Raw genomic sequence first — 57,671 nt, 5'->3', positions numbered from 1 at the left:
ATATTCACCCTGACTCTCGCATTATTGGTGTCGGTCGTGCTGATTGGGATGTTGAAGCATATAAAAATGTCGCTCATGAAGCGTTAAAAACCTTTTTAAAAGAAGAAATTAACCCTGAAATTTGGCAACGTTTAAGTGATCGCTTAGATTTTTGTAATCTTGATGTTAATGAAACCGACCATTTCATTGAGTTATCAAAGCATCTAAAACAAGATAAATTACCCGCTATTTATTACTTTGCTATGCCACCAAGCACTTTCAGTGCGATGTGTCAGGGATTAGGTCATGCAAAATTAAATAAAGAGCCTAATCGTGTCGTAATGGAAAAACCATTAGGGACAGATTTAGCGTCTTCGGTTTCTATTAATGATAGTGTCGCGAAATACTTTAAAGAGACTCAAATTTATCGTATCGACCACTATTTAGGTAAAGAAACCGTTTTAAACCTATTAGCGCTGCGCTTTGCAAACTCACTGTTTGTTAATAACTGGGACAATAAAACGATTGATCATGTCCAAATTACAGTTGCAGAAGAAGTGGGTATTGAAGGGCGCTGGGGATACTTTGATCAAGCAGGCCAAATGCGTGATATGGTACAAAATCACCTATTACAAATCCTGACTATGATTGCGATGTCACCGCCAGCTGATTTAACCGCTGATAGTATTCGTCAAGAAAAAGTGAAAGTTTTACGTTCATTACGCCGTATTGATAACACCAATATTCGCGAAAAAACGGTTCGAGGACAATATACTGGTGGCTTTGTACAGGGTAAAAAAGTCCCTGGTTATCTTGATGAAGAAGGTGCCAATAAAACCAGCAATACCGAAACCTTTGTGGCAATCCGTGCTGATATCGATAACTGGCGTTGGGCAGGTGTTCCGTTCTATTTAAGAACAGGCAAACGTCTACCAAGTAAATGTTCAGAAGTTGTGGTGTATTTTAAAAAGCCTGCACTGAATATTTTCAGTGAGACTTATCAAGAGTTACCACAAAATAAGCTGACTATTCGTTTACAGCCAGATGAAGGTATTGATATCGAAGTGCTAAATAAAGCACCGGGACTCGATCATAAGCACCGTTTACAAACAACTAAGCTAGACTTGAGTTTCTCTGAAACCTTTAACCAAACGCATTTAGCGGATGCTTATGAGCGTTTGCTGTTAGAAGCCATGCGTGGCATTCAAGCATTGTTCGTGCGTCGTGACGAAGTGGAAGAAGCATGGAAATGGGTTGATTCAATTATCAATGCATGGGAATGCGATAATGAGCTACCTAAGCCATACCAAGCAGGTACATGGGGACCTGTTGCATCTGTTGCCATGATCACTCGTGATGGTCGTTCTTGGAATGAAATTGAATAATTGATTTTGATTGGCCATTCTAAAAATATGACACCCAGCTATGCTGGGTGTTTTTCTCTTCAGTAAATGTTTTTAAGCATAATTACTTGCTAATAGATGAATAAAACCCATATTAAAACGAAAATTGTTTCAATAACTATTCATAAAACCGATAAGTTATGAGCGGGCGAAAAGTTAAAACTTAAACAAAACCAACCAATTAACTAAAAAATTTTCCTCAAAAGCATTGCTTTAAATAATTTGGCGTGATAGAAATATCATGTAACATTTAACCATCTTATATGAGGGTTCGGAGTATATCGTGCGGATGGTCTGTGCGATGAAAGAATAAATAATCATGACTAGCGCCAAAAGCGTCAAAGTTAAACGTTCTACCTATAAGTTATTCCTTTCTGCTATTTTATCCAGCGAACACTATTGGTGTGGCGCATTATAGAAACCTCTCATCTTAATTCCTGAGTTATCAGGAAACGACGTTGCCTTAACGTTCGGCTACAATTGCCGCCAGAAAGACTATCTACATATTCTCTATCTTCTGCGCAAGAAACGTTTTGGCGTATTTCGAATGTGTATGAGAGATGAAAAAATGATTTATTGGATATTTTTAGCATTAGCTATTGTTTGTGAAGTTATCGGTACTTTATCTATGAAGTACGCCAGTGTAAGCGGTGGTTACACCGGTATGATAGTCATGTGGTTAATGATTGCCACTTCCTATATCTTTTTAGCCATAGCCGTTAAAAAAGTGGCATTAGGTGTAGCATATGCACTGTGGGAAGGTATTGGAATTGTCATTATTACGACATTCAGCGTTTTGTGGTTTGGTGAATCACTCTCACCATTAAAATTAGGTGGCCTAGCAATGTTAATTGCAGGGATCACACTTATCAAATCAGGTACTAAAAAATCGGCTGTTGCTAAGAAAACAACAGATTCGGTAAAAAGTATTGCTGGTAAAGCCAAGCACGTTGCCAGTGCCGTAAAAGGAGCGAATAAGCCAATTCCTGCCAATATCAAGGAGGCTTAATTATGTTAGCTCAATTTGAATGGTGGCATGGTGCATTTCTAATACTTGCCGTTGTGCTCGAGATTGTTGCGAATATATTCTTAAAAATGTCTAACGGCTTTAGCCGAATGGGATTAGGAATATTATCACTGTTTTGTGTGTTAGGGGCTTTTAGTGCACTTGCAATGGCAGTCAAAGGGATAGAGCTTTCTGTTGCTTATGCACTTTGGGGAGCATTCGGAATTATTGCAACCATTGCCGCGGGTTGGATCTTATTTAATCAACGACTCAATTATAAAGGATGGGGTGGAATTATATTATTACTGGTTGGTATGGTAATGATCAAATTTGCCTAAATCTAATTAACTTAATGAGTGAGATATTGATAAAACAAAAAATCTAATTATCACGGCAAAATAAGACATTAAAAAGCTGAGTTCTTATGAATTCAGCTTTTTTTTATATAAACATAAGAGCTTAATAAATAATACTTATTTACATTGCCGCAATGATTTTAATTTCAACTTTATATTCAGGGTGCATTAATTGTGCTTGTACAGTACAACGTACTGGAGCATTACCTTTGGCAACCCATGCGTCCCATGCTTTATTCATTCCTTCAAAATCGGCTTTATCAGCTAAAAAGATTGTCGCATCAAGAATTTTAGTTTTATCAGAACCTACACGTTGTAACAAAACGTCAATTGCCGCTAATGTGTCTGCTGTTTGTTCAATAATATCGCCTGATAAATTTTCTGGCACTGCAGTGTAATAAATTGTGTCGTTATGAATAACCGCTTCAGACCAGCGATCTTCAGGGTCGATACGTTTAATTGTCATTATAAGTTCTCCTTTGTATTAACGGCATAGGTGGTACTTTTGGTTATCCACTGGCATAATTTACGTCTTATTTTATAAAAAGAGTATGCCTGTGTCAGACGATTTTGCAGAAAACGGGATTTTAACCCGAACCATTCCAGGATTTCATCCCCGTGAAGCTCAACGACAAATGGCGAAATCAATAACGGAAGCTATTGATAAGCAAGGTGTACTTATCGCTGAAGCGGGTACGGGTACAGGAAAAACGTATGCTTATCTTGTGCCCGCATTGCGTTCGGGTAAAAAAACGATTATCTCAACAGGCTCTAAAGCCTTGCAAGATCAACTCTATAGTCGCGATTTACCCACGATCATTGAAGCGATTAATTATGATGGTAATACAGCATTATTAAAAGGGCGTTCTAACTATCTGTGCTTAGAACGACTTGATCAGCAAATGCTCAGTGGTGGTGATCTCGAAGCCGAAGTTTTGTCTGATGTAATGTATGTACGCCAATGGTCAACACAGACCGAAGATGGTGATGTTAGCCGTTGTCATAGTGTTGCGGAAGATAGCCGAGTTTGGCCTTTAGTCACAAGCACTAACGATAACTGTTTAGGCAGTGATTGCCCTCGCTATAAAGAGTGCTATGTTCTAAGTGCACGTAAAAAAGCAATGGATGCGGATATTGTGGTGGTTAATCACCATTTATTTATGGCAGATACCGTTGTTAAAGATACCGGTTTTGGTGAGCTAATTCCGGAAGCGGAAATCATGATCTTTGATGAGGCTCATCAAATTCCAGATATCGCTAGCCACTATTTTGGTCAACAACTCACCAGTAGACAGCTTTTTGATCTCGCCAGAGATATGACAGTGGCTTATCGTACAGACGTCCGTGATCAAGTTCAGTTGCAAAAAAGTGCTGATAGATTAACGCAAATGGTGATGGATTTTCGCTTAGCGTTAGGTGAGACGGGTTATCGAGGAAACTTACGTGAGCTGTTGCAAGGTGGTGAAACAAAACGTTTTCTTACGTTGTTGGATGATGCCTTAGAACTAAGTTATGACGTAATGAAACTTTCGTTAGGGCGAAGCCAATTACTCGATAGTGCTTTTGAACGAGCCACGGTTTATCGCAATCGCTTAAAACGCCTGATTGATACCACAATTCCGGGTTATAGCTATTGGTTTGAAAGTTATGGTCGCCATTTTTTATTAGCTATCACGCCACTCTCTGTTGCGGATAAATTTCGCGAATTAATCAAATCACATAAAAGCAGTTGGGTGTTTACCTCAGCAACACTTTCTGTGAATGAGCAGATGTCTTATTACACAGATAGATTGGGCTTAGAGAATGCGACAACACTGATTTTAAATAGTCCATTTGATTATCAGCATCAAACGTTGTTGTGTGTACCACGCTATTTACCGCCTTTAAACCAGCCTTATACGGCGAAACGATTAGCTGCAATGCTAACCCCCGTTATTTTAAAGAACCAAGGTCGCTGTTTTTTCCTCTGTACTTCACATGCCATGATGCGGGGACTTGCCGAAGAATTTAAAGCCAGTTTGCCATTACCCGTATTGATGCAAGGTGAGATGAGTAAAACACAATTACTGCAAAAATTTGTCTCATCAGGAAATGCGCTGTTAGTTGCGACCCAAAGTTTTTGGGAAGGTGTTGATGTGCGTGGCGATACGCTCTCTTGTGTGATTATTGATAAATTACCCTTTACAGCACCTGATGATCCTTTATTAAGAGCACGTATTGAAGATTGTGAGTTGCGGGGCGGCGATGCCTTTAGGGATGTCCAAATTCCTGATGCAGTTATTAGCTTAAAACAAGGTGTCGGGCGATTAATTCGTGATGTACACGATTATGGTGCAATTATAGTTTGTGATGATAGGTTGGTTTCTCGTGCATATGGCGAAGTTTTTTTAAGTAGTTTGCCACCTTCACCACGAACGCGTTCACTCGAAAAAACAATGAAATTTTTGAGCCAACGTGTACAGCAGAATGAAATACAAGAAATATCGGATTCATAATAGCGATCGCACAGAATGTGTGTTTATTCTGTTGAACACTATTATGATATTATTCTTTCTCTTTTAATTATCGAATTTGCCGGAGTTATGGCGTGTCACTGCGAATTTTAGCAATTGATACTGCAACAGAATCGTGTTCAGTTGCAGTTTGGAATGAAGGCGTTGTTGCTTCACGTTTTGAAATCTCACCTCGTGAACATACACAAAAGATTTTACCTATGGTGAAAAGCGCTTTAGAAGAAGCAAATATCACATTGCAATCATTAGATGCACTTGCTTTTGGACGAGGCCCAGGCAGTTTTACAGGTGTTCGTATTGGTGTGGGTGTTGCACAAGGTATCGCGTTAGGTGCTGAATTACCTATGATTGGTATTTCATCACTTGCCACTATGGCTGAAGGGGTATTTAGAACAACGGGTATCAAGCACGTTTTAGTCGCAATCGATGCGCGTATGGGTGAAATTTATTGCGCTCAATATCAACGCAATGGTGCTGGTGCTTGGGTAGGAGAAAATACTGAAGCGGTGATGAAACCTGAGCAATTTATTGACGCATTACAATCGACGACGGGAACATGGGCAATGGCAGGTACAGGCTGGCAAGCTTATCCAGATTTAAAAGAGGCGCTTCCTTTCACTGTTGTTGAAACTGAGATTACGCTTCCTGCTGCACAAGATATGTTACCCCTTGCTGTAACCGCTTGGCATGAAGGCAAAGCGACGAAAGTTGAAGATGCTGAGCCAGTTTATTTACGTAATGAAGTGACGTGGAAAAAACTGCCCGGTCGTGAATAGATTTATGAGTATCTATTAGAAGCCTAAGCGTGAAGCTAAGCTATAATATTATTATAGAGTAACGTTAATATTGACTTGCAATGAGGTGGTTTATGAACAGACAATTAAACTACCGTTTGGTAAGCAAAGCGCTATTTCTATCTGGTGCTTTGTTTCTAGCGGGATGCGTCTCTATACCTGAATCAATAAAAGGTACATCAGCAACGCCTGTTACTGATTTAAATGGCGTTTTTGTTGCACCTGAGCTTTATATTGGCCAAGAAGGGCGTTTTGGTGGGCGTGTGGTTGATGTTAAAAATCGCCAATCATCAACACAGCTAGAAATTGCTGTTATGCCTCTTTCTCAATATGATGCCGCGCCCGAATTGCAACAGCCTTCTGTTGGGCGTCTCTATGCTAATGTTATGCATTTCTTAGATCCTACTGATTATAAAAATCAGTATGTAACCGTTGTTGGTACTATCAAAGGTGTTGAATCTGGCAAAGTTGGTGAGGCGAGCTATCCCTTTTTACGTATTGATGTAACGGGTATGAAACGCTGGACACTGACACAGCAAGTCATTATGCCAGCACCTGTTATGACATGGGGGTATTATGGAGATGGCCCATATTGGGGTTATCACCATGGATATGGCGGTTACGGTGGATATCCATATGGAACTGGTCAGGTTGTGCCTGTTTTAGAATAATAAATGGATATTGAATCACATGACGAGATAATATTTCATCTTCATTTGTGTGAAACGGTGTATAATCAATATCTATAATATATTAGGTAACTATCTAATAGAGTTATTAAAGTTGAATAAAAATAAAAGAGAGGGCGGTTTTGACCGCCTTCTTTTTTGTTAATCTAAAAATAAAATATTTAGTGACACACTTCGCATCTTCACAACAGAAAATTGTTTGTGCTGGTAGGATGAGTTAATACTTTGTTAAAAATGAAACATAATATTAACCCAAGAAGTGCGATTAATCAGGAGTACTACTTTGGAAAAAGTCTGGCTTAAACGTTATCCGGCAGATGTTCCGGCTGAAATTGACCCGGACCGTTTCGCATCCCTTGCTGAGATGCTTGAAAACGCTGTCGCAAATTACGCAGATCAACCCGCCTTTATCAATATGGGCGAGGTCATGACTTATCGCAAACTTGAAGAGCGTAGCCGTGCTTTTGCAGCATACCTGCAAAACGGCTTAGGATTAAAAAAAGGTGATCGTGTTGCCTTGATGATGCCTAATTTACTGCAATATCCTATCGCGCTTTTCGGTATTCTTCGTGCAGGTATGGTTGTCGTAAACGTAAACCCACTTTACACACCAAGAGAACTTGAACATCAATTAAATGACAGCGGTGCAAGTGCCATTGTCATAGTCTCTAACTTTGCGCATACGCTCGAAAAAATCGTATTTAATACCAGTATTAAACACGTTATTTTAACCCGAATGGGTGATCAGCTATCTCGTCCTAAAGCAACATTAGTTGACTTTGTTGTTAAATATATCAAACGATTAGTCCCTAAATATAACTTGCCTGATGCAATTTCATTTCGTAGAGCAATGCATTTTGGTTATCGTATGCAATATATTAAACCTGAAATTACGGGAAGTGATTTAGCCTTCCTGCAATATACAGGGGGAACAACGGGCATTGCTAAAGGTGCGATGTTAACGCATCGCAATATGTTGGCAAATCTTGAGCAAGCAAAAGCGGCTTATGTTCCTGCACTCAATGTAGGTAAAGAGCTGGTGGTCACCGCGTTACCGCTGTATCACGTTTTCGCTTTAACTGTAAACTGTCTGCTCTTTATTGAGATTGGGGGTAAAAATTTACTTATCACCAATCCTCGTGATGTAAAAGGTACAATTAAAGAACTAGGACGTTACCCTGTCACGGCAATTACTGGCGTAAATACTTTATTTAATGCTTGGTTACAAAACCCAGAATTCCGTCAACTTGATTTCTCCAAACTAAACCTCTCTGTTGGCGGTGGTATGCCTGTTCAAAGTAGTGTTGCTAAAGAGTGGGAGGAGTTAACAGGTAAACATTTGTTAGAAGGTTATGGTTTGACTGAATGCTCTCCTTTAGTCACGGGTAACCCGTATAATCTGAAAAAATACAGTGGCAGTATTGGATTACCAGTACCTTCAACAGAGGTTAAGTTTATCGATGATGAAGGTAATGAAGTTGACCGCACCGTAGGCGGTGAAATGTGGGTTCGTGGGCCTCAAGTCATGAAAGGTTATTGGAATCGTCCTGATGCCACTGATGAAGTCTTACACGATGGTTGGGTTGCAACCGGTGATATTGCCACAATGGATGACGAAGGTTTTATTCGTATTGTTGATCGCAAAAAAGATATGATCTTAGTTTCAGGCTTTAATGTATACCCTAATGAAGTCGAAGAGGTTGTCACGGCGCATCCTAAGGTTTTAGAATCAGCTGCGATTGGTGTACCGAGCAAAAACTCGGGCGAAACAGTTAAAGTTTTCATTGTGAAAAAAGATCCATCATTAACCAAAGATGAGATAAAAACACACTGTCGTCGTTACCTAACGGGTTATAAAGTACCTAAAATTATTGAATTTCGCGATGAATTACCAAAATCAAATGTTGGTAAAATTTTACGCAGAGAGTTAAGAAATGAAGAAAAAGAGTTGAAAACCTCAACTGAATCTTGATACAACACACAATAACCTTTTTCAATTTCGCCGGTTTATACCGGCGTTTTTGTGATTACATAAAAAAGTCATTAGACATAAAAACAAGAGAAACCTGTTTTGAATTATCAATTGATTACGACAGACACTGCACTAGATACCGCCTGTAAAGCCGCTTCAGAGGTTTCACAAATTGCTTTAGATACAGAGTTTGTCCGCATACGTACCTATTATCCACATCTTGGTTTGATTCAGATGTATGACGGTAAACAGATCTCTCTTATTGATCCGTTAGCAATTAAGGATTGGGCTCCTTTTGTTGAGCTATTAACAAACCCAAGCATTATGAAGTTTCTCCATGCTGGAAGTGAAGATCTCGAAGTCTTTTCTCACCAGTTTGGTTGTGTTCCAACACCTATGATTGACACTCAAGTGGTTGCTGCATTCTTAGGTCATCCTATCTCTTGTGGCTTTGCGACATTAGTTGAGAAATATGAAAATGTTGTACTAGATAAAAGTGAATCTCGAACAGATTGGTTAGCACGTCCTTTAACTGAAAAACAGTGCCAATATGCCAGTGGTGATGTTTTCTATTTGCTACCTTTAGCTGAAAAATTAATTAAAGAAGCGGAAGAAGCAGGCTATATGGATGCTATTGCAGATGAATGCAAAATGATTGCAGAGCGTCGGCAAGAAACGGTTGTACCAGAGCTTGCCTATCGTGACATAAGCAATGCATGGCAATTAAAAGGTCAACAGCTAGCATGCTTGCAAATGCTTGCTCAATGGCGTTTAAATCAAGCTAAATCTCGTGATATGGCATTAAACTTCGTTGTAAGAGAAGAACATTTATGGTCTGTTGCTCGCTATCTCCCTTCATCATTAGCAGAGCTAGATGCACTGTCGCTTTCAGGTCAAGAAATCCGTTGTCATGGCCGTCGTTTATTAGATTTTGTTGTTAAAGCTAAAGAAATTAAAGATGAAGATTGCCCAGAGCCTATTAGCAATTTAATTGAGCAACCAAACTACAAAAAAGCATTTAAAGCGATTAAAGCGGTTATTCAAGAAATTAGTGAAGATAAGCGCTACAACCCTGAGTTGTTAGCGTCAAGAAGACAGATTAACCAATTATTGAGCGTTCACTGGAAAATAAAAAAAGGGCAACCTGAATTAATTTCGCGCTGGCGTAAAGCATTATTAGAAGAGAAAGTGACAGAAATTTTGGCGCAATATCCATAGTCTTATTAAGTATTTATTTTCTAATCCCTAATATTCAAAATAAGATGGATTGTTAGTTTAATAAACAATAACAAATAGGAGTCTCTTTTGAGGCTCTTATTTTTTGCACAAGAAAAAACACCGAGAAAAGGTGAGCGCATAAATAGGTTTAGGAAATAGAGATGTTATTGCGAAATAACATGCCTCCTTTGACTTATCACCAATGATTAAAATAGCAACGAGATATAGCGCTATTTGCGCATTCAGGTGTTCTCAATATGTATATAATTAAACACAGAGCCAATCAAATTAATTATAGTTCATGGCTGGCTCTGTGAATAATGACTTATATAAAGCGTAAAATATGATTTACTTTGTAGGCTCTTCACTCTCAGGTAAAGTCACATTTAGCTCTAATACAGAGATATCATCGCCTTTTTGTTCAAATTGAACAGAAAGCATCTCTGGATCTATCTGCACATATTTACAGATGACACCTAATAAATCCCTTTTCATATCAGGTAAATAAGCTGGCTCGCTATCACCACGGCGGCGTTCTGCTACGATAATTTGTAGGCGCTCCTTGGCAATATTAGCTGTCGACTTTTTACGCGACAGGAAAAAATCTAGTAAAGCCATCTTTTACCCCCCAAAAAGGCGTTTCAGAAAGCCTTTTTTCTCTTCTTCAATAAAACGGAATGGATGTTCTTCACCTAACAAACGATTTACTGTATCTGAATAGGCTTTACCTGCATCAGATTCGCTATCTAAAATAACAGGTTCACCTTGGTTAGATGAACGTAAAACAGATTGATCTTCTGGAATAACACCCAATAGTGGAATGCATAGAATTTCAAGAACATCTTCCATACTTAACATGTCACCACGGCTAACACGACCGGGATTATAACGAGTTAATAGCAGATGTTCTTTAATTGGATCTTCACCGCGTTCAGCACGACGTGATTTTGAGGCAAGAATGCCTAAAATACGGTCGGAGTCACGTACAGATGATACTTCAGGGTTTGTTGTGATAATGGCTTCATCTGCGAAGTAAAGGGCCATTAATGCACCACTTTCAATGCCCGCAGGAGAATCACAAATAATAAAATCAAAACCCATCTCATCGAGTTCATCTAACACTTGTTCGACACCATCACGGGTGAGAGCGTCTTTATCTCTTGTTTGTGAAGCAGGGAGAATAAACAGATTTTCTGTGCGCTTATCTTTAATCAAAGCTTGATTTAAAGATGCATCACCCTGAATAACATTAACAAAATCATAAACAACTCTACGTTCACAACCCATGATAAGGTCTAAATTACGTAACCCAATATCAAAGTCGATAACAACCGTCTTATGACCTTTTTGAGCGAGGCCGGTAGAAATGGCCGCGCTGGAAGTTGTTTTACCAACCCCACCTTTACCTGACGTAACAACAATAATGCGTGCCATGGAGTGATTCCTTGTCGATGCTCTAAATTAAGTTCTCGATTGTTAATTCATTCTCTTGCAGACTCAGTTGTACTGACTTACCAACAAAGTCTGTAGGAATTTGGTCGCTTAGCCAATATTGACCAGCAATAGAAACAAGTTCAGCAGACAGATGTGTACAAAAAATATGGCTCTCTTTATCACCCGATGCGCCTGCAAGTACACGTCCACGCAACACACCGTAGACATGAACATTACCATCTGCAATTAATTCAGCGCCTGCACTCACATTACTAATAACGACTAAATCGCTATTTTGAGCATAAATGCGCTGACCTGAACGCACAGGTGTATGGATGATTTTTGTTTTTTGACGAACAACTGCCGGTGCTTCATTCGTTTTATCGTTATTTGCCTGAGTGCTGGGCTTAACTATTTTACCTTCATTTAAGATAGGTAACTGTGCGGCAATTATCGCTTCTTTCTGTTGAGCGTTTGAACTACCACTAATTCCCACGACTCGTAAGCCAGCATCTTCTACAATTCGCCTCAGTTTTTTAAAATCAATATTTTCATCTGCTAAAGCAGAGACATTGATAACCACAGGTGCATTTTTCAGAAATTGAGGCGCTTGTGCAATTTTTTCTGAAATAGCCTGACGAATAACTTTCGGTGTTCCATCGTTTAAATGGAGTACTGAAAGGGTAAAATTACTGCCTTTTAACTCAATGGGCGTGTTTGACATCTATCTGACTCAGTAAATTTTTTATAATCTGGCACAAAAAACCAGAGACGATATTACGAAAGTATATAAGCATGTTATATTTACTAAAATATTCAGGCAAGTCGCTTATTTTAATAATTAGAGTTTAATGAAAATGATTTGTGCAATTTACCGTAGTACCAAACGTGATCAAACTTATTTATACATCGAAAAAAAGGATGATTTCTCTCGAATTCCGGACGAATTATTACAAAGTTTTGGCGAACCACAGTTTTCAATGTTGCTTAATCTCGCGGATAGACAGCGTTTAGCGCATGCTGACATTGAAAAAGTCAAAAAAGCATTAGTTGAGCAAGGTTTTTACTTACAAGTTCCACCACCTGTCGAAAGTATGTTAAATGCTTATTTAGATGAATTAAAAAAATCAGAAAAAACTGAATAAATCATCGAGATAAAAGGAGCATAAATGTTCAAATATTCATTCATCGCTGTGATTGTTTCCGGTTTAATGTTATCTGCGTGTACTAATGGCCAACAAAAATTGGCTGAAAGGCAAATTACTGCACCAGAGGCAACGGCAGTTGAAACACAAAAAACGGCTCGATGGAAACAAGTGAATGTTGCATCATTAGAACAAGCGTTTCCTAAAGAAACGCGTACTTCTGCACAATTTCCTGCTTATGTTGAAGCGTTAAAATTGAAAGCAGCTCAATTGGGATATCAACAAGAAACAATAGATTTTGCTTTTTCAGAAGCACATTTTATTGAACGAGTGATTAAATCAGACCGTAATCAGCCGGAAAAGAAAATCACACTCGATGTTTATTTACCTCGCATTGTCACCAATGGCCGATTAAACCAAGGGGCTAAGCTTTATCAAGAGAATCAAGATACCCTAGAACAAATCAGCAAAAAATATGGTGTACCTGCAAACTATATTGTTGCGTTATGGGGGCTTGAGAGTGGCTTTGGTAAGGTGCAAGGCAAAGAAGATGTTGTCTCTGCACTGGCAACGCTCGCGTTTGAAGGACGTCGAGAAGAACTCTTTGCGCGTCAATTGATGGCGGCATTAGAGATTATTGAAGAAGGGCATATCCCTCAAGGACAGCGCCTCAAAGGCTCTTGGGCGGGCGCTATGGGACAAACTCAGTTTATGCCATCCTCCTTCTTAACTTATGCCGCCGATGGCAATGGTGATGGGAAAATCGATATTTGGAATACTCAAGAAGACGCATTTGCTTCGGCTGCTAACTATTTAGCGACTGAAGGTTGGAAAAGTGGACTTCCTTGGGGAGAACAAGTTACTTTATCGGTAGATTTTAACCAACAGCTTGAAGGCATTAAGACCGAACAGAAAAAAACGGTCGCTCAATGGAAAGCATTGGGTGTGCAATTACCAGTAAATAGTCAATTGAACGATGCTATGCCTGTATGGTTAATTATTCCTGATGATGATTTGCACAGAAGCTATTTAGTGACACAGAACTTCCGTACGATTATGCATTGGAACAGCTCTTACTTTTTTGCCCTTAGCATTGTCACAATGGCTGATGGCGTTGCTAATAAAATAAATTCACTGCCTAACGCGAACTAATCGTGTTTTTACAGTGAAATAAAACACAGCAATTTACCTAAAAGGAACACATTATGTATCAACATCGTGATTGGGAAGGTGCGTTACTTGATTTTCCTGTCAATAAAGTGATTTGCGTTGGCAGTAACTATGCAAATCACATTAAAGAGATGGGATCCGTTCGCTCAGAAGAGCCTGTGATTTTTATCAAACCAGAAACAGCTATGTGTGATATTCGCCAACCTATAGCTATCCCAAAAGACATGGGGGCGGTTCATCACGAAATTGAATTAGCAGTACTTATCGGTCAGCCACTTAAGCAAGCTAATGAAGATAGAGTTGATCGTGCAATTGCGGGTTTCGGTATTGGTCTTGATCTCACATTACGAGATTTACAAGGTAAATTGAAAAAAGCAGGGCAACCATGGGAAAAAAGTAAAGCGTTTGATGGCTCTGCACCATTATCTGGTTTTATCCCTGTCAATTCATTTGGTGACCCGCAAAATGCGGATTTGATGTTACGTGTTAATGACGAGATTCGTCAGCAGGGTAACAGTCATGATATGCTAACCCCTGTTTTACCCCTTATCAGCTATATGTCTCGCTTTTTTACTCTACGTCCTGGTGATGTGATTTTAACGGGGACACCTGAAGGTGTTGGTCCTCTAGAATCAGGTGATATGTTGGTATTAAGTGTTAATGAACATCAGTTGACAACGCGGGTTATTTAATTTGTATTAGATGAGCAATAAGGTAATAACGTAGAGATGACACAGGCTTTTTGGCAGACTAAAACATTAGATGAAATGAGTGATGATGAGTGGGAATCGCTCTGTGACGGGTGTGGGCAGTGTTGTTTACACAAGTTAATGGATGATGATACTGACGAGATATACTTTACCAATGTCGCTTGTAATCAGCTAAATATTAAAACTTGTCAATGCAGTAATTATGAAGATCGTTTCCGTTATGAGCCAGATTGTATCAAGCTTACACGGTATAATTTACCGACATTTGAGTGGTTACCAATGACATGTGCGTATCGCCTGTTAGCAGAAGGCAAAACGTTACAAAGTTGGCATCCACTTATTGCTGGTAATAAAGCAAAAATGCACCAAGGTAATATTTCTGTCAGATATATTGCGGTGCCAGAAACTGAAGTTGAAGATTGGGAAGATCATATTCTTAATCGTCCGAAGGGACGTGGTTAATTTCTTATTTTCATTAAAAAGCGCCTTTATAGGCGCTTTTTGTTTAAAGGATCTAAGTAATGACAATAGATATTGCTGGGCTGATTGCTCAATTAGGGAAAAAGTATCAAGATGTTTACGATAAAAATTTAATTCCTTATAAGTCCAAACCTAAAAATGGTAGTTTGGCGATGAGAAAAGAATCTCTTCACTTATACTTTGAGCCGTATGGTGTTGGTTTAAGTGAAATCACACTGACGCTATTTGATAAAAAAACAGATCAATTTCATTTTCCCCATGCACTTCCTTTCGGATTACAGCCATTAATGACACAAGAGTGGTTACATACCCATTATGGAAAACCGATCCGCTTTGCTAAAAAGAAAATTGTGATGTCACTTCATTTAGGTGAAGCAGAAGTCTTTGAATTACCCAATAATAATCAGGTTATTTTTATCGCCAGATATCCTTACGTTGGTGAGAATGTGGTGATTTCGCTTACCTTTGAATTACGTGCAAGTCTAGAGAAACGATGGGATGTCAACTATACCGGTTGATATTATATTAATAATATAAAATTCTTGATTTGATACTAATAAGAGAAAAAACCATTCGTAAAACGATCTTTTAAAGAAAATCTATTGACGAGATGGGAAATATAGTCCGTGATTATTCTTATGGTGGGAAATTTGAATTTCACCAATTAAATGCCTCGCTTATGTGGGGCTTTTTGTATTCTAGCGTCGTGAACATTCCCGCCATGTTTCGTAGTAAAACTCTGAGTCATATTCAGTCATTGAAAAGCGCTTTAATATTAAAAAAGGTCACTCAGTGGGGTGACCTTTTCAATATAGTTAAAAAGCGACAGTTAATGGTTTTCAAAATTAATCAGCTGGTGGCGCTGATTAAAAAACTTTTTATAGGTTAAATAGCAAGCAATAATGGTTGAAATACTGGCTGTTGCCATCAACATAAATGTCACCATAATTTGATATTTAACGGCTTGTAATGGATCAACACCGGCAAAAATAAGTCCTGACATCATGCCCGGTAAACTCACAATACCCACAGTTTTTGCTGCATCAACGGTTGGAATTAATGAAGATTTAATGCTATCTCGAATAATACTCATTGAGGCTAATTTAGGTGTCGCACCAAGGCTTAACATCTCTTGTAATTGTTGTTGTTGATTTTGAAAACGTTGACCTAAATTATTATAACAAAGCCCTGTTGCTATCATTGCATTACCGGCAATCATCCCCGTAATAGGAATAATTTGAATGGGTGTAAAAGCAATTGAACTGGTGAGCAATAAAATCGTTAAAGTTAATAATGCCCCAGTTGTAATAGCAGTAAAAGAGATCAGAAAAATATCTTTAACGTATTTGCTTCGCTTTTTGGCATTATGCGCTGCGTTATAGCAGATAAATAACACCATTAAGAAGGTGAGAATAAAATGGTCAACATGGAAAATATAGGTCAAGACATAGCCAACAATTAAGAGTTGAACAATGGCTCTTGCTGTACTCCAAATAATATCTTTTTCTAAAGCCAGTTTTTCTTTGCGACTAATAAAAATCGCCACGAGAACTAATAAAAGCGAAAAAATCAGAGATTCATTGCTTATCGTATGTTCGTTCATAATATTATGTTCGCTCATAACAAAAGGGTGACTGATACTGATAAAGAAATAAAAAATCAGGCATCATTGTGAGAAGGTAATAAGATCACATCATCAGCATGTTTTATTTCATTTTGATCGTGAGTGACCCATAACACGGCAAGATTTTGATCTTTAACGTAGTGGTGAATAACATCATTCACTTTTGTTTTATTATCTTCATCTAATGCACTTGTTATCTCATCAAGTAATAAGATTTTTGGCATAAATTGTAGATTTCTTATCAGTGAAATACGCTGCTTTTCACCGCCCGAAAGTTCATTAATTCCTTTTTTCATAATGGATACAGGTAAACAAAAATAATCCAAATCCTGTGCCAGTTTCTTATCATCCACTGCGAGTTTTCGTAAGAAATAAGGAAATTTAAGGTTATCGTAAACAGTTTCACCAAATAACATCGGTGTTTGAGTGCAATAAGAAACCTGTTGGCGATATTCTTCGGGGGACAACGTTAAATAGTCTTTATTTTCAAAGAAAATTGAACCTCTGGTGGGTGATAGTAGAGAAGCGACAATCTTGAGTAAGGTGCTTTTACCACAACCTGAAGGGCCTGTGATAAGTTTAAATTCAGAAGGTTGAAGTTCAAAATTGATGTCATCGAGGATAGTTTTGTTTTCGACTCGATAACTTATTTTATCAAGACGTAAAAGTGCAGTTGTGCTTTCCATTCTTATCCCAAACTTAAAAGAGAGAATAATTATCATTATACAGAATTAACGATTTAAAGATCCTGCTTTAAATCAGTTAGTAAGCAATTTTATTACTCTCTCAGTATAGGAGAATAGGAATGTAAGCCAACATAAAAAATAAATTTATTTCGTGTATTGCGTATACCATTGTTGTATATCGTTGATTATTTCATTCGTTAAACGCTCGCCTTGTTCATTATAAAACCCATGATCTAACTTATCGTATTTAATAAACTTCACATTAGGCTGGTTAATATCTTGGCTTAGTTGATGAAATGCATCGACATTTACATTAGTGTCATTAAGTGTCTGAATAATTAATATGGGGGTATGTTGATTACTTTTAATGACGTTAAGTAAATCGATAGTAAAAAATTGTTGCCACCATATTTTACTGTGTTCACTTATAAATTGTTCATCATCTATTTGATTAGCTTTTATTGCGTCAGCAAATTGCTGAAAGCCATTTAGAGCATCTTCAACATGTTCTTTCGGTGTGGTATGACGGATATTATAAAGAACATCATCAAGAAAAAAACGGCCCCCGCCATTTAGCGCAATAGCTGCTTTAATATCATTGCGTTTAGTTACCACTAAATGCACCAGAGTGGCACCTTCACTTCCACCAACCAAAATAATATTTGGATACTGTGAGGATAAAGTATCTAACACAGCCTCATAATCTTCGGTTCGTTGCTTGGGATTATCATGAAGTTTATAGCTTTTAGGGCAATCAACACGTTCACCATCATATTGCAAATAGGGCAATTGAGCGGTAATACCGTATTTTTCCACCATTAAAACATCACTATTTGGTAACCACTGACCAAAGGTTTGTTGGATAAACATGTTATTTTTAATGCTATTACAGTCAGAGCCTTGCATTAATACTAATAGAGTTTGATTTTTTTCAGCTCGTTTATCCAAGTAATAACTAATTTCGCTACCATCTTTCCGTGGAAGCTGATGTGTCGATATTTCTGCATAACTTGCAAAAGACGGAAGTAAAAAAGTAGAGAGTAAAAATAGAAGTGAAGTGCGCATGATTGCCTTATTTATTTTTGTAGGGAGGTAATAAGAAATTTTATTTTAATAATAAGTAAACAGCTAATTTAGTAAATTGCTGTACAAAAACAAGTGATGAAAAATTATCTCACAGATAACGGCTATAAAATTAATCTACTCTTAAGAAAAATAGCCTGAAAAGTCAGGCTATTCAAAGATCATCAATGAATGGGAACGAAATAATCAATTTCTAAGGTTTTTGGTAATTCCATTAAATCAACATCAGTTTCTATACTAATATATCTTTCAATATCAGCACCTAAGCGACGACATAAACCTAATGCGGGTAGGGTGTAAAAATAAATTTTCATCGCAAATTGTTTATATTCTTCCAGTGTTCCTTTAAATTGGAATCTGACATAACGTCCTGCTTCAATCATTCTTTTTCTAAAACCACTGGTTTTTGTAAAATGATCTAAGCTATTTAAGCCAATTTCATAATCAATTTGGATTTTATTTTTACGTAATGTGTTTGGTTGGTATGAGATAAGCACAGTACTTTCTGTAAAGTTTTTATCCGTGTACAGTAAAAAATCATTCCAAAATTGGTGACGAATATCTTCGTGTAATTTGCCTATGTCTTCGATAGAGCAAAAATATTGATATTGCATTCCATAAACATAACTTTCAGGTAACTCCATAATTTTAGGAATAGGTAAATCAACAACATCAAAATTAATTGGTGGTTGAAAGTTATTACCACAAAGATTATCAAGTTTACGGTATTCCGTAGGTGTTACACCAAACGTGGCTTTAAAACGACGAGTAAATGATTGCTGAGAATCAAATTGATAACGCAATGCCACAGTCAGAACAGGCAATTTAGTTAAACGTAATTCTGTTGCCGCTTTTGTTAAGCGCCTTCCTCGAATATACGAAGCAAGTGTTAATCCTGTTGCTTGTTTAAATACGCGTTGTAAGTGCCATTTTGTATAACCAGAACGGATCGCAACATCATCAAGTAGCAACGGTTTTTCCAGATTCACCTCAATCCAGAGAAGAAGTTCTTTGATAATTTCTATATTAAAAGTGGATAAGGTATTTGAGGGGGTAAGCCCATTGTACTGAGATGACATGATAATTTCCTGAAAATATTTTGTTCAGTTTACACGAAACTGATACCCATATATTATTACATACTTATGGTATGTTTTAAGGGTTTTATCATGAAAATAAAATCACGGCAACAAGAGAATTCAGAGCAAACGCGCTCTGCATTGCGTGAAGCGGCACAAGAACTATTTATAAATCAGAACTACTGTGATGTTTCCATTGATGAAATATCACGTCGCGCAAGAGTAACAAAAGGGGCTTTTTATCACCACTTTAGTAATAAGAAAGCGCTATTAAAAGAGTGCTACCTTTTTCAGGTTGAGAAAGTCGTCGAAAAACTGGTTCAAATTCCTACCTATGATGATCAGTGGCAAGAGTTAGAGGCTATTTTTAGTTTCTGTGTTGATCATATTTATCAACATAAAGATAAGCTTATTCCCTTACAAGAAATAATTTCCGTTCTAGGTTGGAAGGAATGGGATGAAATTGATTCACAAATTCTTATTCCTCGAATTAAAAAATGTGTAGATACTCTCTATGATAAACAAGAAATTTGTACCTATTCTCCTGATATTGTCGTGAATTTAATTTATGGATTTGTCACACATATCGCGATTAATTTAAAAAATGAAGCGACATTGCCTGAAAATGCCTGTAGGGACTTTAAAACGATATTTTCTGATTTTTTAATGGGAATGAAACAATCTTCAATAAATGCGAAAGACCATAAATAGCACAAAAATAATGATAGATGTGATGTACATGGGATAAAAATAAGTAGAGTAAAGGATCAGAATATTATGACAATAGACGTGCCTAAGAGTCATTTCACTGCAACGGGCATTGTATTCAATGAGCAGGGCAAATTTCTTCTCCATTTACATTCTAAAATAGGTTGTTGGTTACCACCTGGTGGCCATATAGAAGAAAATGAAGAGCCACAAGATGCAGTATTAAGAGAAATAGAAGAAGAAACAGGTTTACTGTGTGAGTGTCTTTGCTATCAACCTGAATTTAGCCTTAACTTAAATAACAATGATGTTATTGAGCTTGTAAAACCTCTCGCTATTTTAAAAGAACCCATCCACGATAAAAAACAAGGATTTCATTATCACATCGATATGATTTATCTTTGCAAACCGTTAAAAAATAGCCAATTAACAAATAAATCTTTCCAATGGCTTTCTTTGGACGAAGTTAAAAAAATAGAAACCCCATTAAATGTGATAAGACTTATTGAACTAACTGAAAAACTATTAATAAAAGAAATCATTTAAATTTCTTAATAAAGTTAAATTAATCATAACAAATAAACAATAAAAGCGGTTTTTAGAAACTGCTTTATTTTTATTGGAAATAAACTACTTTTAAAACTCACTATAAATTAGTCTTAGAGTTAAATAAATTAATGTTAATAGGTGTATATACCTATTAAAACTTAAGATGGAAATAAACAAATAAATTTAGAAAAACTAAAAAATAATTAATAAATTATCTTTTTCTGAGTAAAATCACCTTCATTGCGGGATATTATATAATTAATTTGCATCTGGAAGGATAAAACAAACGTTTATTTTATAAATGAAAAATTGTTTTCACTGTGCTCTAAAGTTTTTCCTCATTATTACCGACATTATAAACAAAGGCAGATCCTGCGAGCCTTTATATTCTAATGAATAAATTTAGCCTTATTTTATTTACACTAGGGAATATGCTCTTTGTCAGAGAAAGAGTGCATTCTGATATCTTACAAATGTACAGATAAAAAATTCTGTATATTTTGATGGAATATGACCATGTTTAAAAATATCAGTATAGAAAAGACCGTTAAGGTCATGCTGGCCATTTTATTTGCGTTGATTATGAGCATTATTTATTTTAGTTATGATGCTTCCACTCGATCCTATAATAATTTCGTTTCATCAAATAGCCTAAGCCAGCAAATGTTACTTATGGGCAAAGCGCGATATCAAATGGCTGTGATCAGGGCAAATATTAATGGGTTAGATGGGCAATTACGTGTTAATGAAAAACCCTCAGCAAAATACTTTCACCAAACTGCAGAATATATTGAAATAACCCGTGAAGAGATCCACCGTTGGTCAGATACGGAAAAACTTACTCTAGAAGGGCGAGAATTAGCCGATGATATGACAAAACGTTTTGACGAACTGCTTGATATCTTTACTGGTGCGCTAGAAAGACTACGTAGGGGCGAGCTAACAACACACTCTGCCAGCCTTAAAATGGATGAGTTAAATGATATTACTATGCAATATTATGCTGTTGCTAATGGTATTGAAAATAGTTATATCGATATTGCAAAAACATCCCAAGAGCGCTTGATGATAGTGTCGATTTCTACTAGTACTATCGTTATTCTCTTATTTATCTTTATATTACGTTGGTTCTCTCATACGTTCATTGGCAACATTAAAATTTTAATCAACATCTTTAGTAAGATGAGCCAAGGTGATTTAAGTATGCGTGTGGATAATCATGGTGCTAATGAATTTGGTCAACTATTCAATGAAATGAATAAGATGAAAAGTTCATTAAGTCATATGATTGCATCTGTCAAAAATGCAGTGAATACCATTAGTGTAAGTGCGAGTGAAATAGCCACAGGAAATACCGATTTATCTTCTCGTACTGAAGAGCAAGCCAGTGCTCTGCAAGAAACAGTTGCGAGTATGGAACAAATTAAAACAACAGTTGAGAAAAATGCGGATAACTCGCGTGAAGCCAGCAAATTAGCGCTAACAGCAACAAGTTCTGCTCAAAATGGCGAAAATGTGATGGATAGTGTGGTAGAAACAATGTCTTCAATTTCTGAAAGTGCGAAAAAAATTGCAGATATTAATGACATTATTAATAGTATTGCCAATCAAACGAATATTTTGTCATTGAATGCTGCCGTTGAAGCGGCAAGAGCGGGTGAGCAAGGTAGAGGATTTACCGTTGTTGCGTCAGAAGTGCGCAGTTTAGCTAGTCGCAGTGCCGAAGCTGCGAAAGAGATCAATGAGTTGATTACGCACTCTGTTAATAAAGTGCATGTTGGTTCGCAACAAGTTGCTCAAGCTGGACGTTCAATGTCAGAGATCGTTACAACCATTAATCAGGTAAATGACTTTATGCAACAGATTGCCCTTGCTTCTAATGAACAAAGCATGGGGATTAACCAAATCGCGTTGGCTGTCAGTGAAATGGATACCGTTACTCAGCAAAATGCCGCATTGGTTGAAGAATCAGCGGCTATCACAGCGAATATGGATGATGAGGCTCATCAATTAGCTAAATTGGTTTCACAATTTAAAGTAGATGAAGAGAAAGAAACCTTTTCTCGTTTTGATTCAACGCAATCAACAGAAGTTATCGATACCCAAGAAAAATAAGTGTCGTATTGATAATAAATCAAGCAATCCCCCTTTGCTAATCTATGGCGAAGGGGGCTTTTTATTACATTTATTCTTAATACTTAGAATTAAGCTTTGATCTGATTAACGCACTCATTACCTGAAGCAATCTCTTGAATATTGTGCAGAGTCGTTTCACTAATACTAATTAATGCTTCTTCTGTTAAGAAAGCTTGGTGTCCTGTGAACAACACGTTATGACAAGAAGAAAGGCGACGGAAAATATCATCTTGAATAACGTCATTTGATTTATCTTCAAAGAAAAGATCGCGTTCATTTTCATAAACGTCCATACCTAATGCACCAATTTTTCCTTGTTTCAATGCATTAATCGCAGCAGCAGAGTCAATCAATGCGCCACGGCTGGTGTTAATAATCATCACACCATCTTTCATCTGTGAAAAAGCCGTTTCATTTAATAGATGATGATTATCTGCGGTTAATGGACAATGTAATGAAATAACATGAGAATTTGCGTAAATTGTCGCCAAATCGACATACTCAGCACCCAAATCAAGTACGGCTTGATTTGGATAAGGATCATAGGCTAGCAATTTCATACCAAAGCCTTTTAATATGCGTAATGTCGCTAACCCTATTTTACCTGTACCAATAATACCGGCAGTACGATTATGCATATTAAAGCCAGTTAAGCCTTCTAATGAGAAGTTAGCATCACGAGTACGTTGATAAGCTCTGTGTATACGACGATTAAGTGACAGCATCATACCAACAGCATGTTCTGCAATAGCCTCTGGCGAGTAAGCAGGAACACGGACAACCGTTATGCCTAATTCAGCGGCGGCTTCTAAATCGACATTATTGAATCCTGCACAGCGTAATGCGAGGATGCGTATATTAAGGCTAGCAAGCTCTTGTAAAACCGCACGGTTAGCATCGTCATTGACGAAAATACAGACAGCATCAGCACCAACGGCATTTTTTGCGGTTTGTTCTGTCAAATTAAAATCGAAATATTCAATATCATAATGATATCCATTATGTTGATTGACCCATTCCATGTGCTTACGATCATAATGTTTAGTACTATAGGAAACGATTTTCATCCAGTCTTCTCTACTCTCGATTAAATTTTTATTCAGAGGCTGGAAAAACAAGAATTATCCAGCCCCAACATGAAAGAAATTAATACTATCATTATAAACAATTTAACGAGGTAAGTGGATGATTCAGGTTTGTTTAAAAGGAACATGATGTGTTGTTAAGAAAAACAATCAAATGGACAGGGACGATTCTACTAGGCACTGGTCTAATAGGCACTGCTTTATGGGTGTCTATTCCTCGTTGGTTGCCTGTCGTTGCTCATTATTACTTACCTGAAGGTGTAACACTTTCTTTATCACAGCCTAAATTACAGCGTCTGGGTGTTTCAATTGAGAACATCGAATTAAAAATAGAGAGCTGCCTTTTAGCTAATCTTGATAATTTTGTTTTCTCTTATCAAAAAGAGCAGATTGATAAACTTCAATTTAATAGCCAGCAACTTGCCGTTGATGAACAATGTTTTTCAATGATGTCTGCAAGTAAGCAAGAAGAAACGGCAACTGTTCCTCTTGAGATAAATTCACTACTAACCTCAATACCTCATTTATCTGTCAATATTGACAATGTGCTCTTAAAAGAAAATGTTCGCTATCAAGGTGCATTACAACTAAAAACAAAAAACAATGGGCGATTAATTACTTACCAAGGAAAAAATGCTCAACTTGGTCTTTTTATTAGAGATAACCAGTGGCTTGACATTAAACAGCTTAAGGTGAATTTACCTGATGATAACAATATTGAACTTGCGGCTGAAATAGCGCTTCCTCTTGATGTCGCTTCATTACCAGAAAAAGGAAGCATTGATGCGACGCTATTAACGTCTCATTACGTTTATCCATTGGTTTTTATTCTTGAATGGGTAGGACAATCAGGCACTATTTCAATTGCTGAACAAGGTGGTGGTCATGCATTGGCTTTACTACCTTGGAAAGTGACACCCGAAAATATAGTGATTGAGCAAGGTCGTTGGGAATGGTTTGGATTAGATCAACCTTTGCGAGGTGGTGTAAATATAAACATTGCCCAATGGCAAAAAGGATTAACGGATTTAAGATTAACTGCACGATTAAATGTGATGACAGAAGGCAAAGCGGGAAAAGGAAATTTAGTGATATCGATCCCTGAAACCGCAGTAAATTGGTTAGATGCTCAAATTCCTATTCAAATCACAGGTGTTGTTAATAAAGAATTAATGCAAGCTAGTGCACAATTACCTGTTAAAGTCACGGGCATGTTGACAGATCCTACTGTTGAATTTCAATCTGGCTCTTTGTTTCGTTTTAAAGGACCAGTCACGGAAACGCTTACCATCACCGATGCGCGTTTACCTTTAGCCGGGACGACACTTTCAACAAAAGGTTTTAATGGACGTTTAAATGCGATAGTCGTTGCCCAAGATAGTATTTGGGGAGATTACCGCATTCATTTTCAAGGTAAAGCCATTGATTTTTTACCAGATAATGGGACTTGGCAATGGCGCTATTGGGGCGAGGGGAATTTACTACCATTAAAAGCACGTTGGGATATTGCAGGAACAGGTTATTGGGCTGATAAATTAGTGAGTTTTGAAAAACTCAATACAGGTTTTGATGTTTTAAAATATCAACACACTACGATGACTGCACCAAGATTATCGTTGCTAAGCCCATTTCGTTGGATCAGAGATGATAAAAATCCGACATTTAACGGAAAGCTAAAATTAACAAGTCAACGTATTGATTTTCCTGCAGGTGGTTTTTTAGATAAAACAGATTTTATTGCCACAGTCAGCGGTGATTCTCCTTTTAACTTTCATGTAAAAGGAGAATTAAGTGCTAAACCGAATATAGGACCTATTGCAATAAATACGCGTTGGGATGGCGCAAGATTAAGAGGCCAAATGCGTTGGCCTTCACAACCTATTAATGTTTTTCAATCGCTATTACCAGAAGATTTAGGGATCACTCTTGATAAAGGCGAACTCTACACACAAGCAGATTTTTCTATTGCACCAGAACAAGGACTTATTGCTGGTGGACATCTTGTTGTTAAACAAGGTGGAATGTGGCTTAAAGATGGCATTTTAGATGGTTTAGATTTTATCTTACCTTGGCGTTTAAACGGAGATGAGTGGCAACTCGGGGTTAAACAGCCGGTTCAGCTACGAATAAAGCGCGTTAATAATCTTTTTGATATGACGGATATTACGGCAGATCTACAAGGTTTTTACCCTGCAACAGAAAATAAGCCGTTAGTTTTATCAAATGTGAATGTAGCCATGCTTGATGGGACTATTTCGTTGGCAAAACTCACTATTCCACAACATGATGCAGCAATTATTTCTATTGATAATATTCAATTAAGTCATTTATTTACTTTATTAAAAGTGACGCAATTTGCTGCATCAGGTAAAGTTAGTGGTGAGTTTCCGTTCTTTATTAATAATAATCAATGGATTATTAAAGATGGTTGGTTGGCTAATTCATCTTACTTAACGTTAAGACTTGATAAAGATTTTGTTGATTCGATTGATGATAATAATATGTCAGCGGGTGTTGCTATGGCATGGTTACGTTACTTAGAAATCAGTCGTTCTTGGACTCGTGTTAATTTAAGTAATTTGGGTGAGTTAGTGCTAGAGGCTGAAATTCATGGAACGAATCCGTTAGAGGATAAACGCCGTCAGGTTAATCTCAACTATCGACATGAAGAAAATGTCTTCCAATTATGGCGAAGTTTACGATTTGGTTCACAATTGGAAGAGTGGTTAGAAAAAAGCTTATCAGATTTAGGGAGTGAGTCAGAGTGAAACCATTATTCTTAAAAAAACTATTTTTATTAATGTTCTTAATGATGGGAATATCAACTTTAACTGGATGTATTCGACTAGAAGTCGCCACACCCGATAAACCGATTAATATTAATATGAATGTTAAAATTGAACATGAGATTAATGTAAAAATAGACAGACAAGTTGAAGATCTCTTAAAAAATAACAGCGCCATTTTTTAAAGGGTAAATGATGAATTATAAAAAATATCTCTTAAGTTTTGCGTTAATGTTGACTTTAGCCAGCACCAATGCCGCGGCATTAACACTTGATGAAGCAAGAGCGCAGGGATTAGTAGGGGAAACATTTAGCGGTTATATTGAGCTTGTACAGACAAATAACAAACAAGCTCAGCAACTTGTTGATGAAATAAATCAAGCTAGAAAAGCAAAATATGCGGAAATCGCAAAAACTAACCAAGTAACACCTGATTCTGTTGCTCGACTTGCGGGTGAAAAATTAGTTGCAAGAGCTAATGAAGGTGAGTTTGTTAAAGGCATCAATGGAAAATGGGTAAAAAAGTAGTTCATTCTTAAATGTATATCTAACTTCATTTTTTTTATTGTAAAAGCACGATGTATGATAATTTTCCATCGTGCTTTTTTATTATTCATCATTACCATTGAAATTAACAATATCGTCATTGATTATGACAATAAAATGAAGGTTTGAACGTATATAACCAGAAGCGGGTGGCATATTATCTTTTTTAACGTAATTAACTAAAAAAAAGAACTCAGCCTCTCCATCAATCAGTTCTTCAGCGAATTCATTCTCTTTATTGAGATTTATGGGTCTTTCTTCCTCATTGTACAATAATTGAAATGCAATATTACTGCTTGCATTAGGGGCACTAATCATATTTTTCAAATAACCGGTTGTATTATCAATACTCGTATTTTCAATTTTTAAACGAATATCCCCATTGCTTTTAGAACAATCCTTTATAGTAATAAGAATAATGTGAGGATCAATGTTTGCTAACTCCCCTTTATCATCTGATAAGAAATCATTTTCGTTAATAGAAAGTCTATCACTTGTATTTTCGTGAATGTAATTCACATCACAAGTTAATGGTATATCATGATCACCACGTCTTATCGGTGATGAAAATGAGAATGATGAATAAAGTAATGTTATAATTAGGTAGGCAATAAATTTTTTATTTTTCATGTTTAATAACTTTCTTTTTAATTAAAGACAATTGATTTCTTTTTTTATTAAATCTTTTTTCTTATCATCAGAATCCAATTTATAATGAAACTGGCATTGCTTATCGTCTCCCCAGTTTATTTTTACTAATCCATGTTCATTAATACCAGAAAGGAAGATAAGATTATTATCTGTCACTAAACCATGTAAGATAATATTATCTCCCTGATCAAGAACGGTTACTTTTGAAGCAAATGGAAGTGGGGTTATAGATTTGAAAATAACACGATAACCAGTTTTTATCGGAAAATAGATTTTTGATATCGCGCCTAATGTTGGAATAATACTTTTACTATAATATTTCGCCTCAGCGAGTTGAGGTATCGTTGTTGCATTTAATTTTACTTTATTTACTCTATAGGGAGTAATGTTATTTAAAATTAGATTACCAAAAACATCTGTTTCCGCTTTTGATGAGAATGATGTTTTTATACCTGCGACACCTTGAGTATTAATTAATGCAAACGTTCTGCCTAAACGAGGTGTTAGAGTAATACCATCAGAATGCAAAACAATTGCTCCATTAACAGAAAAATTCAAGTTGTAGTTATTCTCTGATTTATTTCCATAAAAAGTATAAGATTGATAATTATTCTGATAGCGTACATTAGCAGAAAATGGGTTGGATATCCTTTTATGATGATGTGTATGTTGATAGTTTATTGAATACCCTAAATTATTATTCAATAATGTACCACCCATATTTGTACTGTTTGCAAAATGTTTATTATTAAGTTGATAACTTGTCTGATTATTAATCCAATGATGATGGTTATCATTTCCTATTGGTATATGAAAGTTAAGTGAAAAAAAATGGTCTGATAAGTATTTTTCTTTTTTTAAACTATACTGAAAGTTATAATTTATTCTATTTATTGAGGATGAAATAGAGGTTCCCAACTCGAAATTTTTGGATAAGTTATAATGAATTTTATCACGATAATAAAAAGAGATATAACCTAGTGCATTAATATTTTGAGATAAAGAGAATGAACGATTCTTTTGAACTTTATCTTCTGATGGATGATTATCTAAATACCGATAAAAAGATATCTCAGATGTAAAATAAGTTTGTGTTGTTGGGACGTTTTTTTGATAACGAAATTGATATTTAAATCTATTGTTAATGTCTTTTTCGTAACTTAGATTTGTTGCTAAACCACCTAATATTCCTAAATCTAAAGATAATCCAGATAAATAACTTTGCTTATTATCCCATTTTTTTATTGCACTATAAGAAGTGATTTTTTGGCTAAGGCCATATGAAAATTCGCCTAAAAGGAAAAGAGGTCTTTTATTATCAGGATGATCAGGCAATGTACCTGATATAATATTATATTGATAGCTTCCTTTATTTAATTGATTTGGTAATGATGTAAAGTAGTGTGTCGAAATTTTTACTCTTCCATCTGTTTCTTTGATCTCCAAAATGAGTTTTTCACTTCCTATTGAAGGTAATGAATTTAACAAAAAAGGGCCGGGAGGAACGGTTGTTTCATAGATGATCTTATCACCTTGTTTTATGATAACGTCAGCTTGAGTGTCTGCAATGCCTTCAATAACGGGTCTATTAGCGTAAAGTGTATTATTTGCAATTAAATTATTGGATATTAATTGAAAGCCAACTATTTTATCATTTGATAATATTCGTGTTGTAGGTGAAAACTTACCGCCATAAAAAAGCGAAGAAAAAGAATTAATTTGTCGATATGCATAAATTGATGAAAGCTGAGATTGATGGCTATCTTTCCTCCAATTAAATCCACTTTGGCTACGTACACGCCAAGCTCCCATATTCATACCTGAGTGTAAATTAAGTTTTTGCTCAGGCGATTTTTTCTGATGGTATTTAATCCAATAAGAATATTGACTGAATAATGCGGTAACACCATCATCCCAGTCATCTTCATTGATAGTATAGCTCTCTTTATTTATTAATGCTTTTTGTGGAATGATTAGGTTTAATTTTTGATTGGAAAACTGATATTTAAAATCAATTGAATAATCGCTTAAAGGTATAGGTTCTACATTTTCTTTACTTATTGCATAAAAATCAATGTCAATACCAAGAGATTTAAAATCATCGATAGAAAAACAAGGAATTAAATTATGATCTATCCTTTTAAAATAAAGGAGTTTTGTCATTTTCTTTTTATTATTAATATGAATAAAAGAGTGATAAAATCCTTCAGGTTTATTATTTTCAAGAAGTAATTTAATTGTTTCCTCACTAACATTAGAAAATGAATGAGAATAAAGAGAGAGTGAGTTATTCTGAGCAATAACATCTTTGCTGAAAATAATCATTAAAACAAAGAAAGTGTTCTCTATTTTTTTAGATTTAATCTTCATTAATTATGGCCTTATCTTTTGCATTTATTTCTACGCCATATTGATCAATTGCTGTCCATTTAATCAATCCAGTTTCTTTAATTATATTTTTTGTATTATATTTTTTAAATGGGGGGATTGTTTTACTATTGTTGTTAAATAATACCCCATTAAAACTAATTTTCATTAGAGTAATAAAATAAGGAGTGGGATTGTTTATAATCAATTCATGTTTTTTATTCTTTAAAAATTCGATTTTTTTATAAGCATCTACTGCATTTTTTTCTATTGATATGGGTCTGTATATTAAGTTATAGACAGAATTCATTGAGATATGTAATAAATTCTTATCTTCATCTGAATCAGATAATAGCGGTATTCTTTTTATATTTACTCGATACAGTGTTTCTCTGTCTTTTTTTTCTATTTCATCTATTTTAAATATTTTTAAAGAATAATGTTCATTATTTTCTATTTTAAAGAGTGGAGGTGTGATCATAAAAGGTAGTTCAGTACGATTGTTTTCATCATAATGTGAAATCCAGCTTTGTATGAAATAATCATTATCTGTGTTATTTTTTATTTCAATAATTTCTTGATTTTTACTTTCAATAAAAATAAATTTATCCTTATTTATTTTTATTGATGTGTACCCATAAATAGGAAGGATGGTCAATATAGATAATACAGTGAGTTTTATTTTTTTAATCATGTTCTATTAATATATAGTGAATTTATATTATTGGTTATAAATGTAGAATATTAAGACAAAGCTGGAAAACCAGCTCTGTCTATTTTAAAAGAATTAGCCATTCTTATCATCAGCAACATCAGCAACATCAGCAACATCAGCAACATCAGCAACATCAGAGTAAATAACATCAAAATTTAAGCTGGCTTTTATTTGGCCTGCTGTTGCTTCTTCCTGATCTGGTTTTTTATAATTGGCAAAAAATGTATAGCTTGCCGAATCATTATGTTGGTTAATATTTGTTTTAAACGCAGCAGGGTTTTCTTGTGATAAATCTAATATAGCTTTATCTGTATTTAAAATAGCAATAGATACATTGCTAGGATTATTCTCAACTACTTTATTTTCTAATGTGCTTTTTCCTTGATTTTGGATCCTTAATTTTATATTTTCAAGTTCATTAGTACAATTTTCAAAATGAATATTAATTTGTCCTTCTTCTATGTTTGCTAAATTGGTATTGGTAAAATCATTTATTTGAATATTAGGTAGCTGAATGGGAGCTATAGCTTGTAATTCGCATTTAGGACTTGCTATTACTCGACCATTAATTTCAACCACGCCTACACCATTTTCTATATATTCAACTGCATTTGCTTGAGTTGATAAAAAAGCTGTAGATAAAATCAGTATTGAGAGTAAATTTTTATTCATTGTAAATTCCATTTATTTAATTAATAAAACCATTTAATTTTAGATTGTCGCTTAGAGCAATTTAATATTATTAATTTTGTTTTTATAAATCAAATAAAACTTATTTTAATATATTTATTTTCATGGCGAATAAAAGAATAAAAAATAAGAAATACGTCATTTAATATTTTATATCGAATTATTATTTCACGATGTTAGATGATGTTAGAGTAATCCTCTGATAAGGTTTTTTAGTTATAAATGTTAAAGGTTATTTTTTATAAAAGAAAAAGGGGGGGAATATGCTTGATGAAAGTTTATATTAGCTATAAAAAAAGCACCTAATTTAGGTGCGATTATAAAGAGAATATAAATAATTATTTTATGGTGATATTTTTTGTACTAATTACAGTATCCATTTCTTTTTGTGCTTGTTGGTGAGATTGCTGTGCGTATTCTTCCCCAAATGCAGTACCCTCAGCCATAATAAACTGCACGTCATTAATACCAATAAAGGCTAAAAATTGTTTTAGGAAAGGTACAATAAGGTCTGATGGTTGATCTTTATGAACACCACCACGACTGGTTAATACAACCGCTTGTTTGTTTTTAAGTAAACCAACAGCACCAGCCTCTGTATAAGTAAATGTTTCGCCTGCGCGAGCAATAAAATCAATATAATGTTTTAATTGCGCTGAAATTGAAAAGTTATACATTGGTGCTGCAATTACTATCATATCGTGGGCTTTTAATTCACTAATTAATTCATCTGACAATGCTCTGGCTGTTTTTTGTTCATCCGATAGCATTGCAGTCTCTTTGCCAAAAGCAAATAATGTAGCTTGATCTAAAACAGGCACAGGATCTTTGGTGAGATCACGTATTGTAATCAAGTCATCTTTATGATTAGTTTGCCAATTTTCAATAAAATAATCGGTCATTTTATTACTGTGTGAATAGTTATCTAAAATGCTGGATTTCAGTACAAGGATTTTTTTCATTATTTTCTCGTGGTCTATAACATGTTCTATTTATTTAAACTTATTTGTTAACACCAGTTTACTCTATCCTTAAAATATCACATCTCAATCCTTTGAATATGCTATTCAAAATTATTGATTATATGAAATTATATACTAAGAAATTTAATCAAGCCTTTATGTGCCAATAACCTGTTGTGATATCATACGGGCATTAGTTTTGATTAGAATAACCTCAAAAAGGACAATAAAAGGTGACATTATCATCTGCCTCGCTCTATCAAGAAATAGAGCAATTATCGTTGCGGGAGCAGCAGCGATTAAAAAAACGTCTACGTGGCGTCGCTAAAATTAATAATGAAGAGTCTAAACAAGCGGTATTAAGTGCAATTAAAGGTGATATTACAACAGCACAACAGATGATAATTCGCCGTCGTGCCAATTGTCCTGAAATTACTTACCCAGAAAACCTTCCTGTTAGCCAAAAGAAAGATGCCATTTATAATGCAATAAGAGATAACCAAGTCGTTATTATTGCAGGGGAAACTGGCTCTGGTAAAACAACACAGATCCCTAAAATTTGTCTTGAATTAGGGCGCGGGATCAAAGGTTTTATTGGTCATACTCAACCCCGACGTTTAGCTGCACGTTCAGTGGCTGAACGTATTGCTCATGAATTAAAAAGTACGTTAGGTGGATCTGTAGGTTATAAGGTTCGCTTTAGTGATCATGTCGGTGATAATACCCTCGTTAAGCTAATGACAGATGGTATTTTATTGGCTGAATTACAGCAAGATAAGCTGTTACTACAATATGACACTATCATTATTGATGAGGCTCATGAACGTAGTTTAAATATCGACTTTATTCTTGGCTATTTAAAACAGCTATTACCTAAACGTCCTGATTTAAAAGTCATTATTACTTCTGCAACCATCGATCCTGAACGTTTTTCCAAACATTTCAACCAAGCACCGATTATTGAAGTGTCTGGCCGAACTTATCCTGTTGAAGTGAGATATCGTCCTATTGGTGGGGACGAGCTTGATAGCGATAAGGATATGACAGATGGCATAGTTGATGCTATTGATGAATTAAGCAGAGAAAGTGCAGGTGATATTCTTATTTTTATGAGCGGTGAGCGAGAAATTCGCGATACTGCTGATGCGCTGGATAAACTACAACTTCGCCATACTGAAGTACTGCCTTTATTTGCCCGTTTATCTAATAGTGAACAAAATCGAATTTTTCATCCTCATAGTGGTCGACGTATTATTTTAGCCACAAACGTTGCTGAAACATCATTAACAGTTCCCGGAATTAAATATGTTATTGATACCGGCTTTGCTCGTGTTAGTCGTTATAGTTATCGCACTAAAGTACAAAGACTTCCAATAGAGCCTATTTCTCAAGCTTCAGCAAACCAAAGAAAAGGGCGTTGTGGTCGTGTTTCTGATGGTATTTGTATTCGCCTTTATTCAGAAGATGATTTTATTTCTCGTTCTGAATTTACTGATCCTGAAATATTAAGAACTAACCTGGCATCTGTTATTTTGCAAATGACATCGATAGGGTTAGGTGATATTAGTGCTTTCCCATTTGTACAGCCACCTGATAAACGCAATATTCAAGATGGTGTTCGTTTATTAGAAGAACTAGGTGCGTTACAAGACGAGACCGATCATAATGGTGCTTATCGTTTAACCCCAATGGGGAAACAACTTGCACAACTTCCTATTGATCCTCGTTTGGCAAGAATGGTACTTGAAGCGCGTAAATATGGTGCAGTAAAAGAATTGATGGTTATTACCTCCGCACTTTCAATTCAAGATCCGCGCGAAAGACCAATGGATAAACAGCAAGCCTCTGATGAAAAGCACCGACGTTTCCAAGATAAAGACTCTGACTTCTTATCTTTTTTAAATATGTGGGATTATTTAAAAAACCAGCAAAAAGAGTTGAGTCATTCTCAATTTAGAAAATTGTGTCGCCAAGAATTCTTAAACTTTATGCGTGTTCGAGAATGGCAAGATGTTTATACGCAGTTGCGTCAAGTTGTCAAAGAACTTGGTTTCCCTGTTAATAGTGAACCGGCTGATTTTAGAAGTGTTCATGTCGCATTATTGAGTGGGTTATTATCTCACGTTGGACAAAAAGACAGCGATAAACAAGAGTTTACTGGTGCAAGAAATGCACGTTTCTCAATTTACCCAGGCTCTGGATTATTTAAAAAACCACCTAAGTGGACAATGGTAGCTGAATTAGTTGAAACCTCTCGTTTATGGGGGCGAATTGCGGCGCGCGTTGAACCCGAATGGATTGAACCTATTGCTGAACATTTGGTAAAGCATCACTATAGCGAACCGCATTGGTCAAAAGCGCAAGGCGCTGTAATGGCTAATGAGAAAGTTACGTTATATGGTTTACCTATTGTTGCTTCTAGACCGATTAATTACAGTCAAATTGATCCGCTTTTATGTCGAGAGCTCTTTATCCGCCATGCGTTAGTAGAAGGTGATTGGCAAACACGTCATGCATTTTTCCGTGACAATTTAAAACTACGGACAGAAGTTGAAGAGTTGGAGCATAAATCTCGTCGTCGAGATATTCTTGTTGATGATGAAACCATGTTTACTTTCTACGATCAACGAGTACCTCAGGATGTCGTTTCATCTCGTCATTTTGATAAATGGTGGAAAGAGGCACAAAAAGTATCACCTGATTTGCTTAACTTTGAAAAAAGTATGCTTATCAAAGATGATGCTAAACGTGTTAGCGCACTAGATTATCCCAATTATTGGCATCAAGATAATCTAAAATTACGCTTAACTTATCAGTTTGAACCGGGTACTGCGGCTGATGGTGTCACTGTTCATATTCCATTACCTATTTTAAATCAGGTAAAAGATGAAGGTTTTGATTGGCAAATTCCGGGTATTCGCCATGAGTTGATAGTGGCCTTAATTAAATCATTACCAAAACCTATCCGTCGTAATTTTGTACCAGCACCTAACTATGCTTCTGCTTTTTTAGAGCGTGTACCTCAAGTTGAAGGTGGCTTACTCGATAAACTTGAAAACGAATTACGCCGAATGACAGGGGTGACCGTTGATAGAGAGAGCTGGCAACTTGATCAAGTTGCTGATCACTTAAAAATGACATTCCGTGTTGTTGGCGATAAAAATAAAATACTGGCAGAAAGTAAAGATCTCAATAAATTAAAAGAGAACTTAAAGGAAAAAGTGCAAGAAACATTATCAGCAGTAGCCGATGATGGTATTGAACAACAAGATTTACATATTTGGAGTTTTGGTGATTTGCCTCAGCGTTATGAGCAAAAACGGGGTGGCTATTCAGTGAAAGCTTATCCTGCACTCGTTGATGAAAAAAACAGCGTGGGTATTAAGCTTTTTGAAACAGAATCTGAACAGCAAGCTTCTATGTGGGAAGGGGTAAGACGATTATTATTATTAAATATTCCGTCACCGATAAAATATTTACATGAGAAATTACCGAATAAAGCAAAACTTGGTCTTTACTTTAACCCTTATGGCAAAGTGTTAGAGTTGATTGATGATTGTATTGCTTGTGGTGTTGATAAACTAATGGCGTCTTATGGTGGTTTAATTTGGCAAGAAGATGAATATCAAAAACTGCAAGAATATGTCAGAGCTGAATTAAACGATGCTGTGGTTGAAATAGCAAAACAAGTTGAAGCGATTTTAACTCAAGTATTTGCTATCAATAAGCGTTTAAAAGGGCGGGTGGATATTAGTGTTGCTTTTGCATTATCTGATATTAAAGCCCAACTTGGTCAGTTAGTTTTTCCTGGTTTTGTTACCTCTCATGGATGGAAACGTCTTGCGGATATTCCTCGTTATTTGAGCGCAATTGAAAAACGAATGGAAAAACTGGCCATTGATCCTAATCGCGATCGCGCTCAAATGAGCCGAGTTGAAAATGTTATTCAACAGTGGCAACAGTGGTTAGGTAAGTTAACAGAGAAACAGAAGCAGCAAGAAGAAGTGCAAAATATTCGTTGGATGATAGAGGAGCTTAGAGTAAGCCTGTTTGCTCAGCAGATAGGTACACCATATCCAATATCAGATAAACGTATATTGCAGGCAATGGAACAAATTAGTTTTAACTAATTTAATTGTGACATGTTTAGACCCACAGGAACTTATGTTTCTTGTGGGTTTTTTATTGCCTAGTTAATTAATAGCTACCTATATATTAGTTACAACATACTATATGTTTATTAATTTATAAGCACCTAACCATCAATGCTAAAAATAACAGCTTAGTAAGAAAAATTTTTTTGACTTAAGTGAAATTGATTTTTGAGGGAAGTAAGGAAGAGAGTTGGAAAATAAGAGAGGTACTGTTTCTTCAGTACCTCTCGGGTTGTCTTTAGTAAAGAGTTAAGTAGCCTAATGCTGGAATAGCGCCAAAGAAGACAAGAGCCAATAAGATTTTTTCGCTGAATAGTAGGGGTTTTTTGTCTTTATATTGTTTTCGTGTATATAGAAATATCAGAATACCTGGTGCATACAGAACGACTGAAAGTAATAAGTTAATAACGCCTGATGCATAAAGTAGCCATAAACCGTAGAGACTTGCAGGTATGGCTATTAATAATAAAGCGCGACTACTGCGTGCAATTGCTACTTTAAATAAAAATGCACCGACGAGAAAATAAGGAACAAGGATCATCTCTGATGCAATGGTTAGTAATGTATTGTAGTTACTTCCCGTCAACCAAATTAAAACTAAAGAGAACTGGACTGCATAATTGGTAAACCATAATGAAGATGAGGGGGCATCATTTTTATTCTGCTTTCCTAATTGTTTAGGGAACGAGTGATGTAATGCGGCAATATAGGGCACTTCTGCTGCCATAATTGTCCAGCTTAAATAAGCACCACATACAGAGAGAATAAGACCCGCCGCAATAATTATCTCACCTATGCTACCAATAAGCTGAACAAGTAACGGAGCCATGGAAGGATTTTTCATCGCGGCCAATTCTGCTTGGCTTACTAAACCCTGTGATAATAAAGTGACAAGAATATAGATAATTAATGCGATAACAACGGCCAGTACTGTTGCTAAACCAACATCACGACGGTTTTTAGCTCTTGCGGAAACGACAACTGCGCCTTCAATACCAATAAATACCCACAACGTAATCAGCATGGTATTTTTGACTTGATCCCAAACAGGGATACCCAGATTTACACCTTTAAAATCAAGGGTAAATATATCCATATTAAAAGCTAATAGGGCGACAATAACAAATAATCCTAAGGGAAGGAGTTTTGCCATTGTCGCCATTAAATTAATGCTGGCTGCAGTTTGAACACCTCGTAAAACAAGAAAATGAACAACCCAAAGTAAGATTGATTCTCCAATTAATGCCTGCCATGTATTCCCATCACCAAAAATAACGTTCTCTGGTGTATCTGTAAAAAAGCTAAGGGCAGCAAAAACAATGACAAGATAAGAAACGTTAGCAACAACAGCGCAGATCCAATAACCCCATGCTGAACAGAAACCAATGAATTCACCAAATCCTTCTTTCGCATAGGTAAAAATGCCACCATCAAGATCAGGTCGAAGGCGAGAGAGGAGTAATAAAGATGTAGCAAGAAAGAGGATACCAATGCCTGTTATCACCCAGCCAATAATCAAGGCTGCAGGACTGGCAACTTCGGCCATATTTTGAGGCAAACTGAATACACCTGCACCAACCATTGAGCTTAATACTAATGCGGTGAGTGATATTAAGCCAAGTTTCTTATTCAAGGATAATTACCTACATGATTAAAATTGTAAATAAATAGCGTATTTTCTTGTTTTTTGGTCAGTAAATAGAATAAATATGAATATCTCAAATTTAAATAAAGATAAAAACACTAAAAAACAGCGAGATTTTACGGAGAGTTGACTTGGTTGTCTATGCATTAAATCATAAAAATTATTCACTTTTACAAAATAATGACTGATTGATTAAATTTTGAATAAAAAAAACCTTGCCAGAGCAAGGTTTTTTCGATAGGAAATTTTTTATTACTTGAATAGGTCTGCCGTAATAGTGACTGTACCGCCATCACTTTGCCATTCATTTGTAATATGATAGAACTTAGCGCCTTTTGCCGCGGCACGTTTAGCAACCTGATACGAGATTTCTGGTGAGTTTACAAAGTATCCACTAAAAGTAATGGTATCAAAAGGATCCATTAATGCAGCCGCAGCTTTGTTGACTTCTTGAATTTCAGTACCATCGGCTAAAGTGACAGTGTAACGACCACTTGAGCCAGAACTTTGTGTTTCAGCAAAAGTACCTACATTTCTATCAAAGTCTGTGTTTGAAGCAAGGCCTGGTTTTTCAACTTTATTTGCAGCGGCTCCGCCTTCTGCAATGAGTGCGCGACCTGCATCTGAGTCATAAGGAACGACGGCCTCTTGTGCCTGAATTGCACGTTTAGGCGCATCTTTTTTGTAGATATAAGCTGTTACTTCTTGGTTACCACCATCATTCGTTGATACGTTACGAACAATAAAGAATGATGCAGCACCTTTTTTAGCGGCCGCTTTTGCAATTGCGTCGTTAATATCAGGGGTTGTAGGGTAGTAACCGCGGATAGAAACTGTATCAAAAGGTTGTAGCAGAATTGCTTCAGGTTTTGGTAGTTCTTTCACGCCATGAAAAACACGATAGCTTTCTTGATCTGCTTTTGGTGCATCTTTATGGTATAGATCAGCAGTCACACTCATGTTGCCACTATCACTAATATCATCTAGACCTTGAATATAGAAACTATCAGCACCGACTTTATCCGCACGACGAGAGACCGCATCAGCGGCTTCATAAATAGCGTTAAAACGACCGATAACTGTAATTCTTTCAAATGGTTTTAGTTCTGCAGCTTGTTCGGGTGTTAATTCCTGAGCAGCCTGCGCAACAGTGATATTAGTTAAAGACAACATCGCTGCTGCGATGACTGAGGTTTTCAGCTTCATACAAAATCCTTCCGCCTTGCGCAATTAATATTGGTCATGTGCTGAACGTCGTGGTTTATCACATAGGGATTAATTATTACATGTAATAATAGCATTTGTCGCATTATTTTATTTAGCGAATCACCACAGAGTCAAATGACCAGTATATGTTACCAGATATTTACCTGAATATAGTGAATAATTCATAAATATGCCTTTTCGACTAAAATGATCTAATTAAGTTCAATTTTAGCTTTACACAGATATAGATTATTGGTTTTATTTTCAGTAGGTTATTAGAACTCCGATTAATGACATACATATTATTATTTTTAACATTTTTTTTGCATGAATGTGAAGTTAACGGAGAGGTTTTAACAGAACTCTATGGATAAGAAGGGAAAATTATGCGAATTGGTATACCCAAAGAGCGACTTTCTAATGAAACAAGGGTTGCAGCTACACCAGCTACAGTGACTCAACTCATAAAATTAGGATTTACAGTCGCAGTTGAAAATGGTGCGGGCATTGCTTCAAGTTTTGAAGATAAAGCTTATCAGGAAGCCGGTGCTGAGATCCTCGCTCTTCAAAATGTTTGGGAATCAGACATTATTTTGAAGGTAAATGCACCATTGGATAATGAAATTGCGTTACTACAAGATGGCGCGACATTGGTGAGTTTTATTTGGCCAGCTCAAAATGCGACATTGCTCGAAAAATTAGCTGAAAAGAATATTAACGTTATGGCTATGGATAGTGTGCCACGTATTTCTCGTGCACAATCTCTTGATGCGTTAAGTTCAATGGCAAACATTGCAGGTTACCGCGCTGTTGTCGAAGCTGCCCATGAATTCGGAAGATTCTTTACAGGACAAATTACTGCCGCAGGTAAAGTACCACCAGCTAAAGTGATGGTTATTGGTGCTGGTGTTGCAGGTCTTGCTGCGATTGGTGCAGCGGGAAGTCTTGGTGCAATTGTTCGCGCATTTGATACTCGCCCTGAAGTTAAGGAGCAAGTTCAAAGCATGGGCGCTGAATTCCTTGAGCTTGATTTTAAAGAAGAAGCAGGCAGTGGTGATGGCTATGCTAAGGTAATGTCAAAAGCATTTATTGATGCTGAAATGGCATTATTTGCAGAACAAGCAAAAGATGTTGATATCATCATTACAACGGCATTAATTCCAGGGAAACCAGCTCCTCGTTTAATTACAAAAGAGATGGTTGATTCCATGAAGCCGGGAAGTGTGGTAGTTGACCTTGCGGCTCAAAATGGTGGTAACTGTGAATATACCGTGCCTAATGAAGTCTTTACGACAGAACATGGCGTAAAAATTATTGGTTACACTGATTTAGCCGCTCGTTTACCAGCACAGTCATCTCAACTTTATGGCACTAACTTAGTGAACCTATTGAAATTATTGTGCAAAGAAAAAGACGGTAATATCAATATTGATTTTGATGATGTTGTCATTCGTGGTGTGACTGTCATTCGTGCTGGTGAAGTAACATGGCCTGCGCCACCTATTCAAGTTTCAGCACAACCTAAAGCCGCTCCTGCTGCAAAACCACAAGAAAAACCCGTTGCTAAACCGGTTTCACCTTGGAAGAAATACAGTGTATTAGCGATAGCCTTTTTATTGTTTGCATGGCTTGCAAATGTTGCACCGAAAGAGTTTTTATCTCACTTTACGGTATTCGCGCTTTCTTGTGTTGTAGGTTATTACGTTGTTTGGAATGTAAGTCATTCATTGCACACGCCATTAATGTCAGTGACCAATGCAATTTCGGGCATTATCGTCGTTGGTGCTTTACTCCAAATTGGTAGTGGTGGCTGGGTTAGCCTATTTTCGTTTATCGCAATATTGATTGCGAGTATTAATATTTTTGGTGGATTCACTGTTACTCAACGTATGTTGAAAATGTTCCGTAAAGGATAAGGGAGACAATTATGTCCAGCGGAGTTGTTACAGCGGCATATATTGTCGCCGCGATATTATTTATTTTCAGCCTTGCCGGCTTATCAAAGCATGAAACCTCTAAACAAGGTAACTACTTTGGTATTGCAGGGATGGCAATTGCATTGTTCGCAACCATTTTTGGACCTTATGCTGGTAATGTTGGTTGGATCATTATTGCAATGGTAATCGGTGCCGTGATTGGTATTCGTTTAGCTAAAAAAGTCGAAATGACTCAAATGCCAGAATTGGTCGCAATCTTGCATAGCTTTGTAGGTTTAGCGGCGGTTTTAGTGGGTTTTAACAGCTATCTTGACCACAATACAGCCATGGACCCTGTCATGGTGAATATTCACCTAACAGAAGTCTTTTTAGGGATCTTCATTGGTGCTGTTACATTTACAGGTTCAATTGTCGCTTATGGTAAATTAAGCGGGAAAATGTCCTCTAAACCGATGATGTTACCTAATCGTCATAAATTAAACCTAGCAGCTTTAGTTGTTTCTTTTTTATTGATGGTTTGGTTTGTTAAAACTGACAGTGTTGGCTTACAAGTTTTCTTAATCATCATAATGACTGCAATTGCCTTGGCATTTGGTTGGCATTTAGTTGCATCAATTGGTGGTGCAGATATGCCAGTTGTTGTTTCGATGCTGAACTCTTACTCAGGATGGGCTGCTGCCGCCGCGGGCTTTATGTTAAGCAATGACTTGTTAATTGTAACGGGTGCCTTAGTGGGTTCTTCCGGTGCTATCCTTTCTTATATTATGTGTAAGGCGATGAATCGTTCTTTTATTAGCGTAATAGCAGGCGGATTTGGTACTGATGGCTCAGCTTCAACAGAAGAAGGTGAAATGGGTGAGTACCGCGAAACAACAGCAGAAGAAGTGGCTGATATGCTGAAAAACTCAACCTCAGTTATTATCACTCCAGGTTATGGATTAGCAGTTGCTCAAGCACAATACCCTGTACATGATATTACTGAAAAATTACGCCAACGTGGTGTGAAAGTGCGTTTTGGTATTCACCCAGTAGCAGGGCGTTTACCGGGCCATATGAATGTGTTGTTAGCAGAAGCTAAAGTACCTTATGACGTTGTATTAGAAATGGATGAAATCAATGATGATTTCTCTGACACTGATACGGTCTTGGTAATTGGCGCTAACGATACCGTAAATCCAGCGGCACAAGATGATCCAAATAGCCCAATTGCAGGTATGCCGGTATTAGAAGTGTGGAAAGCGCAGAATGTTATTGTGTTTAAACGCTCAATGAATACAGGCTATGCAGGGGTTCAAAATCCACTGTTCTTTAAAGAAAATACACAAATGTTGTTTGGTGATGCTAAAGCCAGTGTGGATGCAATTTTAAAAGCACTGTAATAGATACAGATAGCGAATAGTAAAAAGCCAGTCAATTCACTTCGTTGACTGGCTTTTTTGATGGTGTTTTAAAAATTATCTTTTGAGTATTTTAATAGTACATTATAGAACTCTATAAATTGATAAACTTTGGGAAGTTTAATCGTTGTTTGATTTAATTCTTTTAAAAACATATCTGGTGAATTTATATTGGAGTCAGCTGTATAGCTCAAAGCATCCAAATCATCAGAACTAATACATATCATTCCTTTAGCATTAATTTCTATATTAAGATGGACAAAGTTGTTACTTAAATTGAGTATTGCTTCAACAATTGACGGCTTTAAAAATTTAGCAAGCTGATGTTTATCTCGAGCACCTAGAGAAAATCGTTGATTAAATTGATGCGATGCTAATTGATAGGATAATTTATGAGGTGTTTTTCCTTCACTAATAATAAAAATATTTTTAAATTGAGGTGGAAAATGAAATATCATGCCACAGCGACAAGTTGTATATAATTCTTTTTTAGTTGTTACATCACGCTCAACAAATTCATTATGATAAAAATAAAATCTTTCATCGCCTTCGTGAATAGATTGATGTTCTAATGTGATCCTTCTTGGTTCACTGCCACGTTTAAATTCCTCAAAATCATCTATAACAGAACTGACATAACCATTTTTTATTGGCATACAGTGTAAGTTAAGATCAAGTAATCCCCATTTTTGATAAATTTCAGCGCTGATATCATCAAACTTACTGCAAATAGCAACAAATAGCCATCCATAATAAAAAACACCCAATAAAGAGAGAATAAATGTAAATAAGCCATACACGATAAAATGTATATTGATGAAGCTAATAAAAAGGAGCGTAAAACCTAATGTAAAAAGAAAAATGGCAATGTAATAAAAACGTCTAGGCTTTAACTTTTTAATAGATAATATACTTTCAGTAATTTCTTGATAACTTTGTTGATATTTTATTTGTTGTTCCAAAAGACTTAAATTTTGAACGATCTTTGTATTTTTAAAATTTAGCAAAATAGGTACCTAAATGTCTCTATGTATTTAAAATGTAGGTGTAAAACCTATTTCAAGTGATGAAGATTTATGTTCAAAAGGCATTGCGAGTCTTTTTTTCGTGAAGATCTTATTAAGATAATGATTGGGAAATACTTCGATACAAGAATTAAAGATTGCTACATTGCTGTTATAAATACGGATTGCGGCCCCAACATTATCTTCTTGATTTGAAATTTCATTAGCTAAATTACAATAAAGATCAATGGACTTTAACTCTGGATAGTTTTCCAACACGATATTCATACTTTTCAACATGTGTTGGAAGTGATGTTGAAAATGCTCCAAATCATTGGATGTAATGTTATTAGGTAAATCTGTTAATTTTACCGCAGCGCTACGCATCTGAGTTAAATCAACAAGCGTTGAGGATTCAAATTCTTTATGTTCTTTTACCAGAGACTCTATTTTCGGAATAATTAAAGATTTTTGGCGTTGTTGCGTAACTACATCGGCCCAAGCTTGATGTACGCGATGATGATTTTTAATAATACTATTGTTTATATAGATACAATAAATCAGACTAAAAACTATAATAATTAAAGAGATAAGTGAAAGTGTCATTTTTATAATCCTTTTGCTTTTTATCCTAAGTAAAATGATACCGCTGGTTAATTAATTTATTATTTTAAACAATTATAATGATATTAATTATTCTTTATTGATGCATCGAAGAATGATGAAAATATGAAAAAAATTTAGATAAAACAAAACGCCAATTGAATATTAATCAATTGGCGTTTTATTGGTATACAGAGCAATAAGTTTAATCGTGATCACTATCAACAGTAATCGGACAAGTAAAACCATCTGGCTTGATGGCTAGTAAGTCACATTTGAGATGATCAATGAGCTGTTCTGCCGTATTTCCTAAGAACGCGGCGGAAAGACCGGTTCTTCCTAAGATACCCAAAACGACAATACCCGCATTTAACTCTTCACAAACTTGGGGGATCACTTGTTCTGGCAATCCTTCTTTAACATGTGTTTTCTCTTCTGGGATACTGAATTTTTGGCGTAACTCTTTCATCGCAATAAGATGTTGACCGCGTAGGGCATTGTTATAAAGATTTGGATCAAAATCAGGTAGCTCAATCGCAATATTGATAGGAGCAACAGGGTAAGCACTGAGTAGATGAACATCAGGATCTTTCTGTATACGATGAGACAAGTCGGTTGTTAGCTCAATCAGTTTTAGATTAAGGGCATCATGATAAGATTCTTCATTCGATAAATTGGTGGCGACAACGATAGTTCCGTATTCAGGCCACTCTTTATCTTTGACCATCCAAACAGGGCAAGGGCATTTTCTAAGCAGTTGCCAGTCAAGGGGGGTAAAAATAAGGGAACCTAATTTATCATGTTGATGAGCCATTTTGATCAGTAAGTCATGTTGATGTGCAACAACTTCTTCAATAATTGCCTCATAAGGGCGATTATGCCAAATGACTTTTATATCAATCTCTATACCAGCTTCAAGGTAATAGCGTGCTTGTTGTTTGATCCAAGCAGCTTTCTGGCTGATAACACCTTTACGCATTGCATTACGTTCATCGGGAGATAAAAGGGTTGTCATGTCATAAGAGAGATCATAAACAGGTAGAAAAGCTTTTATCCGCCCACCATTACGCTGAACGATATAGACAGCACGGCGAAGTGCTGGTTGGTCATCTTGGTTAGGATCAATGACAACGAGAAGGTTTTGATATTTTTCCATTGTAATATCCTCTTTAGGGCTGGATTTATCCATCTACAATTTAAAGATAACCCAAGAAGATAAAATGCAATAGCACAAAATAGAAAACGGGGCACAAATTTGTGTGCCCCGTTATAAAATTAGCGTGTGAAATGTAACAGATTAAATTTCAACTGATGAAGGAAGTTTACCTGCCAATTCACTTAACAGCGTACTATCTTCGATAGTAATGTATTTGCCTTTAACGCTTAACATGCCACTTTTCTGGAAGCGACCAAGTAAACGGCTAATCGTTTCAACGGTTAAACCTAAGTAATTACCGATATCACCACGAGTCATGGTTAAACGGAACTCACGAGGAGAAAAACCACGCTGTGCGAAACGACGAGAGAGGTTATAAATAAAAGCAGCCAGACGTTCTTCTGCATTCTTTTTCGATAGCAGTAAGATCATTTCTTGGTCACCTTTGATTTCACCACTCATTAGGCGCATCATTTGTTGACGTAAGTTAGGCATTTTGCCTGACAGGTCATCCAACGTTTCGAATGGAATTTCACAAACCATAGATGTTTCTAAAGCTTGTGCGAAACTTGGGTGTTCAGTATTAATAATGGCGTCAAAGCCAACCAAATCACCAGCAAGATGAAATCCTGTTATTTGCTCGTCGCCTTCTTCCGTAATGGTATAACTTTTAATTGTACCGGAACGTATGGCATAAAGTGATTTCAGCTCATCACCTGCTTTAAACAAGGTTTGACCTTTCTGGATGGGCTTTTTACGCTCGATAATATTATCGAGTTGATCAAGCTCATGCTCGTTTAAAGTAAACGGGATGCAGAGCTGGCTAATACTGCAATCCTGACAATGGATTGCACAACCGCCAGATTGGATTCGGCGAACGACGCGTTTTTCTGGGATCATAAGCTTGCTCATTACAAATAAAAATATTGATATGCGTCAATTTTAACACATATTGCAGTAATTAGTAAGGGGAATAACGGTACGTGTGGAAATAATTCCGAATGTAACAAAACATGTATCTTGATAAAAACAATGTTTTGCTTAAAGGTCTATTTAGAACAATTTGCGCTAACCCTATACTCAGTTGGTATATTATTCGATTTTTTAACGAAGTCATAGTGCTATTACTAAATTATCCTTGCCAAAAGCCAAAAATGAAGAGGCGATTCAATATTTTCTATCTTTATATTGACATTTTATTTACGGCTTTCTCTTAAATTCGTGTTTTTTATGCATAACTCTTTATTTTTATAACAAAAAAGTAGGTAAAGTTAACTAGATGTATTTTTGATGCAACTTAATGCTACCTTGAATTAGCTTTTCCTTATAAAAAGAGGGGGATCTGCAAAGAAGTGCTGAATTTATGTTTATAGGTGCATTATTTGCAGCCGGCGTCGTTATTGCACTGTCAATAACCGCATTTCATGTTAAAGCCTTTGTGAATGATGAGTGAGCAAAAAGGATTGTAATAAGTGCATTATTGGTTGTTTTTCTTGCTGTAACATTACGTATGGCGGTACAGCCGTTCTATTTGGAATGGATGTCAGCAGTCATTTCAACAAATGATGCAATAACGTTCCCTCATACGCCTATCATTGCGTATAATGAAACATTCGGGTTAAGAATATCTGCATGGCTCATGTCAGTTTTTGGTATTTTAATGATGGGATACAGCGTATGGAGATATCGCAATGCTGTATTTACTTCAGGGTTGCGTATGGTGTTAGCAAGTAGCGCAATAATACTAATTGCAGAAATTCTTAATCGTTTTGCATTCTTTATTGTTAAGTCGTGGAGTAGTGATGTATGAGGCGTTTTATTAAGGTGGATCTTCCTCCTGAACCGATTATTAATGATAAATGTGTTAGAAAACGCCTCAAACAAAGCTTATGTGATAGTTGCTCTAAAGTTTGCCCCGCAGGCGCTATCACTTTTGCTCATTTAGATGTGAAAATAGACAATGAACGCTGTTTCCAGTGTGGTAATTGTCTATTTACCTGTCCCGTTGATGCTATAGAAAATATCGCACCTTATGAAAGAACACACCAAGATAATTACCTTGTTGTTAATCATGATGAACCGTTAGCAAGTACAGAAGAATTATTAGTGTGGCACCGCCAATATCAAATTAAAGGTATGAAGATAGCGCAGCCTTTAGTGGATAAATGGCTTCCTGTTTTAGCAAATTTAAATCTTCAATTAAAAACATTACAAGAGCCTATTTGGCAATTAATTATCACAGAGCCTACTGATATTGATAGTGGGCGTCGCTTTATGCTTTTTCGTCAAAAACTGGATGAAAAGCCACTCAATAAAAATCAAGTAAGAACAGGATTAAATGCAAGAAAACAACTTTATCCTGAAGATAGCTGGTTCCAAATTCAGTTAGATAAAGACAGTTGTATTCTTTGTTCTGCCTGCGCCAAAGTGTGTGATGAAGGTGCGATTGAACTTGAAAATAATATATTTACGCTTGATGAAAAACGTTGTACGGGTTGCATGAGTTGTGAAGTGGTTTGTTTTCCTAAATCTATTCATATTAATGAACACGTTGCTAAAAATAACGAACCGATACACTACCATTATTATGATGCTCACTGTGAAAAATGCCGTTTAGCCTTCTTGTCGTGGACTCCTGAAGCAAAATTGTGCCCGATTTGCATACAACATCAGAAGCAAGGTTGGTTATAATCTCTCTCAAATACACTTAAGTTATTTATTGCTTAGTAAGCTAACATTCTTATTAAAATAAGAAATAAGATGTTGATTTTGTTGATCTATCATTAAGTTCTGAGAGTGACCAATTAAAATGGGAGTATATGATGAAAACAACGGTTTTACCTGTGGATATGTTAGAAATTGCCATTACAGAGCCTGGTGGTATAGATAAATTACAACCCCAACTAGCACCAATACCGTCACTTCCTCCACATTATCTTTTGATCAAAGTTGCAGCTTCTGGTGTTAATCGCCCTGATATTTTTCAACGCCAAGGCAGTTACCCACCACCAGCAGATGCTTCACCAATTCCAGGCCTTGAAGTTGCTGGAGAGGTTGTCGCATTAGGCGAAGGCTGCACTAAATGGCAGTTGGGAGATAGGGTCTGTGCTTTAGTTGCTGGTGGTGGTTACGCTCAATATTGTATTGCACATGAAGACATCGCATTACCGTCAATGAATTTAACGGATATTGAAGCTGCAGCATTACCAGAGAATTTCTTTACTGTCTGGGCTAATTTATTCCAGTTAGGAAAACTAAAACAGGGTGAATCAGTTCTTATTCATGGCGGAACATCAGGGATTGGATCAACTGCCATAATGCTTGCTCACACCATCGGTGCGACAGTTTATACAACGGTCGGCTCTGAAGAAAAAGCTACCGTAGCTCGTGATCTTGGCGCTGATTATGTCATCAACTACAAACAAGCTGATTTTGCTAAAGAAATTCCTCTTTTAACTGAGGGAAAAGGTGTTGATGTTATTCTTGATATTATTGGTGGGGATTACGTAGAAAAAAATTATCAAGTTGCCAGCAAGTTTGGGCGCGTTATACAAGTGGGTATGATGAAAGGAATGCCTAAAAATTTAAATATGATGCCAATGATGATTAAGCGTTTAATTCATACTGGTTCAACGATGCGATCTCGCTCAATAGAAGAGAAGACACAAATAGCACAAGAACTAAAACAGCAAGTATGGCCACTTATTACTGAAGGAAAAATCAAACCAATCATTAATGCTATTTTTCCATTAGAAGAAGTAGGTAAAGCACACGAATTAATGGAGTCTGGTGATTTAATTGGGAAAGTGATGCTTGAAATCTTATCTTATAACGAAAAAGAGTAAAAATAAGAGTGTTTAAAACTTATTTGATATAAGAGTAAGCGCTTATTTTACTTTCTAAAAAGCGAATATTCCGAAAAACACATGTTCAATAGTTCATGTGTTTTTTTATATATTGAAGGAAAAATGGATAACATTTGAATAAACAAATTCTTATTTTAGATAAGTAATTTAATGTCTGTTCTTTTTAATAGGAACTAAGCGATAGAAATATTCATTGATTCTGATTAAAGCAGATTTAAGTATTGACCTTAGCAAAAATAATATCATATTTACAGAAATATAACTTAAATCAAAATTGATAATAAATTTAAGAAACTAACAAATAAAGCTAAATCATTTATCATTAAAGTGTCATTTGATTAAATCAAATTAGAAAAATATTAACTGATATCAATAAAATAAAGAAGATTCTTACTCATCATGTAGTATATCATTTGAATAAAGATTAATTATTAACGATTAATAAACACAATTCTCATTAAAACAGATAATAAAAATTTATATATAGGTGCGATGATGGCAAATTACAAACAAACCTGTCTGAGTACTACAGAGCGTGTATACCATACCCGAACCATTGATACTCTTACATGTTATCATCGAGAGATGGCAAAAATACTAATGAATAGTGAGTATTCTTTTCCTAAAGCAAATAAAGTAAAAAAAAATAATAGCGAGAGTTTAGACGCTAAAATAAAAAGCAACAGTTTCGAAAGAAAAGCAGTAGATAATGCTTATGAAAGTATTTTAGAGACTTTAAAACAGCAAAATAATTATAATCAATCTGATATTGAACCTTATTTTTCCCATCATCATTCACAAGTGATGCAATTGGCAAAATTCGGTTACCTTTCTGCATTAGTATACAATTCAGACAATGTTTTTAATAACCATTCCCCCTTACTAAAAGAACAAGAAAAGAAAATTACAGATGATCTCTGCAAATTAATCGGTTTCTCATCAGAAGATGCATTTGGTCATATCACAACAAGTCACACTCTTGCTTGCTATGAAATATTATGGGCGCTCAGAAATTTAAAAACATTACCAATGGCGATCGCTCGTCATCCAAAATCACGAGATCTGGTTGTAGATAAAAAAGCCTTTGAGTTATTCAATATGTCGGTTACGGATATTTTAGCAATAAGTGAACAACTTAATGAGCGTGGGATTTTTGATGATGTTAGTCACTTAACATGCCGAGGTACAGGCATGACAAAAACAATGAATTTAGGAAAATTACTTGTTCCTGTTTCTCGTTTTGAATTTTGGAAAAAGGCAATGGATGTACTTGGGTTAGGGTATGACAACCTTATTGCATTGCCTATTGATGAAACATTTAAAACTGATATTGAAAAAACACGCAGTATTGTTTTTCGTTTGATTGAACAAGGTGAGCCTATTCTTGGCGTTATAGGAATATTAGGAGCACCTTCTTATGGTTGTATTGATAAGTTAAAGCCACTTTTTGAACTAAGAAAAGAGTGTGAGGAAAAATACAATAATTCATTTTATATCCATATTGATGCATCGCAATTTGGTTATATGAAAAGTTTATTTCTTGATGATAATTATAATATTATCCCTTATCAGACTTTGTATAAGAAATTAAAAAAAGAAGCTCCCTTACTCGAATTGACACCTGAAATATATGAAAGTATCACACAACTTTCTCTCGCTGATTCAGTCTCTTTTGAACCATTTCAAGCTGGATTTTCACCATATCCTACCGGTGTAGTATGCATTAAAGATGCGCGTATTAGTCGTTTTTTAACAAATCCCCCTAGATTATGCCCAGAGCAAGCTGGTGATGTTCCTGAAATTGATGGTATTCAATCCGCACCCGCAGTAGCGTCAATGTGGAGTGTGCATCAACTCTATCCTTTTACTTCATCTGGATATGGAAAATATGCACAAATTCAATGGGAAACGCGCATCAAACTTGAGAAGTTTTTTAATCAAGCAGCTGCTTTTGAAAAAGAAGGTGAGCACTATTATATTCGTGTTTTATTTGCATCTGATTTTAATAAACTAAATTTTGCGATTGTAAAGGAAGGAAATAAAGACTTAGAAACGCAAAATGATCTCAATAAAACAATTTATGAAAACTTGGTTATAAAAAGCCATCATAAACAAGATCTAAGTTTATTAACGCTTTGTGCTCGTAATAGCGATGATGCCCCCGCACAATTTTGTTCTGAGTGCGGTTTTGATAACAATGAGTGGGAAACTATTAAACACTTAAATTTGTTGCAGCTTACTATAAAAAGTACTGAAATCTGTGATAAACAACAAATTGAGGCTGGATATCAATATATTAAGAAAGTGGTTTTATCCGCATTAGATAAGTAGCAGATGTCTCGTTTTTGTTATATTTCCTACAATTAAAATAAATTTTGTTAAAAAGCGAAGTAGTGGGTTATTACTCATTATCTTCGCTTTTTTTAAATGAGCTAAAGGTGACGTTGTCACTTATTGCATTATAAACCTGTTTTATTTTTTGTGTGTATTTCAAGCTAAAGCTGTCTGTTTTGTATTCTTCTTTATTATTTATTTTCTTTTATTTTCATTGATAGCACATAAAAGCAAGCTGGAGAATGATAATCATTCATAATTAAGCTCAGGCTTAAAAAATTAATCATAGATAAATCATATTGTTAATGAGAAAGTCGATTTAGATATGCATTTAGATATATCTAAAGCTTGATAATTTAGATATATCGGATTATATTGCACTACATAAATTCGATATATCTAAAACAATGAGGGAATATTTATGATGATTCGAGCATTAAACTCACTTTATCAACAGCGTGCTGAAGATGGCGAACATGGTAGTCATGGACATGGTCACGGAAAAGGGCGCTGTGGTGGTAAACATAGCCGACACCAAGAAAATCATGGCGAGCATTGCTGCCATGGTGAACATGGTCACGGACATGAAAGTCGTGGCGAGTGTTGTCATGGTGAACACGGTCACGGACACGAAGGTCGTGGCGAGTGTTGTCATGGTGAACATGGTTCTGATGGGCATGGAAAACAACGTGGTCGTGGATGTGGTAGTCGAGGTAAAGGTCGCCAGTTAAAACGCATGTTTGATCATGGTGATTTACGAGTTCTACTGCTTAGCATGATCTCAAAAAAACCAAGTCATGGTTATGAAATTATTAGAGAAATAGATGAGGCTTCTTCAGGATTATATGTACCTAGCCCTGGTGTTATTTACCCAACACTAACGCTACTTGAAGAGCAAGATCTATTAGTTGCTACGATTGCTGAAAAAGGCCGTAAAAACTACAGTATTACATCTGAAGGCTCTGCATTTTTAGCAGAACATCAGGATATAGATGCCAACATTCAAAGAAAACTGGCTTATGCGAGAGATTTATCCCAAAACGCAGGTGGTGTTTCTGAGGAAATTGAATCTGCTGTTGGTAAATTAAAAGCAGTTTTACGCCATAAATTAGTGTTAAAAGAGCTCTCTGTGGAAAGAGCAGGACGTATTGCTTCTATTCTTAATGAAGCAGTTGAGAAAATTGAAGCTATCAATGAGGCATTGATCTCAGAGGAAAGGGAAGATGAATAAAACAGATACTCAGCTACAAAATTCAAGAAGAAATAATGAAATAGACAAAGATGATTTGGAAAACAATCCTGCAGTAAAAGAACAAATTTGCCCTAAAATGCCAGTTTCTTACTTTCGTAGAGCGTTACGTAAACCTGGCAGAATATGATAATGATAGACGGAGGTTATAATGATATGACCTCTGTCAGTTCTTCACCTTTCTCATTCTATTTATTCTCCCCACCGTATTAACTTTTCCTTACAGAAAAGTTTCTAAATAATAGAAGCCACCGACACCATTATAAAATTATTTTCTTCAGTTCTTAACTATCATTTGCTTATTTTATATCTCACTTAATAAATAGCTTTATTTTCTTTCTATATCTCCATTTTTGATGGTCATTTGTGTCGTTTTTCTTAGGTTATTGTACTGACCTCAAAAAAATCACAAATGATTGTGGAAATGTTCCATATTAACGATTATTTTATTTAGGCTAGTGAACCCATTATAAAATTTGAAAACTTAAACCAGAGATATGCTTGAAATAACAATAAACTAAATACCGAATCAAAATAACAAACGTTTTTAAGTACTTAAACGAGAATAAGTACCTTAGTTCAAACGTAGCCTTACTTATGATGCAGGACGCTAATCAGCATAAATAATGGCAAGGTAATGAAGGTATCGGTTTATTTATTGTTAAGAATAGAAATAATGATGCGAATAACTGATTGATATTTATAAAATATTATCAAATAACAATACGCTCATTAGATAGAACAATCGATTAACTCAATTGATTGTTATGTGTTTGTCGTACCTGTTAAACCAACATTTGCTAATTTAGGAATATTCGAATGAAAGTAAAAGCATTATCTGTTGTGATAAGTCTAATACTCGCTACGCCATTATGTGCAAACGCACAAACCGATATAAGTGCTATTGAAGCAAGGTTAAATGCACTTGAACAACGTGCAACCGCTGCTGAAGCGAGAGCGGCTGCCGCAGAACAAAAAGCAGCTCGCCTTGAGCAATTAATTAATTCAAATGATTTATCTCAAGAAAAAACATCCACCAATAATGTTGCTACTGCCAATATAGAGCAACGAGTTGCTGTATTAGAGAAACAATCTGATGAAGCACAAGCCAAAGTCAATGTAGCGCAAACTCAACTCAGTGAACTTCAACAAAAACAATCTGCTCAGCTTGTTAGTACGAATAATAAAGCGGGTACAGGTTTTTTCTCTACCAATACAAATTGGGGTGATCTCAAATTGTATGGTGACGTTGAATATAATATCGATGCTGCTAGTAAGAAAGGGCAACTAACATCGGTGAGAATGATGCCCGGTAATCAAAAAGACTTTGATGACAATGAAAAGTGGTCACTTAACGGGCGCATTTTAATTGGTGTGGATGGTGAACGAGAATTAAAAAACGGCAATTATGCGGGTTTTAGTGCTCAGCCTATGGCTGACATGACAGGTAAAATGAATCTAGATGATGCTGTTTTCTATTTTGGTCAACGCGATAAATGGCAATATAAAATTGGTCGTTATGAAGCTTACGACATGTTTCCTTTAAACCAAGACACATTTGTTGAATATTCAGGTAATACAGCAAATGATTTATATGGCGATGGCTTCGGCTATATCTATATGATGAAAGAAGGACGAGGCCGTAGTAGTGATGGTGGTAGCATGATGGTTAACACACACTATAACGATTGGTATTTTGAGCTAAATGCTTTAGTTGAAGATGGAACTTCTGTTTTTAAAGACAATGAATATCATGGACGCAAACTTGATAACCGCAAAAATGTTATTTATATGCGTCCTGTTGTTGCATGGCAGAAAGACAATTTTACTATTGCAGGAGCAATAGACGCGAATGTGATAAGCAAAGCCTATGGTTATGATGATGAAAATGGAAAATTCCAAGATCAATCACGACGTACAGGTTATGGCTTGACTGTAAAATGGGACACTTTAGCTGATGATCCTATTAACGGTATTGTTGCAAATATAAGTACAGCGTATCTCGATGCTAAAGATGAAAATGACTTTTCTATTGGTAGTAATATCTTATGGCGAAAATTTCAACTTGGCTATATTTATGCTCATAATGATATTAAAGCTTACTATCACAAAAGCGGAAACAACAGTGGTCAAAATGACACCTATTTAACGCTCAATCCTGGTAAATACAATATCAACACTGTATTTGCTTCTTATGAACTGCCTAATATTTTAGATATGGATAATTTTAAAACCTATTTAGGCGCTTATTATTCACGTATAGATGGTAAAGACGATATTAATGTACATAGCAGTGATAAAGATCGTTACGGTGCTCGTATCCGCTTTAAGTATCTATTTTAACTTTATTTTTAGTATTTTTTGTTAGAGATCGATTTTATATAAAGACTTCAAGATACAGCGTCTTGTTGGCTAATTGAGGTCTTTATATTTTTATATAGTTTGCACAGTTGTCGAGATATAAAACATCAAACACCAGATAAGGAAAAAGCCTTAACTAAGTTGTGAGATCTCTCGATTTTTTGATCTTTTCTCAGCTAGATAACTGATTTTACTCGTGCCATAGTTTTATTTCCTGCCATAATCTGTTTAACAAATACAGACATAAAATAACGTATTTAAATACGATTAATCTTAAGTAGGAAACAACTCGATGCCTTTCTATACACAAAACAGTTATTCAAATAATAATAAGACCTATAAGAAAAATAGAACAAAAACGCTATTAATAGGCTTAACCTTAATTCCCTCATTTGTATTTGCTAATGATCTTTCCCAATTACCACAAAAAGAACGCATAGCTTACTTTACACAAGCTCAGCAAGCGGGGATCACTGGTGTTGCAATTAAAACAAAGCCAGTTCTAGCAAGACCCGCCAAAGAAGGTGAGATCATCACAACGATAATTAAAGGTGAAGGAATTGAAACAGTTTCAGAACCTGCAAAAGCAGGAGATTGGGTAGTACAAAATATTTGCCCAGAAACAGGTAATGAGGAGATCTTGGTAAGAAAAGCCAAATTTACTCAACGCTACAATACCGTAGAGAAAAGTGAAATTAATTTAGCGCCTTATCCTAGTGATTATCAGCCTTTTACTCCGAAGGGTATCGAAATGAATTACTTTATTGTACCGGAGTCTACACCTCCATTTGCAATGAGGGCACCTTGGGGAGAATTGCAACGTTTTCAATCGGGCGATGCCGTTGTGCAATCCAAAACAGATCACCAAGATGTTTATCGTATTCAAAAGGCAGCATTTGAATGTACTTATACTATTCTTAAACCTGCCAAATTAGCGCAATAATATTGAATTCAACTATGATGGATTCAATATTAGTCTTATAATTCATAATATTATAAGTGTATCTTTATTGAAGCTAAGGATATTAAACAGAGAGTCGGCTAATAGAAGATAGGCGCAATTTACTTGTTGTACATTTGCTTTAATAGCTACATTTCGTTAACCTATCTCTATCAATTTCTTCAAGTCATTAGGTAAAACCTATTGAACTGATAGCAGGAATGTATTAGCTATTCTCAAATGGAATAGGTACATTAGTCCCATACCAAACAGGAGGAAATACAATGTCTTTAATTAATACCCCAATCAAACCATTCAAAAACATGGCATTTAAAGACGGTCAATTCGTAGAAGTGACTGAAAAGGACGTCGAAGGCAAATGGAGCGTTTTCTTCTTTTACCCTGCAGACTTCACTTTTGTGTGCCCAACTGAATTAGGTGACTTAGCTGATCATTATGCTGAGTTCCAAAAAATGGGCGTAGAAATTTACTCAGTTTCTACTGACACACATTTTACCCATAAAGCATGGCATAGCAGCTCAGAAACTATCGGTAAAATCAAATATGGCATGATTGGCGATCCAACTGGCGCATTAACTCGTAACTTCGAAAATATGCGTGAGAACGAAGGTCTTGCAGACCGTGGTACTTTCGTTGTTGACCCACAAGGTATCATCCAAGCAATTGAAATCACTGCTGAAGGTATTGGCCGTGATGCATCAGACCTGCTGCGTAAAGTTAAAGCTGCTCAGTATGTAGCTAGCCATCCAGGCGAAGTTTGCCCAGCAAAATGGAAAGAAGGTGATGCAACTTTAGCTCCATCACTGGATTTAGTTGGTAAAATCTAAATAAGAATTAAGCCACTAAAAAGTTATTTATCGGGTGTTTCGGCACCCGATTTTATTGAGGGTGCAAAAATGTTAGATAATAATTTAAAAGCTCAATTGAAAGCTTATTTAGAACGATTAACCCAGCCAGTTGAGTTAGTAGCAACATTAGACGACAGTAAACATTCTGCTGATATCCAAGTACTATTAAAAGAAATCGAACCATTATCCGATAAAGTCACTTATCGCGAAGATAATAACGCGAATGTACGTAAACCATCTTTTCTTATTACCAACCCAGGGAAAGAAACGGGTGTTCGTTTTGCAGGTTCGCCATTAGGCCATGAATTTACTTCATTAGTTTTAGCATTACTGCAAACGGGGGGACATCCATCAAAAGAAGCACAAGAATTACTTGAACAAATTCGTCAGTTAGACGGTGAGTTTCATTTCGAA

Annotated in this window: 52 protein-coding genes (2 of these 52 only partly in view); 32 read left to right on the top strand and 20 right to left on the bottom strand. The window is 36.0% G+C overall.

Annotated features, from left to right (window positions below):
* From zwf to mdtI, 3 genes are all read left to right on the top strand, one after another.
* Positions 1-1,364, top strand: partial view of a glucose-6-phosphate dehydrogenase gene (zwf, locus tag B6258_RS12120; protein ID WP_088495462.1) — the 3' portion only. The gene continues 112 nt to the left of window position 1, outside the view; only the last 1,364 of its 1,476 coding nucleotides appear in the window; the start codon falls outside the window, past its left edge; it ends in the stop codon at positions 1,362-1,364.
* Positions 1,365-1,950: 586 nt separating this feature from the next.
* On the top strand, positions 1,951-2,391 hold the full coding sequence (gene mdtJ / locus B6258_RS12115; protein WP_072068468.1) for a multidrug/spermidine efflux SMR transporter subunit MdtJ: 441 nt from the start codon (positions 1,951-1,953) through the stop codon (positions 2,389-2,391).
* A gap of 2 nt (positions 2,392-2,393) precedes the next feature.
* On the top strand, positions 2,394-2,726 hold the full coding sequence (mdtI, locus tag B6258_RS12110; protein ID WP_023582084.1) for a multidrug/spermidine efflux SMR transporter subunit MdtI: 333 nt from the start codon (positions 2,394-2,396) through the stop codon (positions 2,724-2,726).
* 139 nt (positions 2,727-2,865) lie between these two features.
* On the opposite strand, the gene B6258_RS12105 is transcribed toward mdtI, so the two are convergent.
* On the bottom strand, positions 2,866-3,210 hold the full coding sequence (locus tag B6258_RS12105) for a RidA family protein (protein ID WP_099075467.1): 345 nt from the start codon (positions 3,208-3,210) through the stop codon (positions 2,866-2,868).
* An 85-nt stretch (positions 3,211-3,295) separates the two neighbouring features.
* On the opposite strand from B6258_RS12105, the gene B6258_RS12100 reads away from it, so the two are divergent.
* From B6258_RS12100 to rnd, 5 genes are all read left to right on the top strand, one after another.
* Positions 3,296-5,239, top strand: coding sequence for a DNA repair helicase YoaA (locus B6258_RS12100; protein ID WP_099075466.1), 1,944 nt, complete (start codon positions 3,296-3,298; stop codon positions 5,237-5,239).
* Positions 5,240-5,331: 92 nt separating this feature from the next.
* Complete coding sequence (tsaB, locus tag B6258_RS12095; protein WP_099075465.1) at positions 5,332-6,033, top strand: tRNA (adenosine(37)-N6)-threonylcarbamoyltransferase complex dimerization subunit type 1 TsaB; 702 nt, start codon at positions 5,332-5,334, stop codon at positions 6,031-6,033.
* A gap of 92 nt (positions 6,034-6,125) precedes the next feature.
* Positions 6,126-6,722, top strand: a complete 597-nt coding sequence (locus B6258_RS12090; protein WP_099075464.1) for a Slp family lipoprotein — start codon at positions 6,126-6,128, stop codon at positions 6,720-6,722.
* Positions 6,723-7,023: 301 nt separating this feature from the next.
* Positions 7,024-8,712 carry a long-chain-fatty-acid--CoA ligase FadD gene (gene fadD / locus B6258_RS12085; RefSeq protein WP_099075463.1) on the top strand — a complete coding sequence of 563 codons (1,689 nt, stop codon included), beginning with the start codon at positions 7,024-7,026 and terminating at the stop codon, positions 8,710-8,712.
* A gap of 99 nt (positions 8,713-8,811) precedes the next feature.
* A complete protein-coding gene (gene rnd / locus B6258_RS12080; protein ID WP_099075462.1) occupies positions 8,812-9,930 on the top strand; it encodes a ribonuclease D in 1,119 nt (372 codons plus the stop codon).
* Between the two features lie 348 nt (positions 9,931-10,278).
* On the opposite strand, the gene minE is transcribed toward rnd, so the two are convergent.
* Genes minE through minC form a run of 3 tightly spaced genes read right to left on the bottom strand, consistent with a single transcriptional unit; the run spans position 10,279 to position 12,088 of the window.
* The gene (gene minE, locus B6258_RS12075) at positions 10,279-10,548 is read right to left on the bottom strand and encodes a cell division topological specificity factor MinE (protein WP_023582089.1); all 270 of its coding nucleotides are present in this window, start codon (positions 10,546-10,548) and stop codon (positions 10,279-10,281) included.
* 3 nt (positions 10,549-10,551) lie between these two features.
* Complete coding sequence (minD, locus tag B6258_RS12070; RefSeq protein WP_099075461.1) at positions 10,552-11,364, bottom strand: septum site-determining protein MinD; 813 nt, start codon at positions 11,362-11,364, stop codon at positions 10,552-10,554.
* 22 nt (positions 11,365-11,386) lie between these two features.
* The gene (gene minC / locus B6258_RS12065) at positions 11,387-12,088 is read right to left on the bottom strand and encodes a septum site-determining protein MinC (protein WP_023582091.1); all 702 of its coding nucleotides are present in this window, start codon (positions 12,086-12,088) and stop codon (positions 11,387-11,389) included.
* 133 nt (positions 12,089-12,221) lie between these two features.
* Between minC and B6258_RS12060 the strand changes: the two genes are divergently transcribed.
* The 5 genes from B6258_RS12060 to B6258_RS12040 are packed head-to-tail and all read left to right on the top strand — an operon-like array spanning position 12,222 to position 15,387.
* Entirely contained in the window at positions 12,222-12,509 is a 288-nt protein-coding gene (locus tag B6258_RS12060) for a YcgL domain-containing protein (RefSeq protein ID WP_069369136.1), read from the top strand.
* Positions 12,510-12,533: 24 nt separating this feature from the next.
* Positions 12,534-13,661 carry a lytic murein transglycosylase gene (locus B6258_RS12055; protein ID WP_099075460.1) on the top strand — a complete coding sequence of 376 codons (1,128 nt, stop codon included), beginning with the start codon at positions 12,534-12,536 and terminating at the stop codon, positions 13,659-13,661.
* Between the two features lie 53 nt (positions 13,662-13,714).
* Entirely contained in the window at positions 13,715-14,371 is a 657-nt protein-coding gene (locus B6258_RS12050) for a fumarylacetoacetate hydrolase family protein (protein WP_099075459.1), read from the top strand.
* A 36-nt stretch (positions 14,372-14,407) separates the two neighbouring features.
* Positions 14,408-14,851, top strand: coding sequence for a YcgN family cysteine cluster protein (locus B6258_RS12045; protein WP_088495473.1), 444 nt, complete (start codon positions 14,408-14,410; stop codon positions 14,849-14,851).
* Between the two features lie 59 nt (positions 14,852-14,910).
* Positions 14,911-15,387 carry a DUF6392 family protein gene (locus B6258_RS12040; RefSeq protein WP_099075458.1) on the top strand — a complete coding sequence of 159 codons (477 nt, stop codon included), beginning with the start codon at positions 14,911-14,913 and terminating at the stop codon, positions 15,385-15,387.
* 311 nt (positions 15,388-15,698) lie between these two features.
* On the opposite strand, the gene fetB is transcribed toward B6258_RS12040, so the two are convergent.
* The 4 genes from fetB to B6258_RS18465 form a co-directional block, all read right to left on the bottom strand.
* A complete protein-coding gene (fetB, locus tag B6258_RS12035) occupies positions 15,699-16,472 on the bottom strand; it encodes an iron efflux ABC transporter permease subunit FetB (protein ID WP_099075457.1) in 774 nt (257 codons plus the stop codon).
* A 56-nt stretch (positions 16,473-16,528) separates the two neighbouring features.
* Positions 16,529-17,179 carry an iron efflux ABC transporter ATP-binding subunit FetA gene (gene fetA / locus B6258_RS12030; protein ID WP_099075456.1) on the bottom strand — a complete coding sequence of 217 codons (651 nt, stop codon included), beginning with the start codon at positions 17,177-17,179 and terminating at the stop codon, positions 16,529-16,531.
* A gap of 144 nt (positions 17,180-17,323) precedes the next feature.
* Complete coding sequence (locus B6258_RS12025) at positions 17,324-18,244, bottom strand: acyl-CoA thioester hydrolase/BAAT C-terminal domain-containing protein (RefSeq protein WP_099075455.1); 921 nt, start codon at positions 18,242-18,244, stop codon at positions 17,324-17,326.
* Positions 18,245-18,426: 182 nt separating this feature from the next.
* Positions 18,427-19,341 (bottom strand): helix-turn-helix domain-containing protein, encoded by a 915-nt coding sequence (locus B6258_RS18465; RefSeq protein ID WP_099075454.1) that lies wholly within the window; start codon positions 19,339-19,341, stop codon positions 18,427-18,429.
* Positions 19,342-19,431: 90 nt separating this feature from the next.
* Between B6258_RS18465 and B6258_RS12015 the strand changes: the two genes are divergently transcribed.
* The 3 genes from B6258_RS12015 (at position 19,432) to B6258_RS17915 (ending at position 22,713) form a co-directional block, all read left to right on the top strand.
* Entirely contained in the window at positions 19,432-20,052 is a 621-nt protein-coding gene (locus B6258_RS12015; protein WP_099075453.1) for a TetR family transcriptional regulator, read from the top strand.
* Positions 20,053-20,118: 66 nt separating this feature from the next.
* Positions 20,119-20,595: an NUDIX hydrolase gene (locus B6258_RS12010; protein WP_099075452.1), complete on the top strand. Its 477-nt coding sequence runs from the start codon at positions 20,119-20,121 to the stop codon at positions 20,593-20,595.
* Positions 20,596-21,114: 519 nt separating this feature from the next.
* Positions 21,115-22,713, top strand: coding sequence for a methyl-accepting chemotaxis protein (locus tag B6258_RS17915; RefSeq protein ID WP_129586858.1), 1,599 nt, complete (start codon positions 21,115-21,117; stop codon positions 22,711-22,713).
* A gap of 89 nt (positions 22,714-22,802) precedes the next feature.
* Here B6258_RS17915 and B6258_RS12000 read toward each other — a convergent pair whose 3' ends face one another.
* Complete coding sequence (locus B6258_RS12000) at positions 22,803-23,801, bottom strand: 2-hydroxyacid dehydrogenase (protein ID WP_099075451.1); 999 nt, start codon at positions 23,799-23,801, stop codon at positions 22,803-22,805.
* Positions 23,802-23,950: 149 nt separating this feature from the next.
* Here B6258_RS12000 and B6258_RS11995 point away from each other — a divergent pair, with 149 nt between their 5' ends.
* Genes B6258_RS11995 through B6258_RS11985 form a run of 3 tightly spaced genes read left to right on the top strand, consistent with a single transcriptional unit; the run spans position 23,951 to position 27,133 of the window.
* On the top strand, positions 23,951-26,587 hold the full coding sequence (locus B6258_RS11995; RefSeq protein ID WP_099075450.1) for a YdbH family protein: 2,637 nt from the start codon (positions 23,951-23,953) through the stop codon (positions 26,585-26,587).
* Positions 26,584-26,790, top strand: a complete 207-nt coding sequence (locus B6258_RS11990; protein WP_099075449.1) for a YnbE family lipoprotein — start codon at positions 26,584-26,586, stop codon at positions 26,788-26,790. The genes B6258_RS11995 and B6258_RS11990 overlap by 4 nt, the downstream gene beginning before the upstream one ends.
* A 10-nt stretch (positions 26,791-26,800) precedes the next feature.
* Entirely contained in the window at positions 26,801-27,133 is a 333-nt protein-coding gene (locus B6258_RS11985) for a YdbL family probable chaperone protein (protein WP_099075448.1), read from the top strand.
* 81 nt (positions 27,134-27,214) lie between these two features.
* On the opposite strand, the gene B6258_RS11980 is transcribed toward B6258_RS11985, so the two are convergent.
* From B6258_RS11980 to B6258_RS11960, 5 genes are all read right to left on the bottom strand, one after another.
* Positions 27,215-27,781, bottom strand: coding sequence for a type 1 fimbrial protein (locus tag B6258_RS11980; protein ID WP_099075447.1), 567 nt, complete (start codon positions 27,779-27,781; stop codon positions 27,215-27,217).
* A gap of 21 nt (positions 27,782-27,802) precedes the next feature.
* The gene (locus B6258_RS11975; protein ID WP_099075446.1) at positions 27,803-30,172 is read right to left on the bottom strand and encodes a fimbria/pilus outer membrane usher protein; all 2,370 of its coding nucleotides are present in this window, start codon (positions 30,170-30,172) and stop codon (positions 27,803-27,805) included.
* Positions 30,162-30,863: a fimbrial biogenesis chaperone gene (locus B6258_RS11970; RefSeq protein WP_099075445.1), complete on the bottom strand. Its 702-nt coding sequence runs from the start codon at positions 30,861-30,863 to the stop codon at positions 30,162-30,164. Before B6258_RS11970 ends, B6258_RS11975 begins: the two co-directional genes overlap by 11 nt.
* Before the next feature lie 93 nt (positions 30,864-30,956).
* Positions 30,957-31,556, bottom strand: a complete 600-nt coding sequence (locus tag B6258_RS11965; protein ID WP_164996165.1) for a fimbrial protein — start codon at positions 31,554-31,556, stop codon at positions 30,957-30,959.
* Positions 31,557-31,912: 356 nt separating this feature from the next.
* The gene (locus B6258_RS11960; protein WP_099075443.1) at positions 31,913-32,536 is read right to left on the bottom strand and encodes an FMN-dependent NADH-azoreductase; all 624 of its coding nucleotides are present in this window, start codon (positions 32,534-32,536) and stop codon (positions 31,913-31,915) included.
* Between the two features lie 233 nt (positions 32,537-32,769).
* Here B6258_RS11960 and hrpA point away from each other — a divergent pair, with 233 nt between their 5' ends.
* A complete protein-coding gene (gene hrpA / locus B6258_RS11955) occupies positions 32,770-36,666 on the top strand; it encodes an ATP-dependent RNA helicase HrpA (RefSeq protein WP_099075442.1) in 3,897 nt (1,298 codons plus the stop codon).
* 262 nt (positions 36,667-36,928) lie between these two features.
* Here hrpA and B6258_RS11950 read toward each other — a convergent pair whose 3' ends face one another.
* Both B6258_RS11950 and ydgH read right to left on the bottom strand, forming a co-directional pair.
* A complete protein-coding gene (locus B6258_RS11950; RefSeq protein WP_099075441.1) occupies positions 36,929-38,323 on the bottom strand; it encodes a basic amino acid/polyamine antiporter in 1,395 nt (464 codons plus the stop codon).
* 264 nt (positions 38,324-38,587) lie between these two features.
* Positions 38,588-39,541, bottom strand: coding sequence for a DUF1471 family protein YdgH (gene ydgH, locus B6258_RS11945; protein WP_099075440.1), 954 nt, complete (start codon positions 39,539-39,541; stop codon positions 38,588-38,590).
* A gap of 386 nt (positions 39,542-39,927) precedes the next feature.
* Here ydgH and pntA point away from each other — a divergent pair, with 386 nt between their 5' ends.
* Both pntA and pntB read left to right on the top strand, forming a co-directional pair.
* Positions 39,928-41,457: a Re/Si-specific NAD(P)(+) transhydrogenase subunit alpha gene (gene pntA, locus B6258_RS11940; protein WP_099075439.1), complete on the top strand. Its 1,530-nt coding sequence runs from the start codon at positions 39,928-39,930 to the stop codon at positions 41,455-41,457.
* Between the two features lie 11 nt (positions 41,458-41,468).
* Entirely contained in the window at positions 41,469-42,857 is a 1,389-nt protein-coding gene (gene pntB, locus B6258_RS11935; protein WP_099075438.1) for a Re/Si-specific NAD(P)(+) transhydrogenase subunit beta, read from the top strand.
* Between the two features lie 68 nt (positions 42,858-42,925).
* On the opposite strand, the gene B6258_RS11930 is transcribed toward pntB, so the two are convergent.
* From B6258_RS11930 to B6258_RS11915, 4 genes are all read right to left on the bottom strand, one after another.
* A complete protein-coding gene (locus B6258_RS11930) occupies positions 42,926-43,882 on the bottom strand; it encodes a DUF3137 domain-containing protein (protein ID WP_099075437.1) in 957 nt (318 codons plus the stop codon).
* Between the two features lie 27 nt (positions 43,883-43,909).
* The gene (locus tag B6258_RS11925; RefSeq protein WP_099075436.1) at positions 43,910-44,485 is read right to left on the bottom strand and encodes a LemA family protein; all 576 of its coding nucleotides are present in this window, start codon (positions 44,483-44,485) and stop codon (positions 43,910-43,912) included.
* Positions 44,486-44,687: 202 nt separating this feature from the next.
* Positions 44,688-45,638: a universal stress protein UspE gene (gene uspE, locus B6258_RS11920; RefSeq protein WP_099075435.1), complete on the bottom strand. Its 951-nt coding sequence runs from the start codon at positions 45,636-45,638 to the stop codon at positions 44,688-44,690.
* A gap of 141 nt (positions 45,639-45,779) precedes the next feature.
* Positions 45,780-46,538 carry an FNR family transcription factor gene (locus B6258_RS11915; protein ID WP_099075434.1) on the bottom strand — a complete coding sequence of 253 codons (759 nt, stop codon included), beginning with the start codon at positions 46,536-46,538 and terminating at the stop codon, positions 45,780-45,782.
* Between the two features lie 580 nt (positions 46,539-47,118).
* Here B6258_RS11915 and B6258_RS11910 point away from each other — a divergent pair.
* From B6258_RS11910 to ahpF, 10 genes are all read left to right on the top strand, one after another.
* Positions 47,119-47,448: a hypothetical protein gene (locus tag B6258_RS11910; protein WP_206073624.1), complete on the top strand. Its 330-nt coding sequence runs from the start codon at positions 47,119-47,121 to the stop codon at positions 47,446-47,448.
* Positions 47,445-48,329 (top strand): 4Fe-4S binding protein, encoded by an 885-nt coding sequence (locus B6258_RS11905; RefSeq protein WP_099075433.1) that lies wholly within the window; start codon positions 47,445-47,447, stop codon positions 48,327-48,329. The genes B6258_RS11910 and B6258_RS11905 overlap by 4 nt, the downstream gene beginning before the upstream one ends.
* Before the next feature lie 131 nt (positions 48,330-48,460).
* Positions 48,461-49,483, top strand: coding sequence for an NAD(P)H-quinone oxidoreductase (locus B6258_RS11900; RefSeq protein ID WP_420820592.1), 1,023 nt, complete (start codon positions 48,461-48,463; stop codon positions 49,481-49,483).
* 516 nt (positions 49,484-49,999) lie between these two features.
* Positions 50,000-51,835, top strand: coding sequence for a tyrosine decarboxylase (locus B6258_RS11895; RefSeq protein ID WP_099075431.1), 1,836 nt, complete (start codon positions 50,000-50,002; stop codon positions 51,833-51,835).
* 424 nt (positions 51,836-52,259) lie between these two features.
* On the top strand, positions 52,260-53,069 hold the full coding sequence (locus B6258_RS11890) for a PadR family transcriptional regulator (RefSeq protein WP_099075430.1): 810 nt from the start codon (positions 52,260-52,262) through the stop codon (positions 53,067-53,069).
* Positions 53,062-53,217, top strand: coding sequence for a hypothetical protein (locus B6258_RS18075; protein WP_164996164.1), 156 nt, complete (start codon positions 53,062-53,064; stop codon positions 53,215-53,217). The genes B6258_RS11890 and B6258_RS18075 overlap by 8 nt, the downstream gene beginning before the upstream one ends.
* A 689-nt stretch (positions 53,218-53,906) precedes the next feature.
* A complete protein-coding gene (locus B6258_RS11885) occupies positions 53,907-55,430 on the top strand; it encodes a carbohydrate porin (protein WP_099075429.1) in 1,524 nt (507 codons plus the stop codon).
* A gap of 310 nt (positions 55,431-55,740) precedes the next feature.
* The gene (locus tag B6258_RS11880) at positions 55,741-56,391 is read left to right on the top strand and encodes a hypothetical protein (protein WP_240531577.1); all 651 of its coding nucleotides are present in this window, start codon (positions 55,741-55,743) and stop codon (positions 56,389-56,391) included.
* Positions 56,392-56,672: 281 nt separating this feature from the next.
* Positions 56,673-57,236: an alkyl hydroperoxide reductase subunit C gene (gene ahpC / locus B6258_RS11875; protein WP_006536680.1), complete on the top strand. Its 564-nt coding sequence runs from the start codon at positions 56,673-56,675 to the stop codon at positions 57,234-57,236.
* A gap of 69 nt (positions 57,237-57,305) precedes the next feature.
* Positions 57,306-57,671, top strand: the 5' portion of a protein-coding gene (ahpF, locus tag B6258_RS11870) for an alkyl hydroperoxide reductase subunit F (protein ID WP_099075428.1). The gene runs 1,200 nt beyond the window's last position; the window shows 366 of its 1,566 coding nt (coding positions 1-366); its start codon is at positions 57,306-57,308; its stop codon lies off the right edge, out of view.

Source organism: Proteus alimentorum, from assembly GCF_002607735.1.
Taxonomy (GTDB): Bacteria; Pseudomonadota; Gammaproteobacteria; order Enterobacterales; family Enterobacteriaceae; genus Proteus; species Proteus alimentorum.
Note: the sequence above shows the minus strand (reverse complement) of the source record. Positions and strands in the feature narration are given on the sequence as shown.

Coding starts and splice junctions, on each gene's coding strand:
- minE (WP_023582089.1), bottom strand. CDS start 10,548: ATGGCTTTACTAGATTTTTTCCTGTCGCGTAAAAAGTCGACAGCTAAT.
- B6258_RS11965 (WP_164996165.1), bottom strand. CDS start 31,556: ATGAATAAAAATTTACTCTCAATACTGATTTTATCTACAGCTTTTTTA.
- ahpC (WP_006536680.1), top strand. CDS start 56,673: ATGTCTTTAATTAATACCCCAATCAAACCATTCAAAAACATGGCATTT.
- ydgH (WP_099075440.1), bottom strand. CDS start 39,541: ATGAAGCTGAAAACCTCAGTCATCGCAGCAGCGATGTTGTCTTTAACT.
- B6258_RS18465 (WP_099075454.1), bottom strand. CDS start 19,341: ATGTCATCTCAGTACAATGGGCTTACCCCCTCAAATACCTTATCCACT.
- B6258_RS12050 (WP_099075459.1), top strand. CDS start 13,715: ATGTATCAACATCGTGATTGGGAAGGTGCGTTACTTGATTTTCCTGTC.
- B6258_RS17915 (WP_129586858.1), top strand. CDS start 21,115: ATGTTTAAAAATATCAGTATAGAAAAGACCGTTAAGGTCATGCTGGCC.
- minD (WP_099075461.1), bottom strand. CDS start 11,364: ATGGCACGCATTATTGTTGTTACGTCAGGTAAAGGTGGGGTTGGTAAA.
- B6258_RS12025 (WP_099075455.1), bottom strand. CDS start 18,244: ATGCGCACTTCACTTCTATTTTTACTCTCTACTTTTTTACTTCCGTCT.
- pntB (WP_099075438.1), top strand. CDS start 41,469: ATGTCCAGCGGAGTTGTTACAGCGGCATATATTGTCGCCGCGATATTA.
- B6258_RS12040 (WP_099075458.1), top strand. CDS start 14,911: ATGACAATAGATATTGCTGGGCTGATTGCTCAATTAGGGAAAAAGTAT.
- B6258_RS18075 (WP_164996164.1), top strand. CDS start 53,062: ATGAATAAAACAGATACTCAGCTACAAAATTCAAGAAGAAATAATGAA.
- uspE (WP_099075435.1), bottom strand. CDS start 45,638: ATGGAAAAATATCAAAACCTTCTCGTTGTCATTGATCCTAACCAAGAT.
- B6258_RS11885 (WP_099075429.1), top strand. CDS start 53,907: ATGAAAGTAAAAGCATTATCTGTTGTGATAAGTCTAATACTCGCTACG.
- B6258_RS11895 (WP_099075431.1), top strand. CDS start 50,000: ATGGCAAATTACAAACAAACCTGTCTGAGTACTACAGAGCGTGTATAC.
- B6258_RS11970 (WP_099075445.1), bottom strand. CDS start 30,863: ATGATTAAAAAAATAAAACTCACTGTATTATCTATATTGACCATCCTT.
- B6258_RS11985 (WP_099075448.1), top strand. CDS start 26,801: ATGAATTATAAAAAATATCTCTTAAGTTTTGCGTTAATGTTGACTTTA.
- B6258_RS11960 (WP_099075443.1), bottom strand. CDS start 32,536: ATGAAAAAAATCCTTGTACTGAAATCCAGCATTTTAGATAACTATTCA.
- fetB (WP_099075457.1), bottom strand. CDS start 16,472: ATGAACGAACATACGATAAGCAATGAATCTCTGATTTTTTCGCTTTTA.
- B6258_RS12000 (WP_099075451.1), bottom strand. CDS start 23,801: ATGAAAATCGTTTCCTATAGTACTAAACATTATGATCGTAAGCACATG.
- pntA (WP_099075439.1), top strand. CDS start 39,928: ATGCGAATTGGTATACCCAAAGAGCGACTTTCTAATGAAACAAGGGTT.
- B6258_RS11900 (WP_420820592.1), top strand. CDS start 48,461: ATGAAAACAACGGTTTTACCTGTGGATATGTTAGAAATTGCCATTACA.
- B6258_RS12010 (WP_099075452.1), top strand. CDS start 20,119: ATGACAATAGACGTGCCTAAGAGTCATTTCACTGCAACGGGCATTGTA.
- B6258_RS11925 (WP_099075436.1), bottom strand. CDS start 44,485: ATGACACTTTCACTTATCTCTTTAATTATTATAGTTTTTAGTCTGATT.
- B6258_RS12100 (WP_099075466.1), top strand. CDS start 3,296: ATGCCTGTGTCAGACGATTTTGCAGAAAACGGGATTTTAACCCGAACC.
- B6258_RS12060 (WP_069369136.1), top strand. CDS start 12,222: ATGATTTGTGCAATTTACCGTAGTACCAAACGTGATCAAACTTATTTA.
- B6258_RS12090 (WP_099075464.1), top strand. CDS start 6,126: ATGAACAGACAATTAAACTACCGTTTGGTAAGCAAAGCGCTATTTCTA.
- B6258_RS12045 (WP_088495473.1), top strand. CDS start 14,408: ATGACACAGGCTTTTTGGCAGACTAAAACATTAGATGAAATGAGTGAT.
- B6258_RS12015 (WP_099075453.1), top strand. CDS start 19,432: ATGAAAATAAAATCACGGCAACAAGAGAATTCAGAGCAAACGCGCTCT.
- mdtI (WP_023582084.1), top strand. CDS start 2,394: ATGTTAGCTCAATTTGAATGGTGGCATGGTGCATTTCTAATACTTGCC.
- B6258_RS11915 (WP_099075434.1), bottom strand. CDS start 46,538: ATGATCCCAGAAAAACGCGTCGTTCGCCGAATCCAATCTGGCGGTTGT.
- B6258_RS12055 (WP_099075460.1), top strand. CDS start 12,534: ATGTTCAAATATTCATTCATCGCTGTGATTGTTTCCGGTTTAATGTTA.
- B6258_RS12105 (WP_099075467.1), bottom strand. CDS start 3,210: ATGACAATTAAACGTATCGACCCTGAAGATCGCTGGTCTGAAGCGGTT.
- B6258_RS11880 (WP_240531577.1), top strand. CDS start 55,741: ATGCCTTTCTATACACAAAACAGTTATTCAAATAATAATAAGACCTAT.
- B6258_RS11890 (WP_099075430.1), top strand. CDS start 52,260: ATGATGATTCGAGCATTAAACTCACTTTATCAACAGCGTGCTGAAGAT.
- minC (WP_023582091.1), bottom strand. CDS start 12,088: ATGTCAAACACGCCCATTGAGTTAAAAGGCAGTAATTTTACCCTTTCA.
- fetA (WP_099075456.1), bottom strand. CDS start 17,179: ATGGAAAGCACAACTGCACTTTTACGTCTTGATAAAATAAGTTATCGA.
- B6258_RS11905 (WP_099075433.1), top strand. CDS start 47,445: ATGAGGCGTTTTATTAAGGTGGATCTTCCTCCTGAACCGATTATTAAT.
- B6258_RS11980 (WP_099075447.1), bottom strand. CDS start 27,781: ATGAAAAATAAAAAATTTATTGCCTACCTAATTATAACATTACTTTAT.
- B6258_RS11975 (WP_099075446.1), bottom strand. CDS start 30,172: ATGAAGATTAAATCTAAAAAAATAGAGAACACTTTCTTTGTTTTAATG.
- mdtJ (WP_072068468.1), top strand. CDS start 1,951: ATGATTTATTGGATATTTTTAGCATTAGCTATTGTTTGTGAAGTTATC.